Origin of the sequence: Mycobacterium asiaticum DSM 44297 (assembly GCF_000613245.1) — a bacterium.
In the GTDB taxonomy this organism is placed as follows: domain Bacteria; phylum Actinomycetota; class Actinomycetes; order Mycobacteriales; family Mycobacteriaceae; genus Mycobacterium; species Mycobacterium asiaticum.
On sequence record NZ_HG964936.1, the window covers coordinates 610467 to 665579 of the forward strand.

At 65.8% G+C, this 55113-nt stretch carries 62 protein-coding genes and 2 pseudogenes (2 of these 64 running past the window's edge); 41 read left to right on the top strand and 23 right to left on the bottom strand.

All coding sequences use genetic code 11. The features are described from left to right. A protein-coding gene (locus BN972_RS02930) for a DUF4436 domain-containing protein (RefSeq protein ID WP_036352705.1) crosses the window boundary here: on the top strand, nt 1-775 show its 3' portion. It extends 158 nt beyond the left edge of the window; only the last 775 of its 933 coding nucleotides appear in the window; its start codon lies beyond the left edge, outside the window; it ends in the stop codon at nt 773-775. A 26-nt stretch (nt 776-801) separates the two neighbouring features. On the opposite strand, the gene pstS is transcribed toward BN972_RS02930, so the two are convergent. Next, nucleotides 802-1935, bottom strand: coding sequence for a phosphate ABC transporter substrate-binding protein PstS (gene pstS / locus BN972_RS02935; RefSeq protein WP_036356365.1), 1134 nt, complete (start codon nt 1933-1935; stop codon nt 802-804). Between the two features lie 617 nt (nt 1936-2552). Here pstS and BN972_RS02940 point away from each other — a divergent pair. The 13 genes and pseudogenes from BN972_RS02940 (at nt 2553) to rplO (ending at nt 9851) form a co-directional block, all read left to right on the top strand. Next, on the top strand, nt 2553-3401 hold the full coding sequence (locus BN972_RS02940; RefSeq protein ID WP_051545247.1) for a DUF4436 domain-containing protein: 849 nt from the start codon (nt 2553-2555) through the stop codon (nt 3399-3401). Between the two features lie 108 nt (nt 3402-3509). Then, the gene (locus tag BN972_RS02945) at nt 3510-4358 is read left to right on the top strand and encodes a DUF4436 domain-containing protein (protein WP_390176193.1); all 849 of its coding nucleotides are present in this window, start codon (nt 3510-3512) and stop codon (nt 4356-4358) included. A 158-nt stretch (nt 4359-4516) separates the two neighbouring features. Continuing rightward, nucleotides 4517-5438 (top strand): annotated as a pseudogene (locus BN972_RS02950) (DUF4436 domain-containing protein). A gap of 217 nt (nt 5439-5655) precedes the next feature. Then, nucleotides 5656-6024, top strand: a complete 369-nt coding sequence (gene rplN / locus BN972_RS02955) for a 50S ribosomal protein L14 (RefSeq protein ID WP_036352708.1) — start codon at nt 5656-5658, stop codon at nt 6022-6024. Then, complete coding sequence (gene rplX / locus BN972_RS02960; protein WP_036352711.1) at nt 6025-6342, top strand: 50S ribosomal protein L24; 318 nt, start codon at nt 6025-6027, stop codon at nt 6340-6342. Beyond that, complete coding sequence (rplE, locus tag BN972_RS02965) at nt 6342-6905, top strand: 50S ribosomal protein L5 (RefSeq protein ID WP_036352714.1); 564 nt, start codon at nt 6342-6344, stop codon at nt 6903-6905. Before rplX ends, rplE begins: the two co-directional genes overlap by 1 nt. A gap of 4 nt (nt 6906-6909) precedes the next feature. Beyond that, nucleotides 6910-7095: a type Z 30S ribosomal protein S14 gene (locus BN972_RS02970; protein ID WP_011739072.1), complete on the top strand. Its 186-nt coding sequence runs from the start codon at nt 6910-6912 to the stop codon at nt 7093-7095. Nucleotides 7096-7161: 66 nt separating this feature from the next. Next, a complete protein-coding gene (gene rpsH / locus BN972_RS02975) occupies nt 7162-7560 on the top strand; it encodes a 30S ribosomal protein S8 (RefSeq protein WP_036352718.1) in 399 nt (132 codons plus the stop codon). Nucleotides 7561-7582: 22 nt separating this feature from the next. Next, nucleotides 7583-8122: a 50S ribosomal protein L6 gene (gene rplF, locus BN972_RS02980; protein ID WP_036352720.1), complete on the top strand. Its 540-nt coding sequence runs from the start codon at nt 7583-7585 to the stop codon at nt 8120-8122. A gap of 2 nt (nt 8123-8124) precedes the next feature. Beyond that, on the top strand, nt 8125-8493 hold the full coding sequence (gene rplR / locus BN972_RS02985) for a 50S ribosomal protein L18 (RefSeq protein ID WP_036352723.1): 369 nt from the start codon (nt 8125-8127) through the stop codon (nt 8491-8493). Between the two features lie 37 nt (nt 8494-8530). Then, nucleotides 8531-9211: a 30S ribosomal protein S5 gene (rpsE, locus tag BN972_RS02990; protein ID WP_036352727.1), complete on the top strand. Its 681-nt coding sequence runs from the start codon at nt 8531-8533 to the stop codon at nt 9209-9211. Further along, on the top strand, nt 9208-9408 hold the full coding sequence (rpmD, locus tag BN972_RS02995; protein ID WP_036352730.1) for a 50S ribosomal protein L30: 201 nt from the start codon (nt 9208-9210) through the stop codon (nt 9406-9408). The genes rpsE and rpmD overlap by 4 nt, the downstream gene beginning before the upstream one ends. Before the next feature lie 2 nt (nt 9409-9410). After that, a complete protein-coding gene (gene rplO, locus BN972_RS03000) occupies nt 9411-9851 on the top strand; it encodes a 50S ribosomal protein L15 (RefSeq protein WP_036352732.1) in 441 nt (146 codons plus the stop codon). A 19-nt stretch (nt 9852-9870) separates the two neighbouring features. On the opposite strand, the gene BN972_RS03005 is transcribed toward rplO, so the two are convergent. Then, nucleotides 9871-10797 carry an LLM class flavin-dependent oxidoreductase gene (locus tag BN972_RS03005; protein ID WP_036352734.1) on the bottom strand — a complete coding sequence of 309 codons (927 nt, stop codon included), beginning with the start codon at nt 10795-10797 and terminating at the stop codon, nt 9871-9873. A 141-nt stretch (nt 10798-10938) separates the two neighbouring features. On the opposite strand from BN972_RS03005, the gene sppA reads away from it, so the two are divergent. After that, the gene (gene sppA, locus BN972_RS03010; protein ID WP_036352738.1) at nt 10939-12720 is read left to right on the top strand and encodes a signal peptide peptidase SppA; all 1782 of its coding nucleotides are present in this window, start codon (nt 10939-10941) and stop codon (nt 12718-12720) included. A 4-nt stretch (nt 12721-12724) separates the two neighbouring features. Here sppA and BN972_RS03015 read toward each other — a convergent pair whose 3' ends face one another. Both BN972_RS03015 and BN972_RS03020 read right to left on the bottom strand, forming a co-directional pair. Next, the gene (locus BN972_RS03015; protein WP_036352741.1) at nt 12725-13636 is read right to left on the bottom strand and encodes a class I SAM-dependent methyltransferase; all 912 of its coding nucleotides are present in this window, start codon (nt 13634-13636) and stop codon (nt 12725-12727) included. A 15-nt stretch (nt 13637-13651) separates the two neighbouring features. Then, nucleotides 13652-14605 carry a class I SAM-dependent methyltransferase gene (locus tag BN972_RS03020; protein WP_036352743.1) on the bottom strand — a complete coding sequence of 318 codons (954 nt, stop codon included), beginning with the start codon at nt 14603-14605 and terminating at the stop codon, nt 13652-13654. A gap of 110 nt (nt 14606-14715) precedes the next feature. Between BN972_RS03020 and BN972_RS03025 the strand changes: the two genes are divergently transcribed. Then, nucleotides 14716-15471, top strand: coding sequence for an SDR family NAD(P)-dependent oxidoreductase (locus BN972_RS03025; RefSeq protein ID WP_036356374.1), 756 nt, complete (start codon nt 14716-14718; stop codon nt 15469-15471). Next, a complete protein-coding gene (locus BN972_RS03030; protein WP_036352746.1) occupies nt 15468-16700 on the top strand; it encodes a zinc-dependent alcohol dehydrogenase in 1233 nt (410 codons plus the stop codon). The genes BN972_RS03025 and BN972_RS03030 overlap by 4 nt, the downstream gene beginning before the upstream one ends. A gap of 84 nt (nt 16701-16784) precedes the next feature. Here the strand turns inward: BN972_RS03030 and BN972_RS03035 are convergent, their stop codons facing one another. Further along, nucleotides 16785-17429, bottom strand: a complete 645-nt coding sequence (locus tag BN972_RS03035; protein WP_390176175.1) for a class I SAM-dependent methyltransferase — start codon at nt 17427-17429, stop codon at nt 16785-16787. A 74-nt stretch (nt 17430-17503) separates the two neighbouring features. Between BN972_RS03035 and BN972_RS03040 the strand changes: the two genes are divergently transcribed. Beyond that, on the top strand, nt 17504-18361 hold the full coding sequence (locus tag BN972_RS03040; protein WP_036352751.1) for a helix-turn-helix transcriptional regulator: 858 nt from the start codon (nt 17504-17506) through the stop codon (nt 18359-18361). Between the two features lie 76 nt (nt 18362-18437). Here BN972_RS03040 and BN972_RS03045 read toward each other — a convergent pair whose 3' ends face one another. Continuing rightward, nucleotides 18438-19472 carry an NAD(P)H-dependent amine dehydrogenase family protein gene (locus BN972_RS03045; protein ID WP_036352754.1) on the bottom strand — a complete coding sequence of 345 codons (1035 nt, stop codon included), beginning with the start codon at nt 19470-19472 and terminating at the stop codon, nt 18438-18440. A 52-nt stretch (nt 19473-19524) separates the two neighbouring features. On the opposite strand from BN972_RS03045, the gene BN972_RS03050 reads away from it, so the two are divergent. Together BN972_RS03050 and BN972_RS03055 are read left to right on the top strand one after the other, a co-directional pair. After that, on the top strand, nt 19525-20082 hold the full coding sequence (locus BN972_RS03050) for a TetR/AcrR family transcriptional regulator (protein ID WP_051544996.1): 558 nt from the start codon (nt 19525-19527) through the stop codon (nt 20080-20082). After that, complete coding sequence (locus tag BN972_RS03055; protein ID WP_036352757.1) at nt 20079-21305, top strand: cytochrome P450; 1227 nt, start codon at nt 20079-20081, stop codon at nt 21303-21305. The genes BN972_RS03050 and BN972_RS03055 overlap by 4 nt, the downstream gene beginning before the upstream one ends. On the opposite strand, the gene BN972_RS03060 is transcribed toward BN972_RS03055, so the two are convergent. Then, a complete protein-coding gene (locus tag BN972_RS03060; RefSeq protein ID WP_036352760.1) occupies nt 21302-22210 on the bottom strand; it encodes an MBL fold metallo-hydrolase in 909 nt (302 codons plus the stop codon). The genes BN972_RS03055 and BN972_RS03060 overlap by 4 nt on opposite strands. An 11-nt stretch (nt 22211-22221) precedes the next feature. Further along, nucleotides 22222-23118 carry a LysR family transcriptional regulator gene (locus tag BN972_RS03065; RefSeq protein WP_036352763.1) on the bottom strand — a complete coding sequence of 299 codons (897 nt, stop codon included), beginning with the start codon at nt 23116-23118 and terminating at the stop codon, nt 22222-22224. Nucleotides 23119-23188: 70 nt separating this feature from the next. Here BN972_RS03065 and BN972_RS03070 point away from each other — a divergent pair, with 70 nt between their 5' ends. Then, entirely contained in the window at nt 23189-23905 is a 717-nt protein-coding gene (locus BN972_RS03070; protein ID WP_036352765.1) for an SDR family oxidoreductase, read from the top strand. Nucleotides 23906-23929: 24 nt separating this feature from the next. Here the strand turns inward: BN972_RS03070 and BN972_RS03075 are convergent, their stop codons facing one another. Then, nucleotides 23930-24520 carry a TetR/AcrR family transcriptional regulator gene (locus tag BN972_RS03075; protein ID WP_036356380.1) on the bottom strand — a complete coding sequence of 197 codons (591 nt, stop codon included), beginning with the start codon at nt 24518-24520 and terminating at the stop codon, nt 23930-23932. A gap of 153 nt (nt 24521-24673) precedes the next feature. On the opposite strand from BN972_RS03075, the gene BN972_RS03080 reads away from it, so the two are divergent. From BN972_RS03080 to BN972_RS03095, 4 genes are all read left to right on the top strand, one after another. Then, nucleotides 24674-26167 (top strand): flavin-containing monooxygenase, encoded by a 1494-nt coding sequence (locus BN972_RS03080; RefSeq protein ID WP_036352768.1) that lies wholly within the window; start codon nt 24674-24676, stop codon nt 26165-26167. A gap of 33 nt (nt 26168-26200) precedes the next feature. Then, nucleotides 26201-26989, top strand: coding sequence for an alpha/beta hydrolase (locus BN972_RS03085; RefSeq protein ID WP_036352770.1), 789 nt, complete (start codon nt 26201-26203; stop codon nt 26987-26989). A gap of 120 nt (nt 26990-27109) precedes the next feature. Beyond that, entirely contained in the window at nt 27110-28054 is a 945-nt protein-coding gene (locus BN972_RS27545; RefSeq protein ID WP_099050982.1) for an SAM-dependent methyltransferase, read from the top strand. A 56-nt stretch (nt 28055-28110) separates the two neighbouring features. After that, nucleotides 28111-29664: a GMC family oxidoreductase gene (locus BN972_RS03095; RefSeq protein ID WP_036352773.1), complete on the top strand. Its 1554-nt coding sequence runs from the start codon at nt 28111-28113 to the stop codon at nt 29662-29664. Between the two features lie 196 nt (nt 29665-29860). Here BN972_RS03095 and BN972_RS03100 read toward each other — a convergent pair whose 3' ends face one another. Both BN972_RS03100 and BN972_RS03105 read right to left on the bottom strand, forming a co-directional pair. Continuing rightward, nucleotides 29861-30511, bottom strand: a complete 651-nt coding sequence (locus tag BN972_RS03100) for an L-fuculose-phosphate aldolase (RefSeq protein ID WP_036352776.1) — start codon at nt 30509-30511, stop codon at nt 29861-29863. Then, nucleotides 30508-31488, bottom strand: a complete 981-nt coding sequence (locus tag BN972_RS03105; protein WP_036352779.1) for an NAD(P)-dependent oxidoreductase — start codon at nt 31486-31488, stop codon at nt 30508-30510. The genes BN972_RS03100 and BN972_RS03105 overlap by 4 nt, the downstream gene beginning before the upstream one ends. A 30-nt stretch (nt 31489-31518) precedes the next feature. Here BN972_RS03105 and BN972_RS03110 point away from each other — a divergent pair, with 30 nt between their 5' ends. Together BN972_RS03110 and BN972_RS03115 are read left to right on the top strand one after the other, a co-directional pair. Continuing rightward, nucleotides 31519-32865: a xylulokinase gene (locus BN972_RS03110; RefSeq protein WP_036352781.1), complete on the top strand. Its 1347-nt coding sequence runs from the start codon at nt 31519-31521 to the stop codon at nt 32863-32865. 57 nt (nt 32866-32922) lie between these two features. Next, nucleotides 32923-33588 carry a GNAT family N-acetyltransferase gene (locus tag BN972_RS03115; protein WP_036352784.1) on the top strand — a complete coding sequence of 222 codons (666 nt, stop codon included), beginning with the start codon at nt 32923-32925 and terminating at the stop codon, nt 33586-33588. Here BN972_RS03115 and BN972_RS03120 read toward each other — a convergent pair. Together BN972_RS03120 and BN972_RS03125 are read right to left on the bottom strand one after the other, a co-directional pair. Beyond that, nucleotides 33575-34501 (bottom strand): class I SAM-dependent methyltransferase, encoded by a 927-nt coding sequence (locus tag BN972_RS03120; RefSeq protein WP_036352787.1) that lies wholly within the window; start codon nt 34499-34501, stop codon nt 33575-33577. The genes BN972_RS03115 and BN972_RS03120 overlap by 14 nt on opposite strands. Nucleotides 34502-34514: 13 nt before the next feature. Beyond that, the gene (locus BN972_RS03125; RefSeq protein ID WP_036352791.1) at nt 34515-35459 is read right to left on the bottom strand and encodes a class I SAM-dependent methyltransferase; all 945 of its coding nucleotides are present in this window, start codon (nt 35457-35459) and stop codon (nt 34515-34517) included. 254 nt (nt 35460-35713) lie between these two features. Between BN972_RS03125 and secY the strand changes: the two genes are divergently transcribed. From secY to BN972_RS03155, 6 genes are read left to right on the top strand one after another with little or no spacing between them, the layout of a single operon-like run. Then, on the top strand, nt 35714-37039 hold the full coding sequence (secY, locus tag BN972_RS03130) for a preprotein translocase subunit SecY (protein ID WP_036352793.1): 1326 nt from the start codon (nt 35714-35716) through the stop codon (nt 37037-37039). Then, the gene (locus tag BN972_RS03135; protein ID WP_036352795.1) at nt 37036-37581 is read left to right on the top strand and encodes an adenylate kinase; all 546 of its coding nucleotides are present in this window, start codon (nt 37036-37038) and stop codon (nt 37579-37581) included. The genes secY and BN972_RS03135 overlap by 4 nt, the downstream gene beginning before the upstream one ends. Before the next feature lie 2 nt (nt 37582-37583). Then, complete coding sequence (map, locus tag BN972_RS03140) at nt 37584-38381, top strand: type I methionyl aminopeptidase (RefSeq protein WP_036352798.1); 798 nt, start codon at nt 37584-37586, stop codon at nt 38379-38381. A 46-nt stretch (nt 38382-38427) separates the two neighbouring features. Continuing rightward, nucleotides 38428-38964: a sigma-70 family RNA polymerase sigma factor gene (locus BN972_RS03145; RefSeq protein ID WP_036352799.1), complete on the top strand. Its 537-nt coding sequence runs from the start codon at nt 38428-38430 to the stop codon at nt 38962-38964. A gap of 6 nt (nt 38965-38970) precedes the next feature. Continuing rightward, entirely contained in the window at nt 38971-39663 is a 693-nt protein-coding gene (locus BN972_RS03150) for an anti-sigma factor family protein (RefSeq protein WP_036352801.1), read from the top strand. A gap of 7 nt (nt 39664-39670) precedes the next feature. Continuing rightward, entirely contained in the window at nt 39671-40171 is a 501-nt protein-coding gene (locus BN972_RS03155) for a MarR family winged helix-turn-helix transcriptional regulator (RefSeq protein ID WP_036352803.1), read from the top strand. A gap of 110 nt (nt 40172-40281) precedes the next feature. Here BN972_RS03155 and mmsB read toward each other — a convergent pair whose 3' ends face one another. From mmsB to BN972_RS03200, 9 genes and pseudogenes are all read right to left on the bottom strand, one after another. Next, nucleotides 40282-41154, bottom strand: a complete 873-nt coding sequence (gene mmsB / locus BN972_RS03160; RefSeq protein ID WP_080696778.1) for a 3-hydroxyisobutyrate dehydrogenase — start codon at nt 41152-41154, stop codon at nt 40282-40284. Between the two features lie 21 nt (nt 41155-41175). Then, entirely contained in the window at nt 41176-42336 is a 1161-nt protein-coding gene (locus BN972_RS03165) for an isobutyryl-CoA dehydrogenase (protein ID WP_036352807.1), read from the bottom strand. A 7-nt stretch (nt 42337-42343) separates the two neighbouring features. Then, nucleotides 42344-43864, bottom strand: coding sequence for a CoA-acylating methylmalonate-semialdehyde dehydrogenase (locus BN972_RS03170; RefSeq protein WP_036352811.1), 1521 nt, complete (start codon nt 43862-43864; stop codon nt 42344-42346). A 104-nt stretch (nt 43865-43968) separates the two neighbouring features. Further along, complete coding sequence (locus tag BN972_RS27550; RefSeq protein ID WP_051544998.1) at nt 43969-45843, bottom strand: PecA family PE domain-processing aspartic protease; 1875 nt, start codon at nt 45841-45843, stop codon at nt 43969-43971. Between the two features lie 104 nt (nt 45844-45947). Next, nucleotides 45948-46445 carry a lipoprotein LpqH gene (locus BN972_RS03180; RefSeq protein ID WP_036352815.1) on the bottom strand — a complete coding sequence of 166 codons (498 nt, stop codon included), beginning with the start codon at nt 46443-46445 and terminating at the stop codon, nt 45948-45950. A 92-nt stretch (nt 46446-46537) separates the two neighbouring features. Beyond that, nucleotides 46538-47146 carry a dTDP-4-dehydrorhamnose 3,5-epimerase gene (gene rfbC, locus BN972_RS03185; protein WP_036352817.1) on the bottom strand — a complete coding sequence of 203 codons (609 nt, stop codon included), beginning with the start codon at nt 47144-47146 and terminating at the stop codon, nt 46538-46540. 1 nt (nt 47147) lies between these two features. Next, a pseudogene (gene rfbB, locus BN972_RS03190) lies at nt 47148-48144 on the bottom strand (dTDP-glucose 4,6-dehydratase). Between the two features lie 10 nt (nt 48145-48154). Continuing rightward, the gene (locus BN972_RS03195; RefSeq protein ID WP_036352820.1) at nt 48155-49015 is read right to left on the bottom strand and encodes an LLM class F420-dependent oxidoreductase; all 861 of its coding nucleotides are present in this window, start codon (nt 49013-49015) and stop codon (nt 48155-48157) included. Between the two features lie 21 nt (nt 49016-49036). Further along, the gene (locus tag BN972_RS03200) at nt 49037-49891 is read right to left on the bottom strand and encodes an LLM class F420-dependent oxidoreductase (protein WP_036352823.1); all 855 of its coding nucleotides are present in this window, start codon (nt 49889-49891) and stop codon (nt 49037-49039) included. Between the two features lie 241 nt (nt 49892-50132). On the opposite strand from BN972_RS03200, the gene infA reads away from it, so the two are divergent. From infA to truA, 8 genes are all read left to right on the top strand, one after another. Further along, nucleotides 50133-50354, top strand: coding sequence for a translation initiation factor IF-1 (gene infA, locus BN972_RS03205; RefSeq protein ID WP_003418601.1), 222 nt, complete (start codon nt 50133-50135; stop codon nt 50352-50354). Between the two features lie 40 nt (nt 50355-50394). After that, entirely contained in the window at nt 50395-50508 is a 114-nt protein-coding gene (gene rpmJ / locus BN972_RS28030; protein WP_003879483.1) for a 50S ribosomal protein L36, read from the top strand. Nucleotides 50509-50675: 167 nt separating this feature from the next. Next, nucleotides 50676-51050 (top strand): 30S ribosomal protein S13, encoded by a 375-nt coding sequence (gene rpsM / locus BN972_RS03210; RefSeq protein WP_036352829.1) that lies wholly within the window; start codon nt 50676-50678, stop codon nt 51048-51050. Nucleotides 51051-51053: 3 nt separating this feature from the next. After that, nucleotides 51054-51470: a 30S ribosomal protein S11 gene (gene rpsK / locus BN972_RS03215; protein ID WP_036352831.1), complete on the top strand. Its 417-nt coding sequence runs from the start codon at nt 51054-51056 to the stop codon at nt 51468-51470. 15 nt (nt 51471-51485) lie between these two features. After that, entirely contained in the window at nt 51486-52091 is a 606-nt protein-coding gene (rpsD, locus tag BN972_RS03220; RefSeq protein WP_036352834.1) for a 30S ribosomal protein S4, read from the top strand. Between the two features lie 82 nt (nt 52092-52173). Next, complete coding sequence (locus BN972_RS03225; protein WP_036352837.1) at nt 52174-53217, top strand: DNA-directed RNA polymerase subunit alpha; 1044 nt, start codon at nt 52174-52176, stop codon at nt 53215-53217. A gap of 65 nt (nt 53218-53282) precedes the next feature. Then, the gene (gene rplQ, locus BN972_RS03230) at nt 53283-53927 is read left to right on the top strand and encodes a 50S ribosomal protein L17 (RefSeq protein ID WP_036352840.1); all 645 of its coding nucleotides are present in this window, start codon (nt 53283-53285) and stop codon (nt 53925-53927) included. Continuing rightward, a complete protein-coding gene (truA, locus tag BN972_RS03235) occupies nt 53905-54768 on the top strand; it encodes a tRNA pseudouridine(38-40) synthase TruA (RefSeq protein ID WP_051545254.1) in 864 nt (287 codons plus the stop codon). Before rplQ ends, truA begins: the two co-directional genes overlap by 23 nt. Here truA and BN972_RS03240 read toward each other — a convergent pair. Next, nucleotides 54765-55113, bottom strand: the 3' portion of a protein-coding gene (locus BN972_RS03240; RefSeq protein ID WP_036352846.1) for a cutinase family protein. Its footprint extends 311 nt past the window's final position; only the last 349 of its 660 coding nucleotides appear in the window; the start codon falls outside the window, past its right edge — the gene reads right to left on this strand; its stop codon occupies nt 54765-54767. The genes truA and BN972_RS03240 overlap by 4 nt on opposite strands.

Sequence of the window (55113 nt, forward strand, 5' to 3'; positions counted from 1 at the left end):
TCTTCTGGCGTCGTCCGGGGAATCGCTGCCGGAGCCGGACTTGGGCACCACCGACGACACCGTCGTGCAGGTGAAGGTCGAGGAACTGGACACCGTCAACAATCGGTTGAAGGTGAGTGTGCTTGTCATTCCCGAGGATTCGAAGTTCGACAAGAAGTTTCACACCCTGACCCAGGACCTGGCCGTGCGCATGTACCCCGAGAACGACCTGGGCGACCTGCAGTACCCGGTGGGGAAGTCACCGGCGCAGGTAAGCACCTACCTCGATGCGCAGGGTGATCCCGCGAACTGGCCGTTCGACTCGTACAGCACCGGCACCATCCAGGCGCAGGTGTTTGCCGGGACCGGCGACAACCGCACCGTGGAAGACGCCCGTGTCGAGGTGATCGGCGAGGTGGGCGGCTGGGATGTGAGCGTCCGGCGGGTCGGTGAATCGACGCAGAGCTCGCCACGGCCCGATGACGTCATCATCACCTTGCACCGATCCAAGAGCACGCTGATCTTCGACCTGGGCATCGTTTTGGTGCTCATCTCGCTGCCCGCGCTGGCGCTGTGGGTGTCCATCCCAATGGTGTTGGGCAAGAAGAAGTTCCTGCCGCCGTTCGTGTCCTGGTTCGCCGCCATGCTGTTCGCGGTGGTCCCGCTGCGAAATATCTTCCCGGGCAAGCCGCCGGAAGGTTCCTGGGTGGATCAGGCCATCACGTTGTGGGTGCTGCTTGCCCTGATCGTGGCAATGACGTTGTTCATCGTGGCGTACCGAAAACAGTCGGACTGAGGGTCAACCCTCGTCGATCGGAGCGTTCACTCCGCCTGCACGGAGCCGCCGACGGCGCTGATCGCGTCGACGGCTTCGGACACGCGCGCCTGGAACTGAGGCGATAGCGGAATGTAGCCGACCCTGTTCAGGTCCACCTGGCCGGGGCCGATCGCCGCCTGCAGGAACGCTTTGACTGCGTTGGCGACGTCGGCCGTGGGGTATCGGGAGCAGACGATCTCATAGGTGGCCAACACGATCGGGTAGACGTCGGGTTGAGCAGGGTTGTAGAACGACGAGATGTCGAGTACCAGGTCGTTGCCTTGGCCGACGATCTTGGCGCCCCTGATCGTCTTGCCTACGGTGTCGGTACCGATCCGCACCGGGCGCAGCGACCTGCGGCTGGCGGGGGTTTTGATCTCGGCGGCGAAGAGCCCCTGTTTGAGTGCGAAGGACAGTTCGTTGTAACTGATCGCTCCCTCGGTGGCTTTAACCATCGCTGCCGTGCCGTCGTTGCCCGCAGCGCCGACCCCGACGCCGCCGCTGAATGCCTTGCCGGCACCTGCTGTCCACGCCCCGGCGGACGCGGCTTGCAAGTACGACTGGAAGTTGTAGGTTGTGCCGGACGCGTCGCTGCGATAGACGACGCGAATCTCTTCTGCCGGCATGGATGCGTTCAGCGCGGTCAGGGCGGGGTCATCCCAGCGGGTAATGGTGCCGTTGAAGATCTTGGCGAGGGTGGGCCCGTCGAGCACCAGGGAATCGACCTTGGCGAGGTTGTAGGTGATCGCCATCGGGCCGAACACCACGGGCAGGTTCCAGGCGTCGGCGCCGCCGCACCGCTGCTTGGCCGCGGCGTACTGGTCGCTCGACAGCGGTGTGTCCGACCCTGCGAAATCGGTTTCCCCGGACAAGAATTCGTTGATGCCCGCACCCGACCCGTTGGCGTCGTATCTGAGAGTCTGTTTGCCGCAGGCCGTGTGGTAGGCATCGATGAACCGCAACATCGCGTAGGTTTGCGCGGTCGAGCCGCTGGCGACCAAGGTCTGTTTACCACCGCAGTCCACCTTCGCTCCACTGACATACGGCAGGTTGGCGTGGGCGGCGCTGCTGCATCCCGAGAGCGCCATCGCACCCGCGGCCAGCAAGTTCATCGCGGCGCTCGGTCGTTTGCGCTTCATGTCTGGTTCTCCCTTGAGAATGGTGGCAGCGGAAGGCGACGCGGTGCTGCCGGGCCGAAACTCGGCCTCCGGCGGGCGCGGTGATTCGTCACGCCGGGGCCGGCGCCGATGGCGAGCGGTGGACCGCGGCATGCTCGAAAGATGTACAACCGGCTCCGATACATGTTGATACTTACCGCCATTGGAATCAGTTGACAAGGAAACATCAGATGAACCGGCATTCGGTACCGGACGAATGCCTGGTCGTCACGGTTTCGGTCTCGAAACTATCTGGCACGCAACGACTTCGATGCTTCGGCTGCCGCTCATGGCCGGGTTGCCCCGCGTTGTCAGTCTTGCTTCTGGATAGCTAGACGACCGTCGGATTACCGCGAGATGTACTGATAGTGAACGAAATTACACGTGGCGTGAGGATGCAATTGGTTTGCTAGCATCGAGATCCATGTTGTCCGGATCAGCCGGGTGGCGCCCGCGACTCGTGGGTGGAGGTGGCCAGTGACCCTTGAAGCGCCGCCTCATGCGCCGCGGATGATCGCCAGACGGTGGCGGACACGCCATCCACGCAGAAGAAGGAAGCGACCAAGAAAGAGCCGAGCCGATCGCGCATTTTGATCGGCATGATCATTCTGATGGTTGTCGTCATCGCTTATGCGTTGTCGCTGGTCGGCGTCCATATCCTGCAAAGATCAGAGGGGCCGCTGCCGCCGCTGGACCTGAGCCAGGGTGGCGGTGACGCCACGATTGTGCAGTTGCGCCTAGAGGAGCTGAAGCCGGTTGCCAACCGTCTCACGGTCAATGTGCTTGTGTATCCGGCAATTTCGGCGTACGACAACCGCTTCGATGTGTTGGGCACCGACGTTGCGGTGCGCCTGTATCCGCCGAGCGATCTGGGGGACTTGCATTACCCGAAGGGAAAGGCGCCAGCCCAACTCACCAGCACCGTCGAGGCGCACGGCGACCCCGGCAACTGGCCCTTCGACACCTACCGCACCGAGGCGATTTCGGCCGACGCTTTCGTTGGTTCTGGCGACGGCCTCAAGAAGGTGCCGGCCCGTGTGGAGATCACCGGATCGTTGGACGGCTGGGACGTCACCGTCAACCGTGTTCACGACACCGCTGCATTGCCGACCTCACGATCCATGGACAACGGGAACGTGGTCATCACCTTCAAGAGGGCGAAGGGCCCCCTTATTTTCGATCTCGGCATCTGCCTGGTGCTCATCGCGTTGCCCACCTTGGCGCTGTTGGTTGCCGTTCCGATGGCATTGGGCCGACGAAAGTTCCTGCCGCCGTTCGCAACGTGGTACGCCGCCAACCTGTTTGCCATCGTCCCGTTGCGCAACATATTGCCGGGCGCCCCACCGCCCGGCTCGTGGATCGACCAGGCAATCGTGCAGTGGGTCTTGATCGCGTTGGTGACGGCGATGAGCCTGTACATCTTCGCCTGGGTTCGGCAAGGCGACTGATCGCCAGCGGGCTGTCTTTGTACCGGCCGATTGCTACCATCTGACTCCGTGTCATCGCCCGAGGCCGCGCCGCCGGTGCACGAGCCGGGGCCGCCCGAACACAAGCACATGTCGGTGCGCAAGCACCTGGTGCTGGACACGTCGATCATCGTCGGAGTATCGGTGCTCTGGCTTATCGGAGTGCTCAGCTACAAGTGGCTGGCACCGCATCCGCTGCCGAAGGTAGACCTGGGCACCACCGACGACCCGTTGGTCGTGGTGCACGTCGAGAAACTCAACGCCACCGAGCAACTGCTCACCGTGAAGGTGTTACTCCGCCCGGACGAATCCATCATCAATCGACGACTCAACCGCCTCACCGCCGAATCGGCGGTCCGCTTCGTCTCGCAGAACGACATGGCCGAATTGCAGTACCACACCGGCAAAGCCCCGGAGTGGGTGTCGACCACCATCGACGCCCGCGGCAAGGCCACCGAATGGCCGCTGGATGAATACGTCACCGACCCGATTCAGGCCGAATGGCTTGTCGGCGCCGCCGACACCAGCCACTACGAACCGGCCCGAGTAGAGGTGGAAGGGGTGGTCGACGGATTCGATATTCACCTGGAGCGGGTTGCCAGCTCCGACCCGAAAGCGCCCGCCGCCATCATCATCAAGCTGAAGCGGACCAAAGCGCAGCAATTCTTCGACATCGGAATCTGTTTGGTGCTGATCACGTTGCCGGCGCTGGCGCTGTTTGTGGCCATTCAGATGGTGACCAGGCGGCGACCGTTCCTGCCGCCGTTCGGCACCTGGTATGCGGCGATGCTGTTCGCCGTGGTGCCGTTGCGCAACTTCCTGCCCGGATCCCCGCCGACCGGCGCGTGGATCGACCAGGGGCTGGTGATCTGGGTGCTGTTGGGCCTGGCTACCGCAATGGTCATCTACATCATTGCCTGGTACCGCGACCGGGCGTAACTGACAGCAAACTGATTCAGAGCGCCCGGCGGCGTCCCGCTCTTCGTCGTGTTAACGCAGATGACTTCGTTTGTTACGAGCACGTTCCGCCTTTCCTCAGAAAATGCTAGCAAACTCATAGATTGCTAATATCTGGCTCCGTGACGGTTCATCGGAACTTGGCCATTGCGCCGCCGGTCCGGACGCGGCCGGCCCGTTCCGAGCCGGCGTCGGAACACAGACGGAACCGTCGGAACCTCGTGATCGACCTTTCTGTCGTCCTGGGTGTCGCCGTCGTCTACCTGCTGTCGCTGTTCGGCTATCACTGGCTGGCCACCGCGCCCGGCCCACTTCCCGACCCGGACCTGAGCACCGCCGACAACAGCGTCGTCCTGGTGCGCCTCGAGCAGCTGCACCCCGTCGAGCACCGGCTCGACGTGAAGGTGCTGGTGATGCCGGACAGTTCGATGATCGACAACCGACTCGACGTCTTGACCACGGAAGCATCGGTGCGTTTCGACCCCGACAACGACCTCGGGGGATCTGCAGTATCCGAAAGGAAAGGCGCCCGCGCAGGTCGCGACGACGATCCAGGCGCACGGCAATCCCGGGGACTGGCCGTTCGACACCTACCGGACCGACACCATCCAGGCCGACGTCCTCTTCGGCACGGATGAGGGCCGGCAACCCCGGCACGCCCGAGTAGAGGTGACCGGATTACTGGAGGGCTGGGATGTCTCGGCCACCCGGGTCGGGCGCGCGGGACAGGACCCGAATCGCCCCGACGACGTCGTCATCACGCTGCAGCGGGCCAAGGGACCGCTGGTATTCGACCTGGGTATCTGCCTCGTTCTGGTCGCGCTGCCCACCCTGGCGTTGTTCGTCGCGATCCAGATGTTCACCGGCCGGCGCAAATTCCTGCCGCCGTTCTCCACCTGGTACGCAGCCATGCTGTTTGCCGTGGTGCCGTTGCGCAATATCCTGCCCGGCTCACCGCCGGCCGGCTCGTGGGTTGATCAGGCCGTGGTGATATGGGTATTGATAGGGCTGGCCACGGCGCTGGTGCTGTACGTCATGGCCTGGCACCGGCAGGGCGACTGACGGCCCCACGATTGCCAATTTGGCGCTGAGCTGGCTGTCACCTAGACTCTAGGGGTTGCCTTGGGCAGACCTCGGCTGGTTCGCCGGCCCTGCGTGCCCTTCGGGAACGAATGCTTTTCAAGACCGCGCACGGCCAGTGCTGCCGTCGGTTGTGCCCATTTGGGGGTGCACCGCCTGTTCTCTTGCCGCGCACAAGTCAACCAGGTCAGGAGATCTAGTGATTCAGCAGGAATCGCGGCTCAAGGTCGCCGACAACACCGGCGCCAAGGAGATCTTGTGCATCCGGGTGCTCGGTGGTTCGTCGCGCAGGTACGCCGGCATCGGCGACGTCATCGTGGCCACGGTCAAGGACGCGATCCCGGGCGGCAACGTCAAGCGGGGCGACGTCGTGAAGGCCGTCGTGGTGCGCACCGTCAAGGAACGTCGGCGGCCCGACGGCAGCTACATCAAGTTCGACGAGAACGCCGCGGTGATCATCAAGCCCGACAACGACCCGCGCGGCACACGCATCTTCGGGCCGGTCGGCCGCGAGTTGCGGGAGAAGAAGTTCATGAAGATCATCTCGCTGGCCCCGGAGGTGTTGTAGATGAAGGTCCACAAAGGCGACACCGTGCTGGTCATCGCCGGCAAGGACAAGGGCGCCAAGGGCAAGGTCATTGCGGCCTACCCCGACCGCAACCGGGTGCTCGTTGAGGGCGTCAACCGCATCAAGAAGCACACCGCCGTGTCGACGAATCAGCGTGGCGCCCGCTCCGGTGGCATCGTCACCCAGGAAGCGCCGATCCACGTCTCCAACGTGATGGTCGTTGATTCCGACGGCAAGCCCACTCGCGTCGGCTACCGCGTCGACGAGGAGACCGGCAAGCGGGTCCGTATCTCCAAGCGCAACGGCAAGGACATCTGATGACCACTGCAGAGAAAACTCAGCCGCGCCTGAAGGCGCGCTACCGCAACGAGATTCGCGACGCGCTGCACAAGCAGTTCAACTACCGCAACGTGATGCAGATCCCGACGGTGACCAAGGTCGTGGTCAACATGGGTGTCGGTGAGGCCGCTCGCGACGCGAAGTTGATCAACGGCGCAGTCAACGACCTGGCGCTGATCACCGGGCAACGTCCCGAGATTCGCAAGGCGCGAAAGTCCATCGCGCAGTTCAAGTTGCGCGAGGGAATGCCCATCGGCGTACGGGTCACGCTGCGCGGCGACCGGATGTGGGAGTTCCTCGACCGGCTCACGTCGATCGCACTGCCCCGTATCCGCGACTTCCGCGGGTTGTCACCCAAGCAGTTCGACGGTGTCGGCAACTACACCTTCGGGCTGGCCGAGCAGTCGGTGTTTCACGAGATCGACGTCGACAAGATCGACCGGGTCCGCGGCATGGACATCAACGTCGTCACCTCGGCGACAAACGACGACGAAGGACGAGCGCTGTTGCGGGCCCTCGGCTTTCCCTTCAAGGAGAACTGAGCAGATGGCGAAGAAAGCACTGGTCAACAAGGCCGCGCGCAAGCCGAAGTTTGCGGTGCGCGGCTACACCCGCTGCAGCAAGTGCGGCCGTCCGCGCGCGGTGTTCCGCAAATTCGGGCTGTGCCGGATCTGCCTGCGTGAGATGGCGCATGCGGGCGAGTTGCCCGGCGTGCAGAAGAGCAGCTGGTGAGGAGTAGCGCTCAATGACCGCGATGACGACGATGCAGAGCGTAGCGATGAAGAGGAGCAGCGCTCGATGACTATGACAGATCCGATCGCAGACTTCTTGACCCGTCTGCGCAACGCCAACTCGGCGTACCACGACGAAGTGACCTTGCCGCACTCCAAGATCAAGGCCAACATCGCCCAGATCCTGAAGAACGAGGGGTACATCACCGACTTCCGTACCGAGGATGCTCGGGTGGGCAAGTCGCTGATCGTCCAGCTCAAGTACGGACCCAGTCGGGAGCGCAGCATCGCCGGGCTGAAGCGGGTGTCCAAGCCGGGCCTGCGGGTCTACGCGAAGTCCACCAACCTGCCGCGCGTGCTCGGCGGCCTCGGCGTTGCGATCATTTCGACGTCGTCGGGTCTGCTTACCGACCGTCAGGCAGCCAGACAGGGCGTGGGCGGCGAAGTCCTCGCTTACGTCTGGTAGTAGGGGAGAGGCAGCGTAAAAGATGTCGCGAATTGGTAAGCAGCCGGTTCCGGTTCCGGCCGGAGTCGACGTAACGATCGAGGGTCAGAACGTCTCGGTGAAGGGACCCAAGGGCACCCTCGAGTTGACGGTGGCCGACCCGATCTCCGTGTCGCGCAACGACGATGGCGCAATTGTGGTGACGCGCCCCAACGACGAACGGCACAACCGCTCGTTGCACGGGCTGTCGCGGACCCTGCTGTCGAACCTGGTGACGGGCGTGACCGAGGGCTACACGACCAAGATGGAAATCTACGGTGTCGGTTACCGTGTGCAGCTCAAGGGCACCAACCTGGAGTTCGCGCTGGGGTACAGCCACCCGGTGGTGATCGAGGCTCCCGAAGGGATCACCTTCGCGGTCCAGGCGCCCACCAAGTTCACGGTCTCCGGGATCGACAAGCAGAAGGTCGGCCAAATCTCGGCGAACATCCGTCGCCTGCGCCGTCCCGACCCGTACAAGGGCAAGGGCGTGCGTTACGAGGGCGAGCAGATCCGCCGCAAGGTCGGAAAGACAGGTAAGTAGTCATGGCGCAAACAATTTCCGCAACCCGGCGGGTCTCGCGGCTGCGTAGGCACGCCCGGTTGCGCAAGAAGATCTCGGGCACCGCGGAACGTCCCCGCTTGGTCGTCAACCGGTCTTCGCGGCACATTCACGTGCAGCTGGTCAACGACCTCAACGGCACCACCGTGGCCGCCGCTTCATCCATCGAAGCCGACGTCCGCGGTCTGGACGGGGACAAGAAAGCCCGTAGCGTGCGGGTAGGCCAGTTGATCGCCGAGCGTGCCAAGGCTGCCGGCGTCGACACCGTGGTGTTCGACCGCGGCGGCTACACCTACGGTGGACGGATCGCGGCATTGGCTGATGCCGCCCGCGAGAACGGATTGCAATTCTGATGAGCAGCATGAGCCTGATGAACGGAAGGTTCGCATAATGGCGGAACAGCCGGCTGGGGGTCAGGGCCCAGACAGCCGTGACGGCCGCGATTCGCGCGACGGACGGGGCCGCCGGGACGGCGGTGGCCGTGGTGGCCGCGACCGTGACCGCGACGGCGACAAGGGCAACTACCTGGAACGGGTCGTTGCGATCAACCGTGTCTCCAAGGTGGTCAAGGGTGGTCGGCGCTTCAGCTTCACCGCCCTGGTCATCGTGGGTGACGGCAACGGCATGGTCGGCGTCGGTTACGGCAAGGCCAAGGAAGTTCCGGCCGCGATCGCCAAGGGCGTCGAGGAGGCTCGCAAGAGCTTCTTCCGCGTGCCGCTGATCGGCGGAACGATCACGCACCCGGTGCAGGGCGAGGCCGCCGCCGGCGTCGTGCTGCTGCGCCCGGCCAGCCCGGGTACCGGTGTGATCGCTGGTGGTGCGGCCCGCGCGGTATTGGAATGCGCTGGGGTGCACGACATTCTGGCCAAGTCGTTGGGTAGTGACAACGCGATCAACGTGGTGCACGCCACCGTCGCCGCCCTCAAGATGTTGCAGCGTCCCGAGGAGGTGGCCGCCCGGCGCGGTCTGCCCATCGAGGATGTCGCCCCGGCCGGGATGCTCAAGGCCCGTCGCGAAAGTGACGCGCTGGCCAGGGCCGCGGTGGCAAGAGAGGCTCAGGCACAACCATGAGTGACGGACAGCTGAAGATCACCCAGGTGCGCAGTACCATCGGGGCGCGCTGGAAGCAGCGCGAGAGCCTGCGCACGCTGGGTCTGCGCAAGATTCGCCACTCGGTGATCCGCGACGACAACGCACAGACCCGCGGGCTGATCGCGGTGGTGCGCCACCTCGTTGAGGTGGAGCCCGCGAATACCGGAGGTAAGTAGAAGTGACCATCAAGCTGCACGACCTGCGGCCTGCGCCCGGGTCGAAGACCGCGCGCACCCGTGTCGGCCGCGGTGAGGGTTCCAAGGGCAAGTCCGCGGGTCGCGGCACCAAGGGAACGAAGGCCCGCAAGAACGTTCCGGCGACCTTCGAGGGCGGGCAGATGCCGCTGCACATGCGGCTGCCCAAGCTCAAGGGGTTCCGCAACCGCTTCCGCACCGAGTACCAGGTCGTCAATGTCGGCGACATCAACCGGCTGTTCCCCGAAGGGGGCTCGGTCGGTATCGACGAGCTGGTGGCCAAGGGCGCCGTTCGCAAGAACGCGTTGGTAAAGGTCCTCGGTGATGGCAAGCTGACCGTCAAGGTGGACCTGACCGCACACAAGTTCAGCGGCAGTGCACGCGAGAAGATCACTGCAGCCGGCGGCTCGGTTACCGAGCTGTAGCTGGGTATCCCCGCGCAACCTAACTCAGCTGCGGAATGACCTCTGCGGCAAGGCGTTCCATCTGCTCGCGATCCTCCGCCACATTCTCGCCGACCGGATTGAGCAACAGCATCTGCGCGCCCGCGTAGATCACCTCGCGCAGCCCGCGGACCACTTCGGCCGGAGTCCCTGACACCGGGACCGCGTCGATGCCGGCCATTTTTCCGTAAATCCGTCGCAGCCCGGCGAGCACACGTTCGCGAGCCCGGTCGGCATCGTCGTCGATCATCAGATAGACCCGCTTGCCGATGGTGAAGTGCGCGGGATCCTTCTGCTGCTCGGCCAGTTCGCGATGCAGCACCTGCACCGCGTTGGCGAAGTCAGCCGTCGTCGACGACCCGGCACCCAGGAAGGCGTCGCCGTGGCGCACGGCGCGGGCCAGTGCCTTGGGCGCCGAACCGCCGAACCAGATCGGCGGATGCGGTCGTTGCACCGGCTTGGGCTGGATGGGCAGGTCGTCGACCTCACGGAACCGGCCGTGGAATGTCACCCTCGGTTCGTCCGACCACGCCGCCTTCATCAACCGCAGACCCTCGGTGAAATAGCTGATGTACGTGTCCTTCTCGACGCCGAAGGCGGCGAACCTGCGGCGGCCCCCACCCGGCGCGACCCCGATGTCCAGCCGCCCGTGGCTGAGCCGGTCCACCGCGGTCACCGAAGACGCCAGCTGCAACGGATCGTGCAGCGAGGTCACCAGGACGGCGACCCCGAGCCGCAGCCGCTGGGTGCAGGCCGCGGCGTAGGCCAGCAACTCCAGCGGCGCCAACAGTGGTGCATCACCGATGATCTGTTCGAGCACCCAGCCGCCCTCGAAGCCGAGATATTCGGCGCGGGCCAGATACGAGCGCAGCCCGTCGGCATCGAAACCGTCCGAGTCGAATTGGGGGATGGCAATCGCGTATCGCACGCCTTTACGGTACGGGTGAAGTTTGGTTGCGCGAGCAGTCCCCCGCAAGCGGGAGGTGCCTCAGTGAAGCCCCGCACGCTGGGCGTGTCGGGGCTGTCACGTCTGCTCGCGCGAACTCGGGCGATCGGTACGCTGGCAAACATGGTCGCCTTTCTGCCTACCCTGCCCGGCTTCGACGACGTGCGCGCCCTCGTCGGCCGGGTCGACACCGCTCGACACCACGGCGTCCCCAACGGCTGTGTGCTGGAGCTGAACCTGCGCAGCGCCCCGCCGGAGACGACGGGCTTCGACCCACTGACGCTCATCACCGGCGGCGGACGGCAGCTGGCGCTGCGCGACGCCGTCGCGGCCATTTACCGCGCCGCCGAGGACTCCCGGGTCGCCGGCCTGATCGCCCGGGTGCAGTTGCCACCCTCGCCGATCGCGGCGGTGCAGGAGTTGCGCGATGCGATCGTGGCGTTCAGCGCGGCCAAGCCGTCGCTGGCCTGGGCCGAGACCTATCCGGGCACACTGTCCTACTACCTGGCCTCGGCGTTCCGCGAGGTGTGGATGCAGCCCTCCGGCGATGTCGGGTTGATCGGCTTCGCCAGCCACGCGATGTTCCTGCGCGATGCGTTGGAGAAGGCGGGCATCGAAGCCCAGTTCATCGCGAAGGGCGAATACAAGTCGGCGGCAAACCTTTTCACCGAGGGCGGCTTCACCGAGGCACATCGCGAGGCGGTCACCCGGATGCTGGAAAGCCTGCAATCCCAGGTGTGGCAGGCGGTTTCGGAATCCCGCAAGATTGATGTCGGCGCACTCGACGAATTGGCCGACCGCGCCCCCTTGTTGCGTGACGATGCGGTCGAATCCGGTCTGGTGGACCGGATCGGATTCCGCGACGAGGCGTATGCCCGCATAGCGGAATTGGTCGGCGTCAGTCCCGCGGAGTATGAAGACGCCGACGACAAACCGCCGCGGATGTACCTGGCGCGCTACGCCGGTGCGGCCCGGTCGCGGCTGGCGCCGCCGGTGCCGTCGATACCGGGACGCCGGGCCAAACCGACGATCGCCGTCGTCACCCTCGAAGGTGCGATCGTCAACGGTCGGGGCGGACCGCAGGGCTTGCCGATCGGGCCGTCCAGTGCCGGCGGCGACACCATCGCCGCGGCGCTGCGTGAAGCGGCGGCCCAGGAGTCGGTGTCGGCGATCGTGCTGCGGGTGGACAGCCCCGGTGGTTCGGTGACGGCGTCGGAAACCATTTGGCGCGAAGTACTGCGGGCCCGCGAACGCGGCAAGCCGGTGGTGGCGTCGATGGGTTCGGTCGCGGCGTCCGGGGGTTACTACGTCTCGATGGGCGCGGACGCGATCGTGGCCAATCCGGGCACCATCACCGGTTCCATCGGCGTCATCACCGGCAAGCTGGTGGTTCGCGACCTGAAGGACCGCCTCGGTGTCAGCTCGGACACGGTGCGAACCAACGCCAATGCCGACGCCTGGTCCATCGACGCGCCGTTCACGCCGGAACAACAGGCCATCCGCGAGGCCGAGGCGGACCTGTTCTACAACGACTTCGTGCAGCGGGTCGCCGATGGGCGCAACCTCACTACCGACGACGTGGAAGTCGTTGCCCGAGGCCGGGTTTGGACGGGAGCCGATGCACTCGAACGTGGGCTGGTCGACGAACTCGGTGGTTTACGGACCGCGGTGCGCCGCGCCAAGGTGCTGGCCGGGATCGACCCGGACGACGAGGTGCGGGTGCTCAGCTATCCCGGCTCGTCCCTGCTGGACATGGTGCGGCGGACGTCGTCACAGCCGGCCGCGGCGTCGCTGCCCGATGCGGTGGGGGCATTGCTCGTTCGCTCCGTGCTGGGCGTCATCGAACAGGCGGGGCAGACGTTGAGCGGCGCCAATGTGCTGTGGCTGGGGCCGTCGCGCTTCTGATCTCTCAGCGCAGCGCACCACTGATGAAGATGATCTCGCCGAGCGGATCGTCGTCTTCGGTAGCGGGAACGGGCAAACCGTTCTGGCGGAACAGGTCGGTGCGGGTGACGCCGTCGACGTCCCATCCCTTGCCGCGCAGATAGTCGAGCACATGGTTGCGCTCGCCGGAATAGACCAGCGACGCCATGTCGACGTCGAGACCGTGATCGCGCAACGAACCGGACATCTCGCGTACCCGGTCGGCGTCGAAATCGATTATGCCGGGCACGAATTCCGTTGCTACGGTGCTGCCGGGCACACTGAGCGCGGTGATGTTGTCGAAGAGGCGGTCCTGGGCGTCCGGCGGCAGGTAGATCAGCAGACCCTCGGCAAGCCACGCCGTCGGTTTCGTCGCGTCCAGACCGGCCGCCTGCAACGCCGTCGGCCAGTCGCCCCGTAGGTCGATCGCGACCGGGCGCCGGGTGGCGGTGGGTTCGGCGCCGATGCCGGCCAGAGTCGACGTCTTGAACTCGATCACCTGCGGCTGGTCGATCTCGTAGACCACGGTGCCCTCCGGCCACGGCAACCGGTAGGCGCGCGCGTCCAGCCCCGACGCCAGGATGACGGCCTGTCGTACCCCGTTGGCGGTGGCATTCGCGAAGTATTCGTCAAAGTACTTGGTGCGCACGCCCATTCCGTTGATCATCGCCTGCATGCGGTCGGGCGAGAAATTCTCGAAAGCCTCGAGTTCCAGATCACCGTCGATCATCTTGGTGAAGAAGTCCACCCCTACCGCGCGAACCAGCGGGTCGGCGAATGGATCGTCGATCAAACCGTCGGCGGACTTGGTCGCCAGTGCGCGGCCCGCCGCCACCATGGTCGCGGTGGCACCGACGCTCGATGCGAGGTCCCAGTTGTCGTCGTGAGCGCGTGCCATGCCCGTCCCGTCTACTCAGTGTGTCTTGTACAGCGTCCCGCTGATGTACAACATCTCCACCGCGGGTACGTCTTCCTCGACCTGTGGTGAAAGTCCGTTGATCGCACGCAGTTCCGGCAGCGGGATGCTGGTCATCAGCCAACCGCGGTCGGTCAGGTAGGCCGCGGCCTCGTTACGGTCACCGAAGTATACGAGCGCGGTCATATCCAGATCGAGCCCGTGCGCTCGCCAACGCTCCGAGACGGTCCGCATGCGCGCCCGCAACCGGTCCTCGTCCCCCTCGTCGACCCTGTTCATGCTTTCGCTGGCGATCCTGCTGCCCAGCGCGCTGAGCCGGGTCACGGTGTCCAGCAAACGGTCCTGGGCATCCGGCGGCAAATAGCCAAGCAAGCCTTCGGCACTCCACGCGGTAGGCAGGGCGGGGTCGAAGCCCGCTGCCCGCAAAGCGGCGGGCCAGTCGTCGCGCAGGTCGGTAGCCACCGCGCGGCGGTCCGCGGTCGGTTCGGCACCCAACTCGGCCATGGTGCGTGACTTGAACTCCACGACTTGCGGTTGGTCGACTTCGTAAACGACGGTCCGCGCCGGCCAGGGCAGCCGGTACGCGCGCGAGTCCAGTCCTGCGGCCAGGATCACGGCTTGGGTGATACCGGCGCGGGCCGCATCCAGAAAGAAATCGTCGAAGAACTTGGTGCGGACGGCCATGTTGTCGGCGGCGGTGGCCACCGCCCTGAAGGGGCGCTCGGGGTCGTCGTCGAGGTCGGCCGCGCTGAGTTCACCGGTCGCCAGCCGGGCGAGCACATCGATGCCGACGGCCCGTACCAATGGCTCGGCGAACGGGTCGTCGATCAGCGGGTTCTCGGCGCGGGTTGCCATTGCGCGCGCGGCCGCAACCATGGTCGCGGTCACCCCGACGCTAGACGCCAGATCCCAGCTGTCTCCCTCGTATCGTGTGGAACCGGAGGACGTCATGCAGTGCCTCATTCGCCAAGTAGCCGTTGATCTTTAGCCAACGTAACAAACTTTGGACGGCAAAGTGGCTGCGGGTCGGCCGGCTTAACGGCAACCTGTAAGCCATGACTCTGGCAGGCAAGCGAGTGCTCATCACTGGGGCTTCATCGGGTGTCGGCGCGGCTCTGGCGAGGGAAGTAGCGGCGCAGGGGGCGGTGGTGGGCCTGATCGCCCGCCGGGAAGACCGGCTGGCCGACGTCCTTGCCGACTGCCGCGCGACCTCGCCCGAGTCGGTGATGTGGGTCGCCGACCTCGCGGATGGCGTGGCGGCCAGCCGGTTGGCTTTGCAGGCGTGGCATGCGTTGGGCGGCATCGACGTGTTGGTGAACAACGCGGCGGTGCCGAAGCGCCGGGCCGTGACTGCGCTCAAACCCGACGAGGTCGAGGGCGTGATGCGGGTGAACTTCTTCGCGCCGATGCGGCTGACGCTGGCGCTACTGCCGCGCATGCTGGCGCGCCGCTCGGGTGTCGTCGTCAACGTCGCCAGTGTCGCGGGACGACTGGGTATCGTCAACGAATCAGCCTATTGCGCAAGCAAGTTCGCCCTGTCGGGGTGGAGTGAAACCATGGCGATGGACCTGGCGGGTACCGGCGTCTCGGTGAAGCTGATTCAGTTTGGTCCCGTCGACACCGAGATCTGGGATCGTCCAGAAAACGACCCACCCCGCTACCAGGGCCCGAAGCTGGCTCCTGAGGAGGCCGCGGCGGGAATCATCGCGGCGCTGGGCAATGAGCGCTTCGAGCACTTTCTGCCTGATCTGAAGGCTGTGGTCGATGCGAAGAACGCGGACCTCGATGCGTTCATCGCCGGCATGGCACAGCAATGAGAGCGCTGGTTTACGGGGTGCCCCCCGGGGACGTCGCGGTTCCCGAGCGCGCGGGTCCGCTGGTACAGAACCTGGCTCGCACCCCCACGGCATTGCGTCATGTGCCGGATCCGGTTCTGCTACATGAGGATTGGGTGATCACCCGGCCGCTGTTGACTGGCATCTGCGGGTCGGACTCCAAGCAGATTCTGCTGGATTTCGGTGCGGACGATGCCGACAACGCCCTGGCCGCGTTCTGCTCGTTCCCGCAGGTGATGGGCCACGAGGTGGTCGCCGAGGTGGTCGAGCTGGGGCCGCAGGCCCGGGGCCTCGAGGCGGGGCAGCGGGTGGTGCTCAACCCGTGGCTGTCCTGCGGGCCCCGTGGCATCGCCCCGGCCTGTCCCGCCTGTGACAGCGGAGACTACAGCCTGTGCTGGAGCTTCACCGACGGTGACATCAAGCCCGGGATTCACACCGGGGTGTCGGCCGATGTCACCGGCGGATACGCCGAGTTGATGCCGGCACACGACAGCATGCTCTTTCCCGTTCCGGATTCGATGCCGGACGAGGCCGCGGTGTTCGCCGACCCGTTCTCGGTGTCCCTGCATGCGATCACCCGCCATCCGCCGCCCCGTTCGGGTCGGGCTTTGGTATACGGCGCCGGTTCGCTCGGCTTATGCGCGGTTGCCATCCTGCGCGCCCTGTACCCGGATGTGGCGGTGGCGGTAGTGGCACGGTTCGAAGCTCAGGCCGAGCTGGCCCGACGGTTCGGTGCCGCCAAAGTGCTTGCGCACGAACCGCGGTCGGCTCTCATAGAGGAGCTCGTGGCCTGGGGCGGCGGCCGGTTACGCCAGCCGTTACTGGGCTTGCCGATGGCCTATCCCGGTGCCGTCGACGTCGTCTACGACACGGTCGGCAAGCCGGAGACGTTCGAGGTCGGGGTGCGGGTGTTGCGGGCCCGGGGGACGCTGGTCAAGGCCGGGGTGCATGCGCCCGGCCGGTGGGAGTGGAGCCCGCTGTATTTCAAGGAGATCAGCTGGGTCGGCTCCAACGCCTTCGGCGTCGAGGAAGTCGACGGTCGGCGCGAGCATGCCATCGAGCACTACCTCGATCTGGTGTCGGCGGGCCGCATCGATCTGCGGCCCATGCTCACGCATACCTTCCGGTTGGAGCAGTGGCGGGAGGCATTTCTGGCAATAGCCGACCAGGGCGCGAGCGGCGCGGTCAAGGTGGCGATCGACCAGCGTTGAGCGCCCCACACCCGCACGAGCGTGCATGCAATGCCGCTGGCTGCGGCGTGTCGCTGACCAGCTGCGCACACTCGCGGCCGGAAGTTACGCCGGACGCGTCGCCTGGTAGTAGCTCAGCTGCCCGACGATCCGTTGTCGGTGGCTGGCGAGTTCGGTGCAGTCGAATCCCGCGTCGCGCAGCAACCGCGGGATCGCGTCGCCGAAGTTGCCGGCCGCGTGACGGTTGCGCCGTATCAGCCGCGACATCACGCCTGGGCTGTGCGCGTCGCCGCCGATGTCCACCAGGTGCAGCCGGCCGCCGGGACGCAACACCCGGTAGATCTCTGCGGCCGCGGCGGTCTTTGCCTCACTGTCCAGATGGTGCAGCATCATCGACGACAGCACCCGGTCGAACTCGCCGTCGGCATAGGGGAGGCGTTGGGCATAGCCCTGTTCGAAGCGAATCCCGCTCAGCCCCGCGGCTTTTCGCTTCGCCGCTTCCAGTATCCGTGGGTCGGGATCGGAGCCGATGACGTCCGCCGAGGGGCGAGCACGCTTGACTTCCAGCGCCAGATTGCCGGTCCCGCAACCGATTTCCAATACTCGGTGACCGTCCGCGATATCGGCTTGGGTGACGAGTCGCTGGTAGACGCTCTTGAAACCCATCAGGCGCGCGATCAGGTCGTAGGCCGGCAGGAACGCGTCGTGTCCGGTGGCCGGCAGGTAGTCATGCGGATGATGTTTGGTCATACCTTCCATGCTGAGCCACTGTTCGACTGACCAATTGGGTGATCGTCGTCAAAATTAGGACTATTTTTGGCCATGTGACTCAACCGGCCCGACTTGTCCAGCACCGCGGCGGCGTACCCGTTTATCGGTATCGGACCGGCCCAGACACTCCTCCGGTGTCGGTCGCCCGGCACGACGAACTCGTCGAACCCCGGCCGCACATCCACGACTTTCCCGCGCTCTGGTACGTCGGCCCCACGGGAATGGTGTACGTGGCAGCGCCAGGCAAGGTGCTGGATCCAAGCCAGGTGGTTCCCGCGGAAGACGGGGTCGCGGTGTTCTTCGACCCGGCCGCGCTTGGCGAGGATGCGCGGTCTCTGTGGCCGGCGTGGCAAACCCACCCGCTACTTTTCCCATTCCTGCACGGGCAGTCGGGTGGCGTGCTGGCGCTGGAAGTGCCGGTGGCCCGGCGAACGGCGTGGGATGTCACGATCCGATCGATTGAAACGGAGTTGACCGAGCGTCGGCCGGGCTATCGGCAGGCCGCGCTGGCGCATTTGACCCTGCTGTTAATCGAACTGGCGCGGCTGGCCCGCGACGTTGTGGCCGATCTGCGGCGTAGCGGGGAGCCGCTGCTGGCGGAGGTGTTCGAGGTGATCGACCGGCGTCACGGTGAGCCGCTATCGCTGCGCGACGTCGCCGGTGAGGTGGGCATGACACCCGGACACCTCACCACGGTGGTGCGCCGTCGCACCGGACGCACGGTGCAGGAGTGGATCATCGAACGCCGGATGGCCGAAGCGCGCGAACTGTTGACGGAGACCGATCTTCCCGTCGGTGAGGTGGCCAGGCGGGTCGGCATCGTCGATCCCGGGTATTTCAGTCGATTGTTCAGCCGGACCCACGGAGGCTCGCCCCGCCAGTGGCGTGCGCGGCAAGCGCGGGATGGGTGATCTCACCGCCGAGTGTGAATACCTCGACGCGTCCGCCGCGTGTCGCGTCGGGAGTTTCACCTTCGGTGCGCGAGGGCTAGCTCCGCCGCCCGGCAGAGCCGGTAATCGGCAGGTCGGTCGGGGTGATAACACCCGGCGAGGCCTCGCATACGAACGGGATGGCGTTGACCGCCGCGACCGCGGTGCTGTCCATCAACACCGTCATCACGTCCTGGCCGGGGCGGCCGAACCGGATGATCGCGTCGACGTAGGGTTCGCCGTCGATCACCACGCGGAACCCCTCGGGGTCGGTCCACTGTGGTTCGAGCGCGTCGTCGCTCATGGTCCAGCAGATGGCCAGCTCCACCATGCCAACGCCACCGGACAAGCCGCGGTAGGTTCGGCGCTGACCACCGACGGTGCCGGCGGCATACTGCGCCCAGCCAAGGTTCAAGTCTGTTGTCAGAACAGCATTTTCGACAAATGCCTCGGTGCCATCGAGCTCGATGCCCAGCATGGCCGCCACCATGTCCAGCGTCTCGAAGTACCCCAGGCCGTAACGTTGCCGGGCAGGGTCGATCGATGACACCCGCTGCCGAGGTGGCTTGCCGAATCCGAGCACCCGCCACGCGTCGTGCACCGGGTAGGTGGAGCAGTCCAACGTCTCCACCAGCTTGACGTTGCGTACCTGACGGCACGCTCCAGTGAGAAAGCCGGCCAGGACGTTGATGAAGCCCGGTTCGAATCCGGTCCCCAGAAAGGTCGACCGCCCCTGTTGTGCCGCGGCGTCCAACGCGGCCCGCTCGACTGGGTGGTGGGTGCCGGTGAGGAAGTCGCCGGTGGTGACCACGTTGATGCCCCGGCGCAGCAGGTCGGCCACCAGCTCGTAGTCGATGGCGCGCGGCATGTAGCAGACGCAGTCCGGGGCGAGATCGAGCAAGGCCCGCACTTCGTCGGTGGCGACGGGGCCAAGCGGCTCGCGGTCCACCAGCTCGCCGATATCACGACCCACCTTGTGCGGGCCGAAAGCATGTACACCGACGACCTCGATGTCGGCACGGTCGAGCAGCATCTCGAGTGCCCGGCTGCCGATGTTGCCGGTCGACCATTGCACCACCCGGTAGCGCCGCATAGCTCACCGTAACCGTTGACAGCCCTTGTCGAACATTGTTCTAATCAGAACGATGTTCGAAACAGGGGTTGCTGAATTGGAAACGCCGGTGCTGCGGTACGGCGCACTGGACCGCGCGCACCTGACCAAGCACTTGTGGCAGATGGCCAGACGCGTGGGCGTGAAGCAGGTGACGATTCGCGCCCTGGCGGCAGAGGCGGGCACCCGTCCGTCGTCGGTGTACTACCACGTACGCGACAAACGCGAACTGCTCGACCTGCTGATCGAATCGGTGCTGGCGCAGATCGAAGTGCCTCAGGAAGGTGACTGGGAGTCGAAACTGGTTGCGCTCTACACCAGCGCCTTCAAGGTACTCGTCGAGGTCCCGGGCATCGCGGGCCTGCTCCAGGAACACCCGCACACCGCCGCGGCCACCGAGATGGACCGCGCCTCCCGCAGCATATTGCACCAATCCGGCTTGCCGACCGAAGATTTCGAGGCCGCCCATGCCACCCTCTACGTACACCTGCTGGGTTCGGTGCAGCTCGCGCACCTCGGTGCCCTCGGCGACCGGACGTTCAGCTATGGGTTGCGGGTGATTCTGAACGGACTGCGCAGGGAAATCAAATGACGGAAACCACAATCGATCTGGCTCATCCCGAGATTTGGGCGTCGTCCTTTCCGGAGGACCTGTTCGCGCAGTTGCGGGCCCGTACGCCGGTGTTTCATCAGCAACTCACCACCGACGTCAAGTCGGCCGTGGGCCGCGAGTTCTGGGTGTGCACCAAGCACGCCGACGTGGCCCGGGTGCATCGCGACTATGAATCATTCACCGCCACCCGGGGTCCTCTCATCCAGGACGTTCCGCTGTTCGACGCCTACCCGGCCATCGTCAGCCTCGACCCGCCGGATCACACCATTCGCCGACGAGTCATCACGCGAGCCTTCACGCCGCGCGCGATAGCCAAGTTAGAGGACGGAATTCGGGCCCGGGCCGCGGCGATGGCCGGCGCGCTGCGAAGCAACGGTGGTGGTGAGTTCGTCGACCTCGCCGCGGGGCTGCCGATCTCGGTGATCGGTGACATCGTAGGCATCCCCGAGGAGGACCGGCCGCGGGTATTCGGCCTGATCGAGCGGGTATTGAAGAGCGCCGGGGCGCAGATGTCGGTTCCCGACGGCGAGGAGCTGATGCCGTTCATGGAGCTGTTCCAATACGCCAGCGAGTTGACGGCGCGCAAGCGGGCACATCCGGTCGACGACATCTGGAGCGCGTTGTGCACGACCGAGATCACCTCAGAGTCGGGCGAGAGCTTCCTGCTGCCGGCCAACGAACTGGAGATCTTCTTCTTCATCCTCGGCCTGGCCGGCGCCGACACCACCCGAAATGCCTTGTGCGACGGCATCCGCGCCTTCGTGGCCAACCCGGACCAGATCGAAATCTATCGGTCCGACCCACAATCGCGTCCCACCGCAGTCGAGGAGGTAATCCGCTATTCCACCCCGATCATCTTCTGGGTGCGGGGGGCCACCAAGGAGGTGCGGCTCGGGGATGTGTTGATCCCCGAGGGCGCGCGCGTGGTCACGATGCTGCGTTCGGCCAACCGCGACGAGGACGTCTTCGCCGATCCGTACGGCTTCGACATTCGTCGGGATCCCAACCCGCACCAGTCGTTCGGTGGCGGGGGTGCCCATCATTGCCTGGGTGCGATGCTGGCCCGCGCCGAGGTTCGAGCGGCGCTGGACGAAATCCTGTTGCACACCAATACGATCGAACTCGGCGAGCCACAACTGCAGCTGCCCAACCTGTGCAACAACATGACGGTTTACGAGTCGCTGCCGATCGGACTCAGTTAGAGCGGTTCTAGGTCCAGCCAGCGGTCGACGTCGAATGCGTCTCCTTGTGCGCGCAGCTTCGCGCCGCCGTGGCCGGGATAGTGAGCGGGGATGACAGCGGCTCCGGCGTGGACGGATTCGGTGAAGATGCGGTGCCGGGTTTCCGCGGCCGCGGATGCGTCGACGTCAAAGGCGCAGGCGTCGAAGGGCCGGCGCACCTGCAGGGGGCTGTGGGTGAGGTCGCCGACGAAGATCGCCGGCTCGCCCGCATCCAACCACAGCACCGAGGAACCCGGGGTGTGGCCGGGCGCAGGCCGCAGCCGCAGCGATGGGCTGATTTGGTAGTCGTCCGTCCACTGGACAAGTTGTCCCGAGCCCTCGATCGGCGAGACGCTGTCCTCGAACACCAGGCGGTCAGCTTGCTGGGCGAGTTCCTCCTCCGCGGTGCGCGGCGGGTGTCGGGCCGCACGACCGTCCGGTTCGAAATGCCGGTAATCGAGTGCGGGCACCAGGTACCGAGCGTTGGGGAACGTCGGGACCCAAACTCCGTTGTCCAGCAAAGTGTTCCACCCCACATGGTCGGAGTGGACGTGGGTGTTGACCACCACGTCGACGGCATTTCGGTCGATGCCCGCCTGGTGCAGGGTAGTCAGGAATGCGGTGTTCAGATGCTCCAGCGGCGGCATCTGGGGACGAGTGCGGTCATTGCCGACGCCGGTGTCCACCACCACGGTGAGCCCGTCCACTTCGACCACCCAGCTTTGAATCGCGATATGACACTTCCCGGTACCGGGATCGAGGAAATCGGGTACCAGCAAATCGGAGTTCTCGTGCCAGCCCGCCGGCGGTGTAGCGGGGAAGACACGGGCGGGCAGGTCGAAGCGCAACTCCACCACCCGCGTGAGGGTGGCACGGCCGAGGTTCATCGGCACTTATGTTATGCGTGTGCGGCCGGATCGATCGTCTGTCCGGCGCACGCCAGCGCGGCCGTGATGAATTCGTCGCGAGCCGCATCCGCCACCGTGCCGTCCCACGCCAGCACCACCTGGCTGGGCGCGAGGCCGTCAGCCGGCAGCACCCGCAGGTCGGGCCGCCGGTAGGAGTTCGCCGTCGAGCGGGGCAGCACCGCGAAACCTGCTCGCGCGGCAACCTTTTCGAGCTTCTGCTCGACCCCGCTGACCGATGACTGCACAGCCTGGCGGCGTAGTTCGGGGCCGGCGACCGCGTACCACTCGGGTACCGATGCCGGGTCTTGCAGCAGACGTCGCGACGCCAGGTCCGCCAGCGATACCGATCGCTGCGCGGCCAGCGGGTCGTCGGCGGGCAGCACCACGTCGCGGGGTTCGTCCAGCAGCGGCGCGGTCGCCAGTCCGGAAAGGTCGAATGGAGAACGGGCGTAGACCACCTGCGCATCGCCGCGGCGGATCACCTCCGCTTGGTCACTCCAGTTCACTGGCAGGATCACCACCCGCCGCGCCGGATCGACCGCCTCGAACGCGCGCGCCGCCGCGGTCGCCAGCAGGCCGGGCAACACACCGACGGTGACCACGACGGCGGGGGCTTCGGTGCGCGACAGCCGCTGCCGCAATGCCTGGACCTCCGTGAGCAGGAACCGGCCGTCTTCGAACAGCCGCGACCCGGCGGCGGTCAGCGTGGTGCCACGGGTGTCCCGATTGAGCAACTTGACGCCCAACTCGCGCTCGAGCGAGCGGATCTGGCGTGACAGCACCGGCTGGGCGATGTGCAGGCGTGCCGCCGCGCGGCCGAAATTGAGTTCCTCCGCCACTGCGACGAAGTAGCGCAGCTTGCGCATGTCCAGGTCGGCGGAGGTCATACCCAAAGGGTATCGCGACCGGACGAAAAGAGTCTTGGACGAACGAAGCGTCCAGCTCGACTCTGGATGCATGAGCTTGCGCAACCAACGCGTCCTGGTCATCGGCGGGACATCGGGTATCGGGCTTGCCGTGGCCGCGGCGGCCGCCGAGCAGGGCGCGACACCCATCGTCGCCTCGCGCCGCGCCTCGAGCGTCGAACGCGCCCTGGCCGCGCTGCCCGCCGGCGCACGCGGCGCCACAGTCGATCTCGCCGACCCGCCCTCCATCGAGCGGCTCGCTGCCGAGGTGGGACCGGTCGAGCATTTGGTCTACACCGCGGGGGAGCCGCTGGAGCTGGTCCCGCTGGCGGGGCTGACACCGGAGGTGATCCTTGGCTTCTATCAGACCCGTTTCGTCGGCGTGTGCAGCGCCGTGCGGGTCTTCGGCCCGCGCCTGCCCCCGGGCGGGTCGATCACGTTGACCAGCGGATCGGCCAGTGAGCAACCCGAATTCGGGTCGCTGCCGGTGAGCCTGTGTGGCGCGATGAACGCGCTGACCGCCGCCCTGGCGGTCGAGCTGGCACCGATACGGGTGAACGCCGTCGCGCCGGGGGTGGTGCGCTCGCCGCTGTGGGACAGCATGGATGTTGCCGCCCGAGAGGAGATGTTCACCCAAGCGGCACAGGGGATTCCGCTGCGCCGCATCGGGGAGGCCGACGAAGTGGCACGGGCCTACCTGTACTGCATCGAGCAGGCCTACTCCACCGGGACAGTGGTCAAGGTCGACGGCGGCAGCGTCCTTGTCTAGGTGTCAGTAGTGGCGGCGTCGCAATTAATTGGCGGATTCAGCGCAGGAAGCGGTGGTAATGCCGCGGATAGCGGCCCGCACCCGGTCGGACACCGCACGCGGGGATGCGGTGTCGAACTTGCCGTCGAGGTGCAGGAAGGCCAGACCGTGCACGAGGCTCCACAGGGAATTGCTCATGGCCTCGACGTCAGCGCCCGGGAAGCACGCTCGGGCGGCGCCACTGACGAGCTGCCAGATTGCGGCCGTTGCTGCAACCCGTTCGCTGTTCTCCCGCTCGCAGGGCTCGCCGAACATCAACCGGAACAAGGCGGGGCGGCGCAACGCGAACTCGACGTAGGCGAGGCCCAGTTCCGCGAGATCCTCTGCGGTATTTGGCGAGGGGTTGGGGGCGGCCATGCAGTCCGCCAGCTCTCGATAGCCGACGGCGGCGACCGCGGAGACCAATGCGTCGCGGTCCTCATAGTGGCGGTACGGCGCTCCGGGCGACACACCGGCGCGGCGTGCCACCGCGCGCAGCGACAGGCCGGCGGTGGTGCCGTCTTCTTCCAGGAGTTCGATCGCCGCACGAACACATGCGGCGCGCAGGTCGCCGTGATGGTAGGTGGAACTCGGCATGAGGTAGGTCACACTCCCAGCATGTAGACACTGCATACATCGCAGACTAATGTAAGCACTGCTTATCAGCATAGGTCAGTAGCCGGCGGCGTACCGCATCGGTTCTGCTTCACATTCCAAGCAATTGCTCCTGCCAGCCCACTTGGAGGCGTCTTGAACTCAAATGCTTTTTCTCACAACCACATCGCCATAATCGGCGCCGGATTCGGTGGACTCGCCGTGGCAATCCGGCTGCAGCAATCCGGATTCAACAACTTCGTGGTGCTGGATCGCGCCGCCGACATCGGCGGCGTGTGGCGAGACAACACCTATCCGGGCGCTGCCGTCGACATTCAGTGTCAGTTGTACTCATTGTCATCGGCGCTGAACCCGCAGTGGCGCAACAGGTTCGCCAAGCAGCCAGAGATCTGGAATTACATGCGCGATGTCGTGCGACGGTTCGGTTTGTTGCCCCACCTGTTGCTGAATTGTGCTGTTGAAGGGCTGGATTGGGATCCCGTCGAACAGCTTTGGCGAATCCAGACGGTGCTGGGAGAGCGCACCGCCAAACACATCGTCGTCGCCACTGGGGCGCTTGCTGAGCCCAACATTCCACAGCTTCCCGGCATGGACCGCTTTGCCGGCCCATTGTTTCACTCCGCCCGGTGGGACCACGGGATCGACTTGACCGGCAAGCGCGTCGCGGTCATCGGAACAGGTGCGTCGGCCGCGCAATTCATACCAGCCCTACAGTCAACCGTCGCTCATATGACGGTATTTCAACGAACGCCCGCGTGGGTCTTACCGCGGCACGACCGAGCGATCGGTGCCCGTAAGCAACAGATGTTGGAAACCCTTCCCGCTCTGCAACGGCTACAGCGGTTGCGCTTCTACCTCAAGCGCGAGCAGCTTCTCCTCGGCTTCCGTCATCCCGTATTCCAGAAACCGGCCGAGTTCCTGGCCCGCAAACATCTTTACGCGCAGGTCAGCGATCCCGAGCTACGGGCAAAGCTGCTTCCCGATTACCGATTGGGCTGCAAGCGCATAGTCATCTCCGACGATTACCTGTCCGCGCTCGTCAAGCCCAACGTCACAGTGGTCACTGAGGGCATTCACGAGATCACCCCGGGCGGCATAGTCGACGACAGCGGCGCCGAACATCGGGTCGACACAATAATTCTCGGGACAGGGTTCAAGACCGATCGGTTGCCGTTGACCGACCGTATCCGCGGTGTCGACGGGACGAGCATGGCGGAAAGGTGGGCAGGCAATCCGACCGCATACCTGGGCATCACGGTCGCCGGGTTTCCCAACTGCTATCTGATCGCCGGCCCCAACACCGGTCTCGGGCACACATCGGTGCTGTACATGTACGAGTCCCAGGCCAACTACATTGCCTCGACCATCAGTTATGCGCGCACCCACTCCGTCGCCGCGCTCGAGCCGACCCGCCACGCCCAGGAGGCGTACACGGCCGAAGTGGATCGGCTCAGCGTCGGAACGGTGTGGTCAAGCGGCGGCTGCAGGAGTTGGTATCTGAACGCCAACGGCCGCAACACCAACCTGTGGCCGGGCGGCACCTTGAGCTACCGGCGGAGAACACGGCGGTTCGACCCCGACCATTACGTCTTGCGTCATCGGCTCGCGGCCGCGCCGGCGTCACCGTGAGTTGCGGACATCGGCAGGAAGGCGAGGCCCCGCGTGCTGGAAGTGATCGACAAAGGTGAGACCAGCGAAAGGCACCCGTGCCCCTTGTTATTCGTGCATGGTGCATGGCACGGGGCCTGGTGCTGGGACGAGTACTTCCTTGATTTCTTCGCCGGCCGGGGGTTCCGGGTTTTGGCCCCCAGCCTGCGAGGACACGGTGGGAGTCCGGTCGAGAAATCCGTTCGGAAGTGCTCCATTTCGGAGTTCGTCCGCGATGTGGCCACGGTTGCGCAGCGGCTGCCGCGATTGCCGGTGCCGGTAGGGCATTCCATGGGCGGGTTCGTCGTGCAGAAGTACCTGGAAAGTCATGATGCGCCGGCCGCGGTGCTGATCTCCTCGGCGCCGCCACGTGGTCAGCTCCGCTCCCTGATCCGCTCGCTCCGCCGACATCCGTGGCGTTCAACGAAATTCGCGATAACCGGCCGCCCCGCCGACCTGTGCGGATCCCCGGCGCGGACCCGGGAGCTGTTCTTTGGCAGCCGCGCCCCCGACCATCTGGTGGAGGCCACCGCCGCGCGGCTTCAGCCGGACAGCATGCGGGCCATGTTTTTCGACATGGTGACCGGCGACCTGGTGGACACGAGAAAGGTCAACTCACCGATGCTTGTCATGGGCGGGGCAGGCGACCAGCTCTATTCGGCTGGCGATGTCCGCCGTACCGCCGAGGCCTATCGGACGTCCCCAGTGTTCATCCCGCACGCAGGGCACGACGTCATGCTTGAGCCGGGATGGAATACGGCGGCCGAGACGATCGAGTCTTGGCTTGGTCAACATGGGCTCTGAGCTCGCCCGGTTTGGCGCCCCAGCGGGAGTGCGCGCGTGGGTGCCCACAGCCGGTGAAGCACAACAGGTTTCAAATGGTGCTCACCCTCTCCCCGATATCAATTATGCGAAGGAAGACCGATGAATGTGAACGAGGTTCCGACGGGAGTGGGGTGGACGGGTCTGATGACCGCGTTCAGCCGCGCGCATGAGTCGCTGCGGAAAGACCGAATGTTCGACGATCCGCTTGCCGCGGCGGTCGTTACGACCGCGAACGGGATCAGGTCTGCAACCCACAAGCGACTGCCGCGCCTGGGACCGGCAACCAATGACGGTTCGTCGGGTCTGTGGAACTTGTTCAGCTTCTATTTCGCACACCGCACGGTCTTTTACGACAGCCGTGTGCTGAATGCGATCGACGCGGGTTGCCGACAGATTGTGCTCTTGGGCGCGGGATTCGACGGTCGTGCATTTCGGTTGGGGCTGCCCGGGGAGGCCACCGTATTCGAGATGGACCAGGCGTCGGTGCTTGGTTTTAAAGAACGGATCCTGCTGCAGCACAACCTTGTTCCCAGCTGCCCTCGAGTGACGCTAGCGGCCGATCTTCGCGAGGAGATCGCGGGCCCACTGATGGCCGCGGGATTTCGACCGGATCAACGAACGCTATGGATCGCAGAGGGGCTGCTGATGTACTTCACCCAGGCGGAGGCCAATCGACTGCTCGACCGCGTCTCAGCGTTGTCAGCCGTCGGAAGTCATTTCATCAGCGAGTATTTCACTGCCCAATGGAACTTCGAGGACGTCAACTACGAACTGTTGGACGAAATGGACCAGGCGGTCTGGGACCTGCTGACGTGGGAATTTCCCAGCGACCCGCTGGCCCAGGAGCCCGGAGATTGGCTCGCATCGCACGGGTGGGAGGTCCGCACCTGCACGACGGTCGGCGAATTCGGCCGCGCTTCTCGTCGCGAAGTGCCACCGCAGTTCGCGACGGCGGACGGCCCAGACATCTTTCTGTTCGACGGCATCAAAGGGGATGGGCCCAAGTCGAGCGTGACCCGACAGAAGTCCTACGAGTCGCTTTGAACCGAAACCTAATTCCGCCGTACTTGTAAGTGTCCGAAACAGTGAGGAGAACTTTTGTGGATACAGTTTTAGAGCCGCGATACGACGTCATCGTGTGCGGGGCGGGGTCGTCAGGATCGGTGATCGCCGGCCGGTTGGCCGAGAGCTCTGACATCAAAGTCTTACTGCTGGAGGCTGGTGGTAATGACGAGGTACCTAGCGTCACCAACGCATGGCAATGGCCGGCTAACATCGGCAGCGAACTTGACTGGGGCTTCATGGCCGATCCGGACCCGCAGCTGTACGGGCGCTCGATCCCTTTCTCAATGGGCAAAGTGCTTGGCGGCGGTTCCAGCATCAACCTGATGGTCTGGGCGCGAGGACACCGCAGCGATTGGGAACACTATGCTGCCGAATCCGGCGAGCCGGCCTGGGGATACGAGTCGACCCTCGAGCTGTACCGCCGCATCGAGGACTGGCAGGGCATCGGTGAGCCCGAACATCGGGGCAGGGGCGGACCGGTGTTCGTACAGCCGGCCCCCGACGCGCATCCCCTGGCCGCCGCGGTATTGGAAGGGGCCAAGGCACTAGGGATTCCGACCTACCCAAGCCCCAACGGCCGACTGATGGAGGAGACCCGAGGCGCTGCCATCACCGACTTGCGCTGGCGTGACGACAAGCGCCTATCGGTGTTTCGCACCTACACCTCCCTGCCTCAGCAGCGGCCGAACCTGACCGTGGTGCCGCGCGCACTGGTCACCCGCTTGATCTTCGACGGCATCCGGGTGACCGGCGTCGAGGTCGTCCACGCCGGCGAGGTTCATCGGGTGGCAGCCGCAGCCGAGGTCGTACTGTCGCTCGGTGCCATTCACACCCCCAAGGTGCTGATGCAGTCCGGTATAGGCGACGAAGACGAATTGCGTGGAGCGGGCGTCGACGTCCGCCAACACCTGCCCGGCGTGGGACGCAACCTTCAGGACCACTTCGGTTTCGACTGCGTGTGGGAGTTTCCCGAGACCATCCAGAGCAACACCCAGGTGGCCTCGGCATTGTTCTGGGACTTGGGGGGTACGGAGCTCCAGGCGCCGGACTTGTTCGCATGTATGGGACCCTTCCCCAAGGCCACCGTGGAGAACGTCGCGAAATACGTCCTGCCAGAGAATAGTTGGACCTTGTTCGGTTCACCCACGCACCCCAAGAGCCGGGGTCGGCTTCGGCTGTCCGGCGGTGATCCGACCGATCCCATCCGGATCGAAGCAAATGCACTGTCGGCCCCCGAGGACCTCAAGACAGCGATCGCTTGTGTCGAAATGCTGCGCGAGATCGGCAACTCCCGGGAGCTTCGTCCTTTCGTCGCGCGCGAGGTCATGCCGGGCGACCTCACGGGCGCCGAGTTGGAGACTTTTCTGCGCAACGCAGTCACCACCTATTGGCACGAATGCGGTACGGCGAAGATGGGCCGCGATTCCATGTCCGTGGTCGACGGACACCTCAAGGTCTACGGTGTCGAAGGGCTGCGCGTCGCCGACGCGTCCATCCTTCCGCGCATCACAGTCGCCAACACCATGGCGCCGTGCGTCGTCATCGGTGAACGGGCCGCGGAATTCATCCAAGCCGAGCATCGAGCGTGAACTTGGCGACGTAGTAGCGGCGTGTCGCGTCGCGAAATGCACAGTCGGCGAGCTGGCGCCGCCCGCCGCCCGCGCTCAACGGGCGCCCGCTGGGCTCGAGACCCAGACCGAGTGTGCATTTCGCGACGCGACACGCCGACGAAGCGTCGCGTGATTCACGCTCGGCAGCTCCCTACAGTCGGCGAGCTGGCGCAAATCAGTTGGCACGCAGGTAGGTGTACACCCCGGCGAAATTGCGGTTGACCTTCTCGGGCACCGGCACCGGTCCACCGAGCGCCCGTGCGCCCCAAGCAATTTGGGCGGTGCGTTCGACCAGTGCGGTGATGTGCAGGGCTTTGTCCGGCCGGGGACCGACCGCCACCAGCCCGTGGTTGGCGATCAGGGCCGCGCCGCGACCCTGAAGCGCCTTGACCGCGTTCGTGCCGACATCGGGTGTGCCGGAGGCGGCGTACTCGGCACACCGCACGTCACCGCCGCAGTACACCGCGAATTCATCGATGCACGCCGGGATCGGCTGGTGTGCCGCCGCGAACATGGTGGCCCAGACGGGGTGGCTGTGGATGACGCTGCCGATGTCGTCGAAGGCGTGATAGCAGGCCAGGTGCAACTGCATCTCCGTCGACGGCATGCGGCCGTCCTTGGCTTGCAGCACAGCGCCTTCCGGGTCGACCAGCACGAGATCATCCAGCGCCATGTCGGCATAGTCGACCGATGACGGCGTGATCACCAGGTTTCCGTCCGAGCGCCGCGCCGAGATGTTGCCGGCGGTGCCTTCCACCAGACCACGGCGCAGCATGTCCTTGGCCGCCGCCAGCACCGAATGTTCGGCGTTGTCCACAAACTTCACGAGCCCAGCACCTCCGGGTTGACGATATGGGCGGGCGTCCCACCAGACAGCAGTGCCGCCAAATCGTCGGCAACCATCTGCGCCTGCCGCGCTTCAGTGTTCCACGTGGCTCCGCCGATGTGCGGCGTCAGGACCACGTTGGCCATTTCGGTCAGGGGATGGTCGGTGGGCAGCCATTCACCGGCGAAGTGGTCCAGCCCGGCCGCGGCCACCTTGCCGCTGCGTAACGCCTCGACGAGCGCGTCGGTGTCGTGCAGCTGGGCTCGTGCGGTGTTGAGGAAGACGACTCCGTCGCGCATGGCGGCAAACTGTTCGGTGCCGATCATCCCGACGGTCTCGTCGGTGACGGGCGCGTGTAGCGAGACGACATCGGCTTCGGTGAGCAACTCGGCCAGACCGTGCGAGGCCTTGTCGTTGTAAGGGTCGTGGGCGATGACCCGCAGACCCAATCCGGACAATCGCCACGCTGTGGCCCGGCCGACCGCGCCGAGGCCAACCAATCCGGCGGTGAGGCCGGCGATCTCCCAACCCCGGAAACGCTGATACGGGATGGTGCCGTCCCGAAACATGTTGCCGCCGCGCACATCCGCATCCGCGGTCAGCAGGCGTCGGGTGGCGGCCAGCAAGAGCGCCACCGTCATCTCCGCGACCGCGTCGGCGTTGCGTGCCGGTGTGTTCAAAACCGGGATGCCGGCCGCCGTGGCCCCGGGAACGTCGACGTTGTTCGGGTCGCCGCGGGTGGACGCGATGGCTCGCAGGCCGAGCTCGAAGACCGGGCCCTTGACCGAATCACTCTCCACCACAACGATATCGGCGCCTTCGGCGGAGACCCGCTCGGCCAGCTGTTCGGCCGTGTAGATGCGCAGCGGCCTCTGATCTATCCAAGGGTCATAGATCACATCGGCCAATTGCCGAAGCTTGGCAAACCCCGGTCCCCGCAGCGGAGCGGTCACCAGGGCGCGTGGTCGAGACGTCACGAATGCCAATGCTGGCGTACCGTTGCGCCCGTGTCACGCGTAGACGTCACAATCGGTATTGACGTCGGCACCACCGCGGCCAAGGCGGTCGCCGCCGACGAGAACGGTCGCGTGCATGCGCGGGCACGGATTCCGCACCAGGTCCGGGTGCCGGCCCCCGACCGGCTCGAGCACGACGCCGACGAAGCCTGGCGACGGGGTCCGGTAGCCGCGCTTGAGGGACTGAATCTGCCTGCGACCACGAGGGTTAAGGCGGTCGCGGTGTCGTCCATGGTGCCCTCGCTGACCGCCGTCGACTCCGACGGGCATCCGTTGACGCCGGGACTGCTCTACGGCGATGTGCGCGGCCGGGTGCCCGAGGCCGCCGCCCAACCGCTCCCCGCGGTGGGCGAAGCGGCCGAGTTCCTGCGCTGGACGGCCGCCGAGGCGCCCGATGCGGCAGGGTACTGGCCGGCGCCCGCCGTCGCCAACCACGCGTTGGCGGGGGAACCGGTGATCGACTTCGCCACCGCCATCACCTCCCTGCCGTTGTTCGACGGGACCGGGTGGAACGCCACGGCCTGCGCCGACTGCGGCGCCAGGGTCGAGCAGATGCCGCGGGTCGAAACGTTCGGCACACCGATCGGTCGGGTACCGGGCTCGGGCGCAGTGCTCGCGACAGGCGCCATCGACGCCCTCTGCGAGCAAATCGTGGCGGGTGCGGATCAGGGGGGCGACGTGCTGGTGCTGTGCGGCACCACGCTGATCGTCTGGACGACGATCGCCGCGCCGCGGCAGGTGCCAGGATTGTGGACTATCCCCCACACCGCCGCGGGCAAGAGTCAGATCGGCGGGGCCAGCAACGCCGGCGGGATGTTCCTGGGCTGGGTGGATCGCGTTGTCGCGCAGTCTGATCCGACGATGGTTGATCCGCGACGCGTGCCAGTGTGGTTGCCCTACATCCGCGGCGAGCGGACCCCGTTCCACGATCCCGACCGGCGCGCGGTGCTGGATGGGGTGGACCTCACTCATGACGCCGCCACATTGCGCCGGGCCGCCTACGAAGCGTCCGCGTTCGTCGTCCGGCAAATTCTGGAACTGAGTGGCACGCCGGTGCGTCGCATCATCGCTTCCGGCGGCGGCACCCGGGTGCAGCCGTGGATGCAGGCCATCGCCGACGTCACTGCCCGGCCCGTAGAGCTGTCCGCGGTGGCAGAAGGTGCGGCGCTGGGCGCGGCTTTCTTGGGCCGGATGGCGCTCGGACTGGAATCCACCATTGCCGACGCGGCGCGGTGGGCGTCGGTGCAGCGCCTTGTCGAACCCCGTCCCGAGTGGATGGGCCCGGTCAAGGACCGCTATCGGCGATTTCTCGAACTCAGCGGATCGCGGTTGGCGTAGCCACCAGCCGAGCATCTGGGTGGCGCGCTTCCCGGTGTGTGGTTCTAGGCTTATGCAATGACTGACCACGACCAGAACGCCGCCCGTCGAGAGATCGCCGATGCCTTGCTTGCCGCGTTGGAGCGTCGGCATGAGGTCGCCGACGCGATAGTGGAGGCCAAGAACAAGCCCGCCGCGGTCGAGGCGATCGTCACGCTGCTCGGCACCTCTCATCTGGCGGCCGAGGCCGTCATGAGCATGTCGTTCGACCAGCTCACTCAGGACGCCCGCGCCAAGATCCTCGCCGAGCTCGACGATCTCAACAAGCACCTGAGCTTCAACCTCAACGAGCGTCCGGCGAGCTCGGGGGAGACGCTCGAACTGCGTTCCTTCTCCGCGATCGAGGATCGCGACATCTTCATCGCCCGCACCGAAGAGATCAAAGCGGCCGGCGACGGGTCGGGCGCACCGGCAGGGGACATCGACGACGAAATCAGGAAGGCGCTCAAGCGTTTGCACGACGAGGAAGCCGCCTGGTTCGTGGCCGTCGATTCCGGGGAGAAGGTCGGCATGGTGTTCGGCGAACTGTTGAACGGCGAGGTGAACGTGCGGATCTGGATCCACCCCGACCACCGGAAGAAGGGCTACGGCACCGCGGCGCTGCGCAAGTCGCGCTCCGAAATGGCGTGGGCCTTCCCGGCGGTGCCGATGGTGGTCCGTGCGCCGGCCGCTAATCCCGGATAGCGGTGATGGTGACGATGTTGCGTAGTTGGCCCAGCTCGTCGCCGTCCGGGAAGTCGCACCCGTAGTCCGCGTATAACTCCCGCCGTGGCCGAGTGCTGACCTGCCAGCCCTTGCCGCCGAGGTAGTCGATCACGTTGCTGCGTTCGCCGTCGTAGAACAGTCCCGAGAAGTCGATGTCGCAGCCCAGGTTGGCCCACCGGTCGCTGAACTCCTGCGCGCGCTGTGACATCGGGACGTCCGAGTCGGGGTGGAATTCGGTGGCCAGTCGGCTGCCGGGTCCGCTGAGTTCGGTGATGTTGTCGAAGAGCCGGTCCTGGGCGTCGGGGGGCAGGTACATCAGCAACCCCTCGGCGCTCCACGCCGTGGCCCGTGACGGGTCAAATCCGCTGCGGCGCAACGCCGCAGGCCAGTCCTCGCGCAAGTCGATGCTGACCGCTTTGCGGTGCGCCGACGGAGTGGCGCCCAGCGCCGACATAGCCTTGTTTTTGAATTCGATCACCTTGGGCTGGTCGACCTCGTAGACCACCGTGCCCCGCGGCCAGGAGAGCCGGTAGCTGCGCGCGTCCAGCCCGGCCGCCAGGATCACGGCCTGGCCAACGCCCGCGCGGGCGGCGTCGAGAAAGAAGTCGTCGAAGAAGCGGGTGCGGATCGCCATCGAGTCGGCCATCAGGCGCAGCTCTCGTGCACGGGACTCGTCGCTGGTGACCTCGGACACCTGGCCGTTGACCAGACGGGTGAAGAAATCCAGACCGACCGCACGCACCAGCGGTGCCGCGAACGCGTCGTTGATGATCGGGTTGTCCTGTTCGGAGGCAACCGCGCGGGCGGCGGCCACCATCGTCGCGGTGGCGCCCACGCTGGATGCCAAATCCCAGGTGTCCCCGGAGGATCGATGTGACTCAAAAGAGGTCATGGCTTGTGCTCCTTCACAACCGCTCTGCACTCAGATAAACCACCTCGCCGAACGGGGCATCGTCGCCTTCGGCCGGCACCAGCCCGTGTCGGGCGAACAGCTCCGCGTTGCGCTCGCTGGCGGTCTGCCAGCCGTGCGCGGAAAGATAGGTTCCGGCGTCCGTGCGGTCGTCGAAATACACCAGCGCGGCCATGTCGAAATCCAGGCCGTGGCTGCGCCACCGGTCGTTCTGCCGCTGCATGCGGGTGCGCAACTCGTCTTTATTGAGCTCGTTGATGTCCAGCAGGCCCTCGGTGGCGAACCGGCTGCCGGGCACGCTCAGCGCGGTTACCTGGTCGAGCAGCCGGTCCTGAGCCTCGGCCGGCAGGTAACCCAGCAGGCCCTCGGCGATCCAGGCGGTGCGCTGGGAGGGGTCGAACCCAGCTCCGCGCAGTGCGGCGGGCCAGTCGTCGCGCAGGTCGACGGCCACCGTGCGTCGATTCGCGGTCGGCTCGGCACCCAGCTCGGACAGCGTCGCGGTCTTGAACTCGATGACCTGCGGCTGGTCCACCTCGAACACCGTGGTACCCGCCGGCCAGGGCAGCCGGTAGGCGCGGGAATCCAGCCCCGCCGCCAAAATCACGGCCTGCCGGATGCCGGCAGCGCTCGCGTCGGCGAAGAAGTCGTCGAAAAACCTGGTCCGGATAGCCATGGCGTTGGCGAAATGCCTGGTGCCGGTGGCCGTTTCCGAATCTAGATCGGAAAGGTCCAGCTCACCGCTGGCCAGCTGGGAGAAGAAATCAACGCCTACTGCGCGAACCAGCGGCTCGGCGAAGTTGTCCGTGGCGACCGCTCCCGCACCCTGGCTGTCCCGGGCGGCCACCGCGCGGGCCGCGGCGACCATGGTGGCCGTCAACCCGACGCTGGATGCCAAATCCCACGTGTCGCCCTCATACCGCGCGCTGCCTGTCTGGGTCATCGATATGCTCCCGGAAACCAGTTCTGTTATTTAGCAAATATAACGAGCTATCAAGACTGTACGCCCACCCTGGCAGGGCCGGTGCGTACCAGCTGTTAGTCTCGTACACGGTTTGACGCGCGACGGCGTACGTCCTGGCCTGCTGGGTGTTGGGCACGTGACGCGGGATGAACCCAGGACTGATCAGAAAATGGACCCAGCCGGCCGAACCGGTTGGCATGCCGCGACCAGAGTTCGGCTGCGCAGGAGGAAGAGTGCTTTCGGCTTTCATCTCATCGCTGCGAACAGTGGACCTGAGACGGAAGATCCTTTTCACACTGGGCATCGTCGTGCTCTACCGCGTGGGGGCCTCGCTGCCGTCGCCCGGTGTCAATTTCCCGAACGTGCAGCAGTGCATCAAGGAGGCCAGCGGCGGCCAGGCCGGGCAGATCTACTCGCTGATCAACCTGTTCTCGGGTGGCGCCCTGCTCAAGCTCACGGTGTTCGCAGTGGGCGTGATGCCCTACATCACGGCGAGCATCATCGTGCAGCTGCTCACCGTGGTGATTCCCCGCTTCGAAGAGCTACGTAAAGAAGGTCAGGCTGGTCAGGCCAAGATGACGCAGTACACGCGTTATCTGGCGATCGCATTGGCGGTTTTGCAGGCCACCAGCATCGTCGCGCTGGCCGCCAACGGTGGGCTGCTGCAGGGCTGCTCGCTGGACATCTTGTCGAACCAGACCATCTTCTCCGAGATTGTCATCGTGCTGGTGATGACCGCCGGCGCCGCCCTGGTGATGTGGATGGGTGAGCTGATCACCGAACGCGGCATCGGCAATGGCATGTCCCTGCTGATCTTCGTCGGTATCGCCGCCCGCATTCCCGCCGAGGGCAATCAGATCCTGCAGAGCCGTGGGGGCATGATTTTTGCCGCGGTGTGCGCGGCCGCGCTGGTGATCATCGTCGGTGTCGTGTTCGTCGAGCAGGGACAGCGTCGAATCCCGGTGCAGTACGCCAAGCGCATGGTCGGCCGGCGGATGTATGGCGGCACGTCGACGTATCTGCCGCTCAAGGTCAACCAGGCCGGCGTCATCCCGGTCATTTTCGCGTCCTCGCTGATCTACATTCCGAACCTGATCACCCAGCTTGTTCGAAGCGGCAGCGGCGGTGGCGGCCACAGCTGGTGGGACAAATTCGTCGGCAGTTACCTTTCGGACCCGAGCAATCCGGTGTACATCGCGATCTATTTCGGGCTCATCATCTTTTTCACGTACTTCTACGTGTCGATCACGTTCAATCCCGACGAGCGTGCCGACGAAATGAAGAAGTTCGGCGGTTTTATCCCCGGAATTCGCCCGGGTCGTCCCACCGCCGATTACCTGCGCCATGTACTGAGCCGAATCACCCTGCCCGGGTCGATCTACCTCGGTGTCATTTCGGTGCTGCCGAATGTCTTCTTGCAGATGGGCAACAGCGGCGGCATTCAGAATCTACCCTTCGGGGGTACCGCGGTTTTGATCATGATCGGCGTCGGGTTGGATACGGTCAAACAGATCGAAAGTCAGCTCATGCAGCGCAACTATGAAGGGTTCCTCAAGTGAGAGTGGTATTGCTTGGGCCGCCGGGGGCGGGCAAGGGCACGCAGGCCCAGAAGCTGGCCGAGAAACTGGGGATCCCGCAGATCTCCACCGGCGATCTGTTCCGCAGCAATATCCAGCAGGGCACCAAGCTCGGAATCGAAGCAAAGCGGTATCTGGATGCCGGCGACCTGGTGCCGTCCGAGCTGACCAACGAGCTCGTCGACGACCGCCTCAACGAGCCGGACGCGGCAAACGGGTTCATCCTGGACGGCTACCCCCGCTCGGTGGAGCAGGCCAAGGCGCTGCACGACATGCTGCAGCGCCGTGGCACCGACATCGACGCCGTGGTGGAGTTCCGGGTATCTGAGGAGGAGTTGCTGGAGCGGCTTAAGGGTCGTGGCCGTGCCGACGACACCGAAGAGGTCATCCACAATCGGATGAAGGTTTACCGGGACGAGACCGCGCCGTTGCTGGACTACTACCGCGACGAGCTCAAGACCGTGGACGCCGTCGGCACCATGGATGAGGTGTTCGCCCGCGCATTGCAAGCTCTGGGCAAGTAACCGTGGGTGCTTTGGCACGGCTGCGGAGCCGCAGAGTCGTGCCGCAGCGCACTGCCGGAGAGCTGGATGCAATGGCCGCGGCGGGTGCCGTCGTCGCCGCCGCCCTGCAAGCCGTACGAACCGCGGCGGTCGCTGGGGTGTCCACGCTGGCCCTCGACGAAATCGCGGAGTCGGTGATCCGCGAAGCCGGCGCGACCCCGTCGTTCCTGGGCTACCACGGCTACCCGGCATCGATCTGTAGTTCGGTGAATGACCGTGTGGTGCATGGCATTCCGTCGGCCGCCGAGGTTCTGGTGCCGGGTGACCTGGTGTCCATCGACTGCGGCGCGGTGCTGGACGGGTGGCACGGTGACGCGGCCGTCACGTTTGGGATCGGTGATCTCATCGCGGCCGATGCGGCACTTTCCGCGGCGACCAGGGAGTCGCTCGAAGCCGGAATCGCGGCAATGATCATCGGTAACCGCTTGACCGACGTCGCCCACGCCATCGAAATGGGCACGCGGGCCGTGGCAGTTCGCTACGACCGCGCGTTCGGCATTGTCGAGGGGTACGGCGGGCATGGCATCGGGCGGCAGATGCACATGGACCCATTCCTGCCCAACGAGGGTTCGCCGGGGCGGGGCCCGCTGCTGGCCGCCGGGTCGGTGCTGGCCATCGAACCGATGCTGACGCTGGGGACGGGCAAGACCGTCGTTCTGGACGACGAATGGACCGTGACCACGGCCGATGGGTCGCGCGCCGCGCATTGGGAGCATACGGTTGCGGTAACCGAGGACGGTCCGCGCATCCTGACCGTTTGAACCACCCAACTACTCGCCTCGTGTTGGTAGGGCAGGAGGTGATCGGGTGGCTCGTTTGGGTGACACCGAGGCGGCTGAAGCCGCCCTGATGAGGGCGCTCTACGACGAGCATGCCGCGGTTCTGTGGCGCTATGCGTTGCGGCTGACCGGAGGTGACGCCAGTCACGCCGAGGATGTCGTGCAAGAGACGCTGGTGCGGGCCTGGCAGCATCCGGAGGTCGTCAGCGACACCGAGCGGTCGGCGCGAGCATGGTTGTTCACCGTGGCGCGCAACCTGATCATCGACGATCGGCGCAGCGCGCGGTATCGCAACACCGCCGGATCGATCGACGACGCCAACGTTCCGGAGCACTCCAGCCCGGACGAAGTGAACGCGGCCTTGGACCGGCTGCTGATCGCCGATGCGATGACGCAACTTTCGGCCGAACATCGCGCCGTGATCGAGCGGTCCTACTACCGTGGCTGGACCACCACACAAATAGCAAACGACTTGGGGATCGCAGAGGGGACCGTGAAGTCGCGTCTGCACTACGCAGTGCGGGCGCTGCGCCTGACCCTGCAAGAACTTGGAGTCACGAGGTGACAGGACATGAATGACGTGAGTACGCACCACTACGCGACCTGGGATGCCGCGTACGTGCTGGGTTCGCTGTCGGCCCTCGAGCGGCGTGAATTCGAGGCACATCTGGCGGAGTGCCCGTCGTGCCGAGCGGCGGTCGCCGAACTGAGCGGCGTTCCGGCCCTGCTCTCGCAATTGAGCCGGGAGGACGTCGCCGCGATAGACGAGTCCGGCCGTGGGCCGGAGATCTCGCCGCGCCTGCTGCCGTCGTTGTTGCAGACGGTGCGCTGGCGTCGGCGCCGCGCGCGGGTGACGACATGGGTGGCCGCTGCCGCTGCGGCCGTGGTGCTGGGTATCGGTGTGCTGGTGGGCATTAATGGCGATGTGTCGCTGCATTCGCATCCGGGAACCGCCACGGCGCAACCGATGGCTCAGGTGGGCACCCAACTGCTGACGTCGACGGTCTCAGTCAGCAGTCAGCACTGGGGAACGTTCATCAACCTGCAGTGCTTCTGCCTGGCCCCACCGGACGCGCATCACGACACCCTGGCCATGGTGGTGGTGGGGCGTGACGGCAGCCAAACCCGGCTGGCTACCTGGGTGGCCGCACCGGGCCACACGGCGAAACTGGCCGGCAGCATCGCCACCCCGGTCGAGCAGATCGCGTCGGTCCAGGTGGTTGCCGCTGACAGTGGCAAGGTGCTGCTGGAACGTTCGCTTTAATAGGTGCGTGACCGATTCCGCCAAGCGCGATCCGATCGCTGCCGCGCGGGACAACTGGGAGCGCGCCGGCTGGGGCGACGTCTCGCAGGGCATGGTCGCGGTGACATCGGTGATGCGTGCCCACCAGATTCTGCTGGCGCGCGTCGAAAATGCTTTGCGGCCCTACGATTTGAGCTTCTCCCGGTACGAGTTGTTGCGGCTGCTGGCTTTCAGCCGTACCGGTGCGCTGCCGATCACCAAGGCCTCGGACCGGCTGCAGGTGCATGTCACCAGCGTCACCCATGCGATCCGCCGGCTCGAGGCCGACGGCCTGGTGCAGCGGGTGCCGCATCCCACCGACGGCCGGACCACGTTGGTGCAGATCACCGAGCTGGGCCGCTCGACGGTGGAGGACGCGACGGTCACGCTGAACGAACAGGTCTTCGCCGATATCGGGATGGGGCCCGACGAGTCACAGGCGCTGGTGTCGTCGATCGAGACGCTGCGACGCCATGCGGGGGATTTCTAGACCGTCCGCCGAGCGCACCCTCCCGCCGAGCGTCACGCCAGAGTGACGCTCGCAGTCGACAGCCACGCTGGCGTGACGCTCGGCATCAGGACAGGCGGTACGCGTGGCCCTCAGGGCCCGCGCAGCGTTTCGATGATCGCGCTGAAGTCCTTATCACCGTGGTCTGCGGCGAATTTGGCATAGATCTCGGCGGCATGGGTGCCCAGTGGTGCGATCGAACCAGTGGACGCGACCGCGTCCATCGCCAAGCCCAGGTCCTTGTTCATCAGCGCGGTCGCGAAGCCTGGCTGGAAGTCGTTATTGGCCGGTGACGCCGGAACCGGGCCGGGCACAGGACAATTGGTGTGCACTGCCCAGCAGTTGCCGGTTGCGCCGGTGATGACGTCGAAGAGGGACTGCGCCGACAGGCCGAGCCTCTCGGCCAGCACAAAGGCCTCGCCGATGGCGATCTGCTGCACGGCGAGCACCATGTTGTTGCAGACCTTGGCGGCCTGGCCGGCACCGGCCGCGCCGCAGTGAATGATCTTGCCCGCCATGGGCTCCAGCACCGGCCGCGCGCGCTCGAGTGCCGCTTCGTCGCCGCCGACCATGAACGCCAACGTCCCGGCCACCGCTCCCTTCACTCCGCCGGAAACGGGAGCGTCGAGTTGCGCCATGCCATGTCCTTCTGCCAGCGCGTGCACCTCGCGCGCGTCGTCCACCGAGATGGTGGAGCTGTCGATGAACAACGCACCGGATTGCGCGACCGGCAGCACGTCGGCGTAACAGCGTTTGACGACTTCGCCGTTGGGCAGCATGGTAATCACGACGTCGGCCTCGGCCACCGCTTCCGGGGCGCTGGCGAACACCGCCGCGCCGCGCTCGGCGGCGGTGTCCGCGGCGGCCGGCACCGGGTCGTAGCCACGTACGACATGGCCCGCCGCAAGCAGATTCGCCGACATCGGTCCGCCCATGTGGCCGAGTCCCAGGAAAGCGACCTTCAGCGACAACTCTCGCCCGCCCTTCTATGCGCTGGCTCGAAACCGGGTGGCTTCGGCCCGGCCGATGACCACTCGCATGATCTCGTTGGTCCCTTCCAGGATTCGATGCACCCGCAGATCGCGCACGATCTTCTCCAGACCATACTCGCGCAGGTAGCCGTAGCCACCGTGCAGTTGCAGCGCCTTGTCGGCGACCTCGAAACAGGTGTCGGTGACATAGCGCTTGGCCATCGCGCACAGCTCGACCTTGTCGGCGGCATCCTCGTCGAGGGCATTTGCCGCTCGCCACAGCATCATTCGCGAGGTCTCCAACCCGGTGGCCATGTCGGCCAGCGTGAAGCGCACCGTGGGTTCATCGAGCAGGGCAGAGCCGAACGCCTGGCGCTCCCGCACGTAGGCGCCCGCCTTGTCAAAGGCGGCCTGCGCCCCGCCGAGCGAGCACGCCGCGATATTGAGCCGGCCGCCGTTCAGCCCGTTCATTGCGATGCCGAAACCGGTGCCTTCACCGTCCGAGCCGCCCAGCATGGCGTCCGCCGGTACCCGCACGCCGTCGAGCACGACTTGTGCCGTCGGTTGGGCATGCCAGCCCATCTTCTCCTCAAGCGCGCCGAAACTCAGTCCAGCAGTGCCCTTCTCGACGATGAACGCCGAGATGCCGCGCGGGCCCTCACTTCCGGTGCGGGCCATGACGACATAGACATCGGAGGCGCCCGCGCCGGAGATGAACTGCTTCACGCCGTCGAGGACGTAGTCGGAACCTTGCTTGACCGCGCGGGTACTCAGCGCACTGGCGTCGGAGCCGGCACCCGGCTCGGTCAGGCAGTAGCTGGCGATGACATCCATGGAAGCCAGCCGCGGCACCCACGCCTTGCGCTGTTCGTCGGTGCCAAAGCGGTCGATCATCCAGGCACACATGTTGTGGATCGATAAGAATGCGGCCGTGACGGGGTCGGCGGTGGCCAGCTGCTCGAAAATGCGCACCCCGTCCAGGCGGCGTAGCCCGCTCCCGCCCACGTCGTCGCGGCAGTAGATCGCGGCCATCCCGAGTTCGGCGGCCTCACGCAGCACGTCGGTCGGGAAGTGTTTGGTGGCATCCCATTCCAGGGCGTACGGGGCGATGCGCTTCTCGGCGAACGCTGCGGCCGTCTCGGTGATGACCCGTTCGTCGTCGTTGAGAGTGAACATTGCTTTTCTAATTCATTGTGGGGATGACGAATTCGGCACCGTCTTTGATGCCGGATGGCCAGCGCGAGGTGACGGTCTTGACCTTGGTGTAGAACTGGATCGAGGCTGGGCCGTGCTGGTTGAGGTCGCCGAAACCGGAGCGCTTCCAGCCGCCAAAGGTGTGGTAGGCCACCGGAACCGGAATCGGGACGTTGACGCCGACCATCCCCACCTGCACCCGGGAGACGAAGTCGCGGGCGGTGTCGCCATCGCGAGTGAAAACCGCTACACCGTTACCGTATTCGTGCTCGGACGGCAGGCGCAGGGCCTCTTCATAGTCATGGGCGCGCACGATGCACAGCACCGGGCCGAAGATCTCGTCGGTGTAGATCGACATCTCGGGGGTCACGTGGTCGAACAGCGTGGGACCGATGAAGAATCCACCCTCGAGGTTGGCGTCGCCGAAGGTCAGGTCGTCGCTGGCGCGCTCGCGCCCGTCGATGACGAGCTCCGCTCCGGCGTCCACGCCCTGGGCGATGTAGTCACGGACCCGGGTCAGCGCCGCCTCGGTGACCAGCGGGCCGTAGTCGGCCTTGGGGTCCAGGCTGTGACCGACACGCAAGCCGTTGATCCGCTCAATCAGCCTGGCGCGCAACCGATCCGCGGTCTGCTCGCCGACCGGGACGGCGACGCTGATCGCCATGCAACGTTCACCGGCACTGCCGTAGCCGGCGCCGATAAGGGCGTCGACGGCCTGGTCGAGGTCGGCGTCGGGCATCACGATCATGTGGTTCTTGGCACCCCCGAAACATTGCGACCGCTTGCCGGTAGCCGCCGAGGTGGAGTAGATGTACTGCGCGATGTCCGAGCTACCGACGAAACCCACCGCCTGGATGTCGGGGTGGTGCAGGATCGCGTCGACGGCTTCCTTGTCGCCGTGCACGACCTGGAAAACCCCGGGTGGCAAGCCGGCCTCGGTGAACAGCTCCGCCAACCGCACCGGAACCGACGGGTCCCGCTCACTTGGCTTGAGAATGAATGCGTTTCCGCACGCGAGAGCGGGGCCGGCCTTCCACAGCGGGATCATCGCGGGAAAGTTGAACGGGGTGATGCCCGCCACCACGCCCAACGGCTGGCGCAGCGAGTAGACGTCGATGCCGGGACCGGCACCCTCGGTGTAGTCGCCCTTGAGCAGATGCGGAATGCCGATGCAGAACTCGATCACCTCGATGCCGCGCTGGACGTCACCGCGGGAGTCGGCCACTGTCTTGCCGTGCTCGAGGGACAGTAGCTCGGCCAGCTCGTCGATGTTCTTGTTGACCAGGTCGACGAACCGCATCAGCACCCGGGCACGGCGCTGTGGATTCCATGCTGCCCAGTCCTTTTGGGCCCGCGCTGCGGATGCCACCGCGGCGTCGATGTCGGGCTGGCCGGCCATCGGGACGGCTGCCTGCACCTCGCCGGTGCTGGGATTGAGGACGTCGGCGGTGCGGGTGGACTGGCCGGCGGTGCGCTGCCCATCGATGAAATGCGAAATCTGCGTGGTCATGGTTGTCCCGGAGAAGTGAGGAAGGGTTTTAGGGATACTTGGATATCCTAGTAACTCCGGCGCAGCGCTGCAAGAAACGGGCTTTCTCGCAGGTCAAACAAGAATTATGTCGGCAACGAGTCGAAGACGACTGTCCCGATGCCGGCCGGCAGGTAGGAGTGGTAAATCGGCATCAGCGTGTAGGGGTAGTTCCCGGTATTGAAGAATCCGCCCGCCATCGTGGAGACCGTCGCCCGCGTGGCATTGATGCCCCCGCCCGCTATCTGGTTGTAGATGACGGTATCGCCCACCAGGACAGTGATTCTCGTTCCAGCCGGAAGTGGCTGGCCCGGCGGAATGTTCTGCAGGTCTGCGGGCAGCAGGTTGCTGGGAATCGCGCCGTTGACACCGCCGGTATCGACGACGCTGATGCTCACCGGTTGCACAACGGTGTTGTTGACCATGATCCGCAGCCCGTTGGTGAAGGGTGATCCGGTGACATGGGCAACCTCGGGAAATGGGTTGTTGCCGAACTGGAAGTAATGTCCGGGCTGGTTGACCAGGATGCCGTTGGCCAATACGCCGGGCAGCTGCTGCACGGCAACGGTGGAGAAGGTCGGGTCGTTCACGTTGGTCCCGACCCCGATCAGGCTTTCCGGCCGTACCGGCGTGCCGTTGTAGACCTCGGAGGTGATGACGCCGACGGTCGTCGGCTGGGTCATGATTCCGTTTCCGAAGTTGAGCGCCGCCCTGTAGACGTTGTAGGTAACCACTGTTGAGTCTCCGGGGCTGCCGAAGTTGTAGGTGAGGCCACTTTGGATTGGGGAGCCCAGGGCCGCCAGATCGACGTCCTGTGGGGCGAACAGCAGGGCGTTGGAGCCGGTGTCGACGGTTGCCTGCACAAACGGTCCGCCGTCGACGGAGACCTGCAGCGTCGGGCGGGTGGCGTGCATCGTCAACTGGACGGCGGCCGGTCCGCCGTTGGCGCCGGTGGACCCGGCTTGCCCCAGCAACTGGCCACCGATGCCACCAGAGCCGCCGAGACCGGAGATGACGCCGCCGGTGCCGCCGCCGCCGCCGTTGCCGATCAGGTGTCCGCCGTTGCCGCCCAGTCCGCCGTTGGCGAAGGCGCCACCCGTGCCGCCGGTGCCGCCGTCGCCGAACCATTGCGCGCTGCCGCCGGTGCCACCCATTCCGTAGGGCCCGCCGGTGCCGCCGGCACCGCCGTTGCCCCACAGCAGGCCACCAATGCCCCCGGTCCCGCCGGTTCCGCCCGGAAGAACGGTGCCGACGGGGTTGTACATGAACGTCCCGCCCTGGCCGCCGGCCCCGCCGTCACCGAAGAACAGTGCATTGCCGCCGGCGCCACCTGTGCCGGTCCAGCCGCCGAGTCCGCCGGTTCCGCCGTTGCCCCACAACAATCCGCCGGTGCCGCCGGTCCCGCCGGCCGCGCCGAGCCCACCCATCCCGCCCGTGCCGCCGCTGCCGATCAATCCGGCCGGGCCGCCGGCGCCGCCCACCACCCCGTCGGTGACGCTGGCGCCGCCACGACCGCCGTTACCCCACAGGATGCCGCCCGCGCCGCCACCCGTTCCGATGCCGGTCGCGGTGGTGATGCCGTCGGCGCCGTCGCCGATCAGCGGCCGCCCCAGCAGCGTGTTGGTCGGCGCATTGATAAGCGCCAGTACCTCTTCCTCAAGGGTTTGCAGCGGGCTCGCGTTGGCCGCCTCGGCCGCTGCGTAGGCACGCACACCCGCGTTGAGCGCTTCCACCAGTTGGCTGTGAAACGCCGCAGCCTGGGTGCTCAGCGCCTGATAGACCGTCCCCTGCTGGGCGAACAGTGCCGCGATCGCCGCCGACACCTCATCGGCGGCGGCTGCTGCGATGGCGGTCGTGGGAGCGGCCGCAGCCGTGTGCGCGGAACGGATCGTCGCGCCCAAGTTTTCCAGGCTCGTCGCCGCGTCCGCCACCGACGCCGGCACCACGGTCACGAAAGACATCGGCCCACCCCGTCGTGATCATCCGGTCGCGGCCCGACCGGCAACCATCGGATGGTAGCTAGTCGATTCACCAAAAATAGTGATTTCGACGGCAACTCGCGTGGCTACGGGCAGGTCGCGTCGACTTCGAAGGTCTTGCTGACCTGTTGTCCGGCGTTGTCGACACCGGTGGCTGTGCCGGTGATCTGATAGCCCTTGCCATTCTTGGTTGCCTTGGCGCTGTTTCCGGGAGCGCCCTCGGTGAAGCTGAGCACCACACCGTCGACGGTGCCCAGACCGGCGCTGTGTACCGCCGATGCGTCCTGCTCGAGCCCGACGATGACACCCGTCATCATGTCACCGATCGCGATGGAGAACCTGCCCTGGTTGGTGTCGCACACCACCGGCCCGCTGACATTCTGCGGCTGGCCGCCGATGATAACGCGGGTCTCGCCGGCGGCCGCCGGGGTGGCGCTCGCCGGCGCAGGGCTGGAACTGACGGCCGCGCTGGCGGACGCCGCGCCGGACGACGAAGGGGCCGAGGATTTTTCGTCATTAGAACACCCGGCCATACCGGCCACCAGAGTCGCCGCACCAACGGCAATCAACAGATCACGCTTCACCGAATTCTCCTTGCCCGAGGTTTTTCACTCCGCTGCGTAGCGGACGTGCCTTGCAGTATCTACGGTCAAGGAACTGTCGTACAGATGTCTATTTAATTCCCGCGGAGCTCGGCGATGAACTGCCGCGTCTCCTCCCAGGTGGGCAGCAGGCCGGACTCCTGGACCTCTGCGAAGCTGGGGGCGGCGGCATCGCGATCGGACAAGGTGGGTGCGACGCCGTTGACCAGCGGCCAGTCGATGGCCAGGTCCGGGTCCGTGGCGGCGATGGTGTGTTCGCGCTGCGGGTTGTACTCCGCCGAACAGAGGTACATCACGGTCGAATTATCCTGCAGCGCAAGGAAAGCGTGCCCAAGGCCTTCGGATACGTAAATGGTCCGGCGATCCTTATCGTCGAGCAGGACCGCGTCCCACTGCCCGAATGTCGGTGAGCCAACCCGAATATCGACCACCACGTCGAACACCGAGCCGAACAGGCAGGAGACATACTTGGCTTGGCTCGGCGGCACCTGGGCGAAGTGCAGCCCGCGCAACACACCCGCCGAGGACGTCGAGCAGTTCGCCTGACGCAAGTCGAACCGGTGACCGGCGAAACCACTGAACCCGCGGTCTGTGAACCATTCGAAGAAGACGCCGCGCGAGTCGCCATGAATGGTCGGGGTGATCTCCCAGGCGCCAGGAATCTTGAGTTCGCGTACTTTCATGTCACTGACCGCGTTCCTCGTAGCGCGCTTCGGCGGCGTCCTTCAATGGGCGCCACCATGATTCGTTCTCCCGATACCAGTCGATGGTCGCCCGCAGCCCCGTCTTCGAAATTGGTGTGCTTTGGCGCCCAACCCAATTCGCGGTAGAGCAGGGACGGGTCGATCGCGTAGCGCAGATCGTGACCGACGCGGTCGGTGACGTGATCGAAGTCATCGGGTTCGCGCCCCATCAACCGCAGCAGTGTGCGTAGCACACTCAGGTTGTCGCGTTCGCCCTCGGAACTGATCAGGTAGGTCTTGCCGATCTCGCCCTTTTCCAGGATTCGCCGCACCGCGCTGTTGTGATCTTCCACGTGGATCCAGTCGCGGACGTTGTGGCCACTGCCGTACAGCTTGGGCCGGCGGCCGGTGAGCACGTTGGTGATCTGGCGCGGGATGAACTTCTCGATGTGCTGATACGGCCCGTAGTTGTTGGAACAGTTGGACAGCGTCGCTTGCACGCCGTAGGAACGCACCCACGCCCGGACCAGCATGTCGCTGCCCGCCTTGGTCGCCGAGTACGGACTCGATGGGTTGTACGGCGTGGACTCGGTGAACCGCTGTGGGTCATCGAGCTCCAAATCCCCGTAGACCTCGTCGGTGGAGATGTGGTGCAGCCGCACACCGTGTCGCCGTACCGCTTCCAAGATGGTGAACGTGCCGACCACGTTGGTGTGCAGGAACGGTTCCGGGTCGTCGAGTGCGTTGTCGACGTGGGACTCGGCGGCGAAATGTACGACGGCGTCGCACTCCGCGACCAACCGGTTCACCAGGTCGGCGTCGCATATGTCGCCTTCGACCAGCCGGATGGCGTCTGCAACGTCGGCCAGCGACTCCCGCCGGCCCGCATAGGTCATGGCGTCGATGACGGTCACCGCGTCCTCGGGATATTCGCGCACCGCGCTGTGCACGAAATTCGCGCCGATGAAACCCGCCCCGCCGGTGACTAGCAGCCGCATGGGGGCAACCCTAACGGGTGAGGTCCAGCGATCCTGCCAGTTCGCCGAGTACCGAGGTGAGCTGCTCGGGCTGCGCGGCGCCCAGTACCTGGATGGCGACATGGTCGGCACCGGCGTCCAAGTGTTCGTGCAGGCGTCGCGCGATCGCGTCCGGAGTGCCGTAGGCGACCAGGGCGTCGATCAGCCGGTCGCTGCCAGGCTTTCGCACGTCCTCGTCGGTGAAGCCCAGTCGAAGCCAGTTGTTCACGTAGTTGCTCAGGCCCAGGTAGAAGTCGACGAACTTGCGTCCGATCGCCCGGGCCTCCTCGGCGTCGGTGGTGAGCACGACCTTGTGTTCGGGCGCTAAGAAGACGGTGTTTCCCACCAGCTGACGCGCCCGGCCGGTGTGCTCGGGTGTGGTCAGGTACGGGTGGGCGCCCGCGCTGCGTTGAGCTGCCAGGCGCAGCACCCGCGGTCCGAGCGCGGCCAGCACCCGGCGGCTGTTCGGCACCATCGCGTTGTCGAGGACGTCGAGGTAGGACACCAGCGCGTCGTACGGCTTCTGGTACTGCTGCGTGTGCTCGGGATGGCCCACGCCGACCCCGAGGACGAACCGGCCCGGATGGGCGGTTTCGATGCGGTGAAACGAGGCGGCGGCGGCCTTGGCCGGTGCCGCCCAGATGTTCACGATCCCGGTGGCCAGCTGCAGCCGGTCGGTCTGTGCCAGCGCGGGTTCGACCCACGCCAAGTCGGCGTCGGGCGACGCGCCGATCCAGGCGGCGCCATAACCGAGGGATTCGATTTCCTCGGCCAACTCCGGCGCGATCGACCGGCTGCCCAGCCAGACGCCGAACCGTCCCAGGTCGGGTTTGAGTGAAACTGCGTCAGTCACTTGCCCACCTATACCCGTCTTTCACAGACCTAGCGCCTTGGCCAGTTCGGCCAATGCCGGCACCAGATCCTCGTTGCGGGTCAGCACCTGCACCGGGACGTGGTCGGCCCCCGCGTCGAGGTGCTCGCGCAGCCGCGCGGCGATGGCGTCGGTGGTTCCGTAGGCGACGACCGCGTCCACAAGTCGGTCGCTGCCCGGTTTGGCGACGTCCTCGTCGGTGAAGCCCAGCCGCTTCCAGCTGTTGAGGTAGTTGGCGAGGTTGAGATAGATGTCGAGGGCCTTGCGGCCCACGGCACGGGCTTTCTCGGCGTCGGTGGTCAGCACCACCTTGTGCTCGGGAGCCAGAAACGCCGACGGCCCGATCAATTCCCGGGCCTGCGCCGTGTGTTCCGGCGTGGTCAGGTACGGGTGGGCCCCGGCCGCGCGCTGCGCGGAGAGTTTGAGGACCCGCGGGCCCAACGCCGCCACCACCCGGCGGTTGGCCGGCACGCCGTGCTGGTCAAGCTGGTCGAGGTACTCCACCAGCGCGTCGTAGGGCTTGCGGTACTGGGCGTGCGCCTCGGGATGGCCCACGCCGATTCCGAGCAGGAAGCGCCCGGGGTAGGCCCGGTCGATCCGGTGGAACGATTCGGCGACCGGACCAGCCGCCGCGGTCCAGATGTTGACGATGCCGGTGGCCACCTGCAAGGTGGTCGTCGCCGCCAGGATCGGTTCGACCCAGTCCAGCTCGGCGGGCGGTGAGCCGCCCACCCAGACCGCCCCGTAACCCAAGGCTTCGATCTCCTTGGCCTGCTGGGGAGTGACGCCGCGGCCGAACGATCCGAACCGGCCTAGATCGGGCTTGCTGGGGGCTGAACCTGCCTGGGAATCGGTCATGGTTGGTCTAACCGGCAGGCCGGGCGGCGCTATTCCGCGCAGAGCGAACCGGGCGATTTTGCGTCCGGAGCGACGGTGCGGGTATCGTGGACCAACGGTGCGGCGTCCGTGCCGGCTCTTCGCGTGCCCTGTCTGAAATTTCTAATCGGAATTTCCATCACCGGCCCACGGTTTGTAGTCCGGACGAATGCTGCGCCCAACCAGGAGCACGGACAACAAGGTAGAGGATCGCCGAAAAGTAATGGCCAAGAAGGACGGTGCCATCGAGGTCGAGGGCCGCGTGGTCGAGCCCCTGCCCAATGCGATGTTTCGCATTGAGCTGGAGAACGGCCATAAGGTGCTCGCCCACATCAGCGGCAAGATGCGGCAGCACTACATCCGCATCCTGCCCGAGGACCGCGTGGTAGTGGAGTTGTCTCCCTACGACCTGTCCCGGGGCCGCATTGTGTACCGGTACAAGTAACGAACCACCCCCAAGACCAGAGAACAGGACCGAGACTGCCGTGAAGGTGAACCCGAGCGTCAAGCCGATCTGTGACAAGTGCAGGGTGATCCGTCGGCACGGACGGGTCATGGTGATCTGCTCCGACCCGCGCCACAAGCAGCGGCAGGGTTAGGTCAGGGCTAGTCCTCTTTGGGCGCCCGCACACAACTGAATGCAGACCTCCCAGTACCAGTGAGCGGATACGCCGCTCACCTACGCCCGGACGGAGGCCGGGCCCTCGCCAACAGGTGAGGAACGGACTGGGAAAAGACCTCCGCTGAGAAAGAGGAAACGCCACCTATGGCTCGACTAGTAGGCGTCGATCTCCCGCGTGACAAGCGGATGGAGATCGCGCTGACCTATATCTTCGGCATCGGCCGTACCCGCTCGAACGAGATTCTGGCGGCCACCGGCATCGACAAGGATCTGCGCACCAAGGATCTGACCGATGACCAGCTCACCCACTTGCGCGACTACATCGAAGCGAACCTGAAGGTCGAGGGTGACCTGCGTCGTGAGGTGCAGGCCGACATTCGTCGCAAGATCGAGATCGGCTGCTACCAGGGCCTGCGGCACCGCCGCGGACTGCCGGTGCGCGGCCAGCGGACCAAGACCAACGCGCGGACCCGCAAAGGCCCCAAGCGCACCATCGCAGGCAAGAAGAAGGCCAGGTAACCGATGCCACCGAAGAAAGCATCCGCCGGCGGTCCCAAGAAGGGGCAGAAGACCCGCCGCAGGGAAAAGAAGAACGTTCCGCACGGTGCCGCCCACATCAAGAGCACCTTCAACAACACGATCGTGACGATCACCGACCCCCAGGGCAACGTCATCGCCTGGGCGTCGTCGGGTCACGTCGGCTTCAAGGGCTCGCGGAAGTCGACGCCGTTCGCCGCGCAGCTGGCCGCGGAGAACGCCGCCCGCAAAGCTCAGGAGCACGGGGTGCGCAAGGTCGACGTGTTCGTCAAGGGCCCGGGCTCGGGCCGCGAGACCGCGATCCGTTCGCTGCAGGCGGCCGGCCTGGAGGTCGGTGCGATTTCCGACGTCACGCCGCAGCCGCACAACGGCGTCCGCCCGCCCAAGCGTCGGCGCGTCTAGGAGGGTTGAACTGATATGGCTCGTTACACCGGACCCATCACCCGCAAGTCGCGCCGGTTGGGCACCGACCTCGTCGGCGGCGACCAGTCCTTCGAGAAGCGGCCCTACCCGCCCGGCCAGCACGGCCGGGCGCGGATCAAGGAGAGCGAATACCGTCAGCAGCTACAGGAGAAGCAGAAGGCTCGCTTCACCTACGGCGTGATGGAGAAGCAGTTCCGTCGCTACTACGAAGAGGCATCGCGCCAATCCGGCAAGACCGGTGAGGAGCTGCTGCGCATCCTGGAGAGCCGGCTGGACAACGTGGTGTACCGCGCGGGTCTCGCGCGTACCCGACGGATGGCCCGCCAGCTGGTCACCCACGGCCACTTCTCGGTCAACGGCGTACGCGTCGACGTCCCGAGCTACCGGGTGTCGCAGTACGACATCATCGATGTGCGCGACAAGTCGCTGAACACGGTGCCGTTCCAGATCGCGCGGGAGACCGCGGGCGACCGCCCGATCCCGAGCTGGCTGCAGGTGGTGGGGGAGCGGCAGCGCATCCTGATCCACCAGCTGCCCGACCGTGCGCAGATCGACGTCCCGCTCACCGAGCAGCTGATCGTCGAGTACTACTCGAAGTAACAGACTTCCGGCGCTGCGACCGCAGCGGCGGACACCTAACGGCATCAAATAGCGGGTGCCGAGAAGGAGAAGAAGAAACACCATGCTGATTTCTCAGCGGCCCACCCTGTCCGAGGACATCCTCAACGACAACCGGTCCCAGTTCGTCATCGAACCGCTGGAGCCCGGATTCGGCTACACCCTGGGCAATTCGCTGCGTCGCACGCTGCTCTCGTCGATCCCCGGCGCGGCGGTGACCAGCATTCGCATCGACGGCGTGCTGCACGAATTCACCACCGTGCCCGGCGTCAAGGAAGACGTCACCGACATCATCCTGAACCTCAAGGGTCTGGTCGTGTCCTCTGAGGAGGACGAGCCGGTCACCATGTACCTGCGCAAGCAGGGCCCGGGTGAGGTCACCGCGGGCGACATCGTGCCGCCGGCCGGTGTCACGGTGCACAACCCGTCCATGCACATCGCGACCCTGAACGACAAGGGCAAGCTCGAGGTGGAGCTCGTCGTCGAGCGTGGCCGCGGTTATGTCCCGGCCGTGCAGAACCGGGCCTCCGGTGCCGAGATCGGCCGCATCCCAGTCGATTCCATCTACTCGCCGGTGCTCAAGGTCACCTACAAGGTGGACGCGACCCGTGTCGAGCAGCGCACCGACTTCGACAAGCTGATCCTGGACGTGGAGACCAAGAGCTCGATCACGCCGCGCGACGCGCTGGCTTCGGCCGGTAAGACGCTGGTCGAATTGTTCGGCCTGGCACGCGAACTCAACGTCGAGGCCGAGGGCATCGAGATCGGGCCGTCGCCGGCCGAGGCGGACCACATCGCGTCGTTCGCGCTGCCGATCGACGACCTGGACCTGACCGTGCGGTCCTACAACTGCCTCAAGCGCGAAGGCGTGCACACCGTCGGCGAACTGGTCTCGCGCACCGAGTCCGACCTGCTCGACATCCGCAACTTCGGTCAGAAGTCCATCGACGAGGTCAAGGTCAAGCTGCACCAGCTGGGTCTGTCGCTCAAGGACAGCCCGCCGAGCTTCGACCCGTCCGAGGTCGCCGGTTACGACGTGGCCACCGGTACCTGGTCCACCGAGAGTGCGTACGACGACCAGGACTACGCCGAAACCGAGCAGCTCTAAGCTCCAAGCAAATCCGTCCCGGTCCTACCTGATACGGGGACCGGCCCCATTTAGGAGAAGTCGCAATGCCCAAGCCCACCAAGGGCCCCCGCCTCGGCGGGTCGTCTGCGCACCAGAAGGCGATCTTGGCCAACCTGGCTACCTCGTTGTTCGAGCACGGCCGGATCAAGACCACCGAGCCCAAGGCCAGGGCATTGCGGCCGTACGCGGAGAAGCTGATCACCCACGCCAAGAAGGGCACGCTGCACAACCGCCGCGAGGTGCTCAAGAAGATCCGGGACAAGGACGTGGTGCACACGTTGTTCGCGGAGATCGGGCCCTTCTTCTCCGACCGCGACGGCGGCTACACCCGCATCATCAAGGTCGAGCCGCGCAAGGGTGACAACGCTCCGATGGCCGTCATCGAACTGGTGCGGGAGAAGACGGTGACGTCCGAAGCCGACCGGGCGCGGCGGGTGCAGGCCTCGAAGAAGGCGGCGCCCGAAGCGGCGGCCGCGGCACCGCAGGCCGCCGTTGAGCCGGAAGCGGTGGACGATTCGGCCGCCGACGAGGCTGCGACCGACACCGAAGCCACTCCGGAGGCTGCGGCTGCGACGCCGCAGGCGGGCGTCGAGAGCGACACCGAAGCCAGCGAAGGTGCCACCGAGGGCACCGACGAGGCCAGCGCAGAAGCCGCCGACGAGGCCGCTGACGAGGCACCCGAGAATTAGCGAAGTCGTCCGTCTGCGGTTCGACATCGCTTACGACGGAACGGATTTTGCGGGTTGGGCGGCGCAAGCGGGTTTGCGCACGGTCGCCGGTGTGCTCGATGAGGCACTGACGACCGTGTTCCGCGCGCCGGTGCGGCTGCGCGCGGCGGGCCGCACCGACACGGGTGTGCACGCCACCGGGCAGGTGGCGCACGCCGATGTGCCGGCCGATGCCGTGTCGAATGCCTACTCGCGGTCTACCCGTCGCGAGGATCCGGAGTTCCTCTCGCTGGTGCGTCGGCTGGGCAGGTTCCTGCCCGCCGACGTCCGGGTGCTGGACATCGCCCGGGCGCCGGCCGGTTTCGACGCACGGTTCTCGGCGTTGCGCCGCCATTACGTCTACCAGCTGTCGACCGCGCCGTACGGGGTGGTGCCACAGCGGGCACGGTTCGTCACCGCCTGGCCGCGCCCGTTGGACGTGGACGCCATGACCGTCGCGGCTCGAGAATTGTTGGGGCTACACGATTTCGCCGCCTTCTGCCGTCGTCGCGAAGGCGCCACCACAATCCGGGAACTGCAGCGGCTGGACTTCTCCCGCGACGGTGACCTGATCACGGCACACGTCAGCGCCGACGCGTTTTGCTGGTCGATGGTGCGATCGCTGATGGGGGCGCTACTGGCCGTCGGCGAACACCGGCGCACACCGTCGTGGTGCCGCCAATTACTCGGCGCGACAGAGCGATCCAGCGATTTCGCGGCCGCACCGCCACAGGGACTGACGCTGGTTGCGGTGGACTATCCGCCCGACGATGAACTCGGTGCCCGTACGCTGATCACCCGCGACATCCGTTCGCCCCGTTAGAGTTTACCGGCGACGAAACTTGCGGCCTGGTTGGTCAGGCCGGGCACATACCCGGTGTGTGCCTTCCACTGGTTGCCGTCCGAGCAGATCGGGTCGCCCTCATTACACAGGTCGACGATCTTGCCGTCGAACTGGAAACTCAGTGCGTTCATCAGTCCGCCGGCTCGTCCCGAGGGGTTGCCGAACAGGGCCACCGCGGCGACGTGCTCGGCGGCATCGGACGGCAGCGGCTGGGTGAAGCCGAGGCCGGGTAGCGGTGCGGCGGTGACGATGTCGATCACCGCGGCGCCTTGAGAGTATCCGCCCAGAATGAGCTTGGTGCCCGGGCAGTTGTTGACCATCTGC

Excerpts from the sequence above, each read along its gene's own strand:
- pstS (WP_036356365.1), bottom strand. The coding sequence starts at position 1,935 with ATGAAGCGCAAACGACCGAGCGCCGCGATGAACTTGCTGGCCGCGGGT.
- BN972_RS02940 (WP_051545247.1), top strand. The coding sequence starts at position 2,553 with ATGATCATTCTGATGGTTGTCGTCATCGCTTATGCGTTGTCGCTGGTC.
- BN972_RS02945 (WP_390176193.1), top strand. The coding sequence starts at position 3,510 with ATGTCGGTGCGCAAGCACCTGGTGCTGGACACGTCGATCATCGTCGGA.
- rplX (WP_036352711.1), top strand. The coding sequence starts at position 6,025 with ATGAAGGTCCACAAAGGCGACACCGTGCTGGTCATCGCCGGCAAGGAC.
- rplE (WP_036352714.1), top strand. The coding sequence starts at position 6,342 with ATGACCACTGCAGAGAAAACTCAGCCGCGCCTGAAGGCGCGCTACCGC.
- BN972_RS02970 (WP_011739072.1), top strand. The coding sequence starts at position 6,910 with ATGGCGAAGAAAGCACTGGTCAACAAGGCCGCGCGCAAGCCGAAGTTT.
- rpsH (WP_036352718.1), top strand. The coding sequence starts at position 7,162 with ATGACTATGACAGATCCGATCGCAGACTTCTTGACCCGTCTGCGCAAC.
- rplF (WP_036352720.1), top strand. The coding sequence starts at position 7,583 with ATGTCGCGAATTGGTAAGCAGCCGGTTCCGGTTCCGGCCGGAGTCGAC.
- rplR (WP_036352723.1), top strand. The coding sequence starts at position 8,125 with ATGGCGCAAACAATTTCCGCAACCCGGCGGGTCTCGCGGCTGCGTAGG.
- rpsE (WP_036352727.1), top strand. The coding sequence starts at position 8,531 with ATGGCGGAACAGCCGGCTGGGGGTCAGGGCCCAGACAGCCGTGACGGC.
- rpmD (WP_036352730.1), top strand. The coding sequence starts at position 9,208 with ATGAGTGACGGACAGCTGAAGATCACCCAGGTGCGCAGTACCATCGGG.
- sppA (WP_036352738.1), top strand. The coding sequence starts at position 10,939 with ATGGTCGCCTTTCTGCCTACCCTGCCCGGCTTCGACGACGTGCGCGCC.
- BN972_RS03015 (WP_036352741.1), bottom strand. The coding sequence starts at position 13,636 with ATGGCACGCGCTCACGACGACAACTGGGACCTCGCATCGAGCGTCGGT.
- BN972_RS03020 (WP_036352743.1), bottom strand. The coding sequence starts at position 14,605 with ATGACGTCCTCCGGTTCCACACGATACGAGGGAGACAGCTGGGATCTG.
- BN972_RS03030 (WP_036352746.1), top strand. The coding sequence starts at position 15,468 with ATGAGAGCGCTGGTTTACGGGGTGCCCCCCGGGGACGTCGCGGTTCCC.
- BN972_RS03035 (WP_390176175.1), bottom strand. The coding sequence starts at position 17,429 with ATGACCAAACATCATCCGCATGACTACCTGCCGGCCACCGGACACGAC.
- BN972_RS03045 (WP_036352754.1), bottom strand. The coding sequence starts at position 19,472 with ATGCGGCGCTACCGGGTGGTGCAATGGTCGACCGGCAACATCGGCAGC.
- BN972_RS03050 (WP_051544996.1), top strand. The coding sequence starts at position 19,525 with ATGTTCGAAACAGGGGTTGCTGAATTGGAAACGCCGGTGCTGCGGTAC.
- BN972_RS03055 (WP_036352757.1), top strand. The coding sequence starts at position 20,079 with ATGACGGAAACCACAATCGATCTGGCTCATCCCGAGATTTGGGCGTCG.
- BN972_RS03060 (WP_036352760.1), bottom strand. The coding sequence starts at position 22,210 with ATGAACCTCGGCCGTGCCACCCTCACGCGGGTGGTGGAGTTGCGCTTC.
- BN972_RS03065 (WP_036352763.1), bottom strand. The coding sequence starts at position 23,118 with ATGACCTCCGCCGACCTGGACATGCGCAAGCTGCGCTACTTCGTCGCA.
- BN972_RS03070 (WP_036352765.1), top strand. The coding sequence starts at position 23,189 with ATGAGCTTGCGCAACCAACGCGTCCTGGTCATCGGCGGGACATCGGGT.
- BN972_RS03075 (WP_036356380.1), bottom strand. The coding sequence starts at position 24,520 with ATGCCGAGTTCCACCTACCATCACGGCGACCTGCGCGCCGCATGTGTT.
- BN972_RS27545 (WP_099050982.1), top strand. The coding sequence starts at position 27,110 with ATGAATGTGAACGAGGTTCCGACGGGAGTGGGGTGGACGGGTCTGATG.
- BN972_RS03115 (WP_036352784.1), top strand. The coding sequence starts at position 32,923 with ATGACTGACCACGACCAGAACGCCGCCCGTCGAGAGATCGCCGATGCC.
- BN972_RS03120 (WP_036352787.1), bottom strand. The coding sequence starts at position 34,501 with ATGACCTCTTTTGAGTCACATCGATCCTCCGGGGACACCTGGGATTTG.
- BN972_RS03125 (WP_036352791.1), bottom strand. The coding sequence starts at position 35,459 with ATGACCCAGACAGGCAGCGCGCGGTATGAGGGCGACACGTGGGATTTG.
- BN972_RS03150 (WP_036352801.1), top strand. The coding sequence starts at position 38,971 with ATGAATGACGTGAGTACGCACCACTACGCGACCTGGGATGCCGCGTAC.
- BN972_RS03165 (WP_036352807.1), bottom strand. The coding sequence starts at position 42,336 with ATGTTCACTCTCAACGACGACGAACGGGTCATCACCGAGACGGCCGCA.
- BN972_RS03170 (WP_036352811.1), bottom strand. The coding sequence starts at position 43,864 with ATGACCACGCAGATTTCGCATTTCATCGATGGGCAGCGCACCGCCGGC.
- BN972_RS27550 (WP_051544998.1), bottom strand. The coding sequence starts at position 45,843 with ATGTCTTTCGTGACCGTGGTGCCGGCGTCGGTGGCGGACGCGGCGACG.
- rfbC (WP_036352817.1), bottom strand. The coding sequence starts at position 47,146 with ATGAAAGTACGCGAACTCAAGATTCCTGGCGCCTGGGAGATCACCCCG.
- BN972_RS03200 (WP_036352823.1), bottom strand. The coding sequence starts at position 49,891 with ATGACCGATTCCCAGGCAGGTTCAGCCCCCAGCAAGCCCGATCTAGGC.
- infA (WP_003418601.1), top strand. The coding sequence starts at position 50,133 with ATGGCCAAGAAGGACGGTGCCATCGAGGTCGAGGGCCGCGTGGTCGAG.
- rpsM (WP_036352829.1), top strand. The coding sequence starts at position 50,676 with ATGGCTCGACTAGTAGGCGTCGATCTCCCGCGTGACAAGCGGATGGAG.
- rpsK (WP_036352831.1), top strand. The coding sequence starts at position 51,054 with ATGCCACCGAAGAAAGCATCCGCCGGCGGTCCCAAGAAGGGGCAGAAG.
- rpsD (WP_036352834.1), top strand. The coding sequence starts at position 51,486 with ATGGCTCGTTACACCGGACCCATCACCCGCAAGTCGCGCCGGTTGGGC.
- BN972_RS03225 (WP_036352837.1), top strand. The coding sequence starts at position 52,174 with ATGCTGATTTCTCAGCGGCCCACCCTGTCCGAGGACATCCTCAACGAC.
- rplQ (WP_036352840.1), top strand. The coding sequence starts at position 53,283 with ATGCCCAAGCCCACCAAGGGCCCCCGCCTCGGCGGGTCGTCTGCGCAC.